The sequence below is a fragment of the bacterium genome (assembly GCA_035549195.1).
Taxonomy (GTDB): Bacteria; Oederibacteriota; Muellerivitia; order Muellerivitales; family Muellerivitaceae; genus DASZRK01.
The window spans coordinates 1-54,375 of sequence record DASZRK010000075.1; the positions used below are offsets into that span (position 1 = coordinate 1).

70 protein-coding genes (1 of these 70 only partly in view) are annotated in these 54,375 nt (G+C 58.5%); 68 read left to right on the forward strand and 2 right to left on the reverse strand.

Going from position 1 to position 54,375, the window contains the following annotated elements:
* The 33 genes from tuf to VHE12_12745 form a co-directional block, all read left to right on the forward strand.
* On the forward strand, nucleotides 1-140 hold a 140-nt coding region (gene tuf, locus VHE12_12585), incomplete at its 5' end, for an elongation factor Tu (protein ID HVZ81617.1).
* 19 nt (nucleotides 141-159) lie between these two features.
* On the forward strand, nucleotides 160-477 hold the full coding sequence (rpsJ, locus tag VHE12_12590) for a 30S ribosomal protein S10 (protein ID HVZ81618.1): 318 nt from the start codon (nucleotides 160-162) through the stop codon (nucleotides 475-477).
* An 11-nt stretch (nucleotides 478-488) separates the two neighbouring features.
* Nucleotides 489-1,127: a 50S ribosomal protein L3 gene (gene rplC, locus VHE12_12595; protein HVZ81619.1), complete on the forward strand. Its 639-nt coding sequence runs from the start codon at nucleotides 489-491 to the stop codon at nucleotides 1,125-1,127.
* A 12-nt stretch (nucleotides 1,128-1,139) separates the two neighbouring features.
* On the forward strand, nucleotides 1,140-1,796 hold the full coding sequence (gene rplD / locus VHE12_12600; protein ID HVZ81620.1) for a 50S ribosomal protein L4: 657 nt from the start codon (nucleotides 1,140-1,142) through the stop codon (nucleotides 1,794-1,796).
* Nucleotides 1,793-2,089, forward strand: a complete 297-nt coding sequence (gene rplW, locus VHE12_12605; GenBank protein HVZ81621.1) for a 50S ribosomal protein L23 — start codon at nucleotides 1,793-1,795, stop codon at nucleotides 2,087-2,089. Before rplD ends, rplW begins: the two co-directional genes overlap by 4 nt.
* Before the next feature lie 3 nt (nucleotides 2,090-2,092).
* Nucleotides 2,093-2,917: a 50S ribosomal protein L2 gene (rplB, locus tag VHE12_12610; protein ID HVZ81622.1), complete on the forward strand. Its 825-nt coding sequence runs from the start codon at nucleotides 2,093-2,095 to the stop codon at nucleotides 2,915-2,917.
* Nucleotides 2,918-2,931: 14 nt separating this feature from the next.
* The gene (rpsS, locus tag VHE12_12615) at nucleotides 2,932-3,219 is read left to right on the forward strand and encodes a 30S ribosomal protein S19 (protein ID HVZ81623.1); all 288 of its coding nucleotides are present in this window, start codon (nucleotides 2,932-2,934) and stop codon (nucleotides 3,217-3,219) included.
* A 19-nt stretch (nucleotides 3,220-3,238) separates the two neighbouring features.
* A complete protein-coding gene (gene rplV / locus VHE12_12620; protein HVZ81624.1) occupies nucleotides 3,239-3,589 on the forward strand; it encodes a 50S ribosomal protein L22 in 351 nt (116 codons plus the stop codon).
* Nucleotides 3,590-3,609: 20 nt separating this feature from the next.
* Nucleotides 3,610-4,338 carry a 30S ribosomal protein S3 gene (gene rpsC, locus VHE12_12625; GenBank protein HVZ81625.1) on the forward strand — a complete coding sequence of 243 codons (729 nt, stop codon included), beginning with the start codon at nucleotides 3,610-3,612 and terminating at the stop codon, nucleotides 4,336-4,338.
* A 13-nt stretch (nucleotides 4,339-4,351) separates the two neighbouring features.
* Nucleotides 4,352-4,777, forward strand: coding sequence for a 50S ribosomal protein L16 (gene rplP / locus VHE12_12630; protein HVZ81626.1), 426 nt, complete (start codon nucleotides 4,352-4,354; stop codon nucleotides 4,775-4,777).
* Nucleotides 4,774-4,977, forward strand: coding sequence for a 50S ribosomal protein L29 (gene rpmC / locus VHE12_12635; GenBank protein ID HVZ81627.1), 204 nt, complete (start codon nucleotides 4,774-4,776; stop codon nucleotides 4,975-4,977). The genes rplP and rpmC overlap by 4 nt, the downstream gene beginning before the upstream one ends.
* A gap of 43 nt (nucleotides 4,978-5,020) precedes the next feature.
* On the forward strand, nucleotides 5,021-5,275 hold the full coding sequence (rpsQ, locus tag VHE12_12640; protein HVZ81628.1) for a 30S ribosomal protein S17: 255 nt from the start codon (nucleotides 5,021-5,023) through the stop codon (nucleotides 5,273-5,275).
* Nucleotides 5,272-5,640: a 50S ribosomal protein L14 gene (gene rplN / locus VHE12_12645; GenBank protein HVZ81629.1), complete on the forward strand. Its 369-nt coding sequence runs from the start codon at nucleotides 5,272-5,274 to the stop codon at nucleotides 5,638-5,640. The genes rpsQ and rplN overlap by 4 nt, the downstream gene beginning before the upstream one ends.
* Before the next feature lie 3 nt (nucleotides 5,641-5,643).
* Nucleotides 5,644-5,964, forward strand: a complete 321-nt coding sequence (gene rplX / locus VHE12_12650; protein ID HVZ81630.1) for a 50S ribosomal protein L24 — start codon at nucleotides 5,644-5,646, stop codon at nucleotides 5,962-5,964.
* Nucleotide 5,965: 1 nt separating this feature from the next.
* Entirely contained in the window at nucleotides 5,966-6,520 is a 555-nt protein-coding gene (gene rplE / locus VHE12_12655; GenBank protein HVZ81631.1) for a 50S ribosomal protein L5, read from the forward strand.
* A gap of 8 nt (nucleotides 6,521-6,528) precedes the next feature.
* Nucleotides 6,529-6,714, forward strand: coding sequence for a type Z 30S ribosomal protein S14 (locus VHE12_12660; GenBank protein HVZ81632.1), 186 nt, complete (start codon nucleotides 6,529-6,531; stop codon nucleotides 6,712-6,714).
* A 19-nt stretch (nucleotides 6,715-6,733) separates the two neighbouring features.
* Nucleotides 6,734-7,135 (forward strand): 30S ribosomal protein S8, encoded by a 402-nt coding sequence (rpsH, locus tag VHE12_12665; protein ID HVZ81633.1) that lies wholly within the window; start codon nucleotides 6,734-6,736, stop codon nucleotides 7,133-7,135.
* A gap of 28 nt (nucleotides 7,136-7,163) precedes the next feature.
* On the forward strand, nucleotides 7,164-7,733 hold the full coding sequence (gene rplF, locus VHE12_12670; protein ID HVZ81634.1) for a 50S ribosomal protein L6: 570 nt from the start codon (nucleotides 7,164-7,166) through the stop codon (nucleotides 7,731-7,733).
* Between the two features lie 21 nt (nucleotides 7,734-7,754).
* Nucleotides 7,755-8,120, forward strand: a complete 366-nt coding sequence (gene rplR / locus VHE12_12675) for a 50S ribosomal protein L18 (protein HVZ81635.1) — start codon at nucleotides 7,755-7,757, stop codon at nucleotides 8,118-8,120.
* 14 nt (nucleotides 8,121-8,134) lie between these two features.
* Nucleotides 8,135-8,647 (forward strand): 30S ribosomal protein S5, encoded by a 513-nt coding sequence (rpsE, locus tag VHE12_12680; protein ID HVZ81636.1) that lies wholly within the window; start codon nucleotides 8,135-8,137, stop codon nucleotides 8,645-8,647.
* The gene (gene rpmD, locus VHE12_12685; GenBank protein ID HVZ81637.1) at nucleotides 8,644-8,820 is read left to right on the forward strand and encodes a 50S ribosomal protein L30; all 177 of its coding nucleotides are present in this window, start codon (nucleotides 8,644-8,646) and stop codon (nucleotides 8,818-8,820) included. The genes rpsE and rpmD overlap by 4 nt, the downstream gene beginning before the upstream one ends.
* A 9-nt stretch (nucleotides 8,821-8,829) precedes the next feature.
* The gene (gene rplO / locus VHE12_12690; protein HVZ81638.1) at nucleotides 8,830-9,267 is read left to right on the forward strand and encodes a 50S ribosomal protein L15; all 438 of its coding nucleotides are present in this window, start codon (nucleotides 8,830-8,832) and stop codon (nucleotides 9,265-9,267) included.
* Entirely contained in the window at nucleotides 9,268-10,605 is a 1,338-nt protein-coding gene (gene secY, locus VHE12_12695; protein HVZ81639.1) for a preprotein translocase subunit SecY, read from the forward strand. It abuts the gene before it with no gap.
* Nucleotides 10,605-11,264, forward strand: coding sequence for an adenylate kinase (locus VHE12_12700; protein HVZ81640.1), 660 nt, complete (start codon nucleotides 10,605-10,607; stop codon nucleotides 11,262-11,264). The genes secY and VHE12_12700 overlap by 1 nt, the downstream gene beginning before the upstream one ends.
* Nucleotides 11,261-12,004, forward strand: a complete 744-nt coding sequence (map, locus tag VHE12_12705) for a type I methionyl aminopeptidase (GenBank protein HVZ81641.1) — start codon at nucleotides 11,261-11,263, stop codon at nucleotides 12,002-12,004. The genes VHE12_12700 and map overlap by 4 nt, the downstream gene beginning before the upstream one ends.
* Nucleotides 12,005-12,032: 28 nt before the next feature.
* A complete protein-coding gene (infA, locus tag VHE12_12710; GenBank protein HVZ81642.1) occupies nucleotides 12,033-12,251 on the forward strand; it encodes a translation initiation factor IF-1 in 219 nt (72 codons plus the stop codon).
* A 19-nt stretch (nucleotides 12,252-12,270) separates the two neighbouring features.
* Complete coding sequence (gene rpmJ / locus VHE12_12715) at nucleotides 12,271-12,384, forward strand: 50S ribosomal protein L36 (GenBank protein HVZ81643.1); 114 nt, start codon at nucleotides 12,271-12,273, stop codon at nucleotides 12,382-12,384.
* A 10-nt stretch (nucleotides 12,385-12,394) separates the two neighbouring features.
* Entirely contained in the window at nucleotides 12,395-12,775 is a 381-nt protein-coding gene (gene rpsM, locus VHE12_12720) for a 30S ribosomal protein S13 (GenBank protein ID HVZ81644.1), read from the forward strand.
* Between the two features lie 33 nt (nucleotides 12,776-12,808).
* Nucleotides 12,809-13,240, forward strand: coding sequence for a 30S ribosomal protein S11 (gene rpsK, locus VHE12_12725; protein ID HVZ81645.1), 432 nt, complete (start codon nucleotides 12,809-12,811; stop codon nucleotides 13,238-13,240).
* A gap of 11 nt (nucleotides 13,241-13,251) precedes the next feature.
* A complete protein-coding gene (gene rpsD, locus VHE12_12730; GenBank protein HVZ81646.1) occupies nucleotides 13,252-13,872 on the forward strand; it encodes a 30S ribosomal protein S4 in 621 nt (206 codons plus the stop codon).
* Nucleotides 13,873-13,920: 48 nt separating this feature from the next.
* Nucleotides 13,921-14,934 (forward strand): DNA-directed RNA polymerase subunit alpha, encoded by a 1,014-nt coding sequence (locus tag VHE12_12735; protein ID HVZ81647.1) that lies wholly within the window; start codon nucleotides 13,921-13,923, stop codon nucleotides 14,932-14,934.
* Nucleotides 14,935-14,952: 18 nt separating this feature from the next.
* Nucleotides 14,953-15,432 (forward strand): 50S ribosomal protein L17, encoded by a 480-nt coding sequence (gene rplQ, locus VHE12_12740; protein ID HVZ81648.1) that lies wholly within the window; start codon nucleotides 14,953-14,955, stop codon nucleotides 15,430-15,432.
* 128 nt (nucleotides 15,433-15,560) lie between these two features.
* Nucleotides 15,561-16,016, forward strand: coding sequence for a hypothetical protein (locus tag VHE12_12745; GenBank protein HVZ81649.1), 456 nt, complete (start codon nucleotides 15,561-15,563; stop codon nucleotides 16,014-16,016).
* Between the two features lie 73 nt (nucleotides 16,017-16,089).
* Here the strand turns inward: VHE12_12745 and VHE12_12750 are convergent, their stop codons facing one another.
* Nucleotides 16,090-16,551 (reverse strand): hypothetical protein, encoded by a 462-nt coding sequence (locus tag VHE12_12750; GenBank protein HVZ81650.1) that lies wholly within the window; start codon nucleotides 16,549-16,551, stop codon nucleotides 16,090-16,092.
* 231 nt (nucleotides 16,552-16,782) lie between these two features.
* Here VHE12_12750 and VHE12_12755 point away from each other — a divergent pair, with 231 nt between their 5' ends.
* The 27 genes from VHE12_12755 to VHE12_12885 all read left to right on the forward strand — a co-directional run bounded on the left by VHE12_12755 (nucleotide 16,783) and on the right by VHE12_12885 (nucleotide 45,948).
* Complete coding sequence (locus VHE12_12755) at nucleotides 16,783-17,469, forward strand: hypothetical protein (protein HVZ81651.1); 687 nt, start codon at nucleotides 16,783-16,785, stop codon at nucleotides 17,467-17,469.
* Nucleotides 17,466-19,520, forward strand: coding sequence for a glycosyltransferase family 39 protein (locus VHE12_12760; protein HVZ81652.1), 2,055 nt, complete (start codon nucleotides 17,466-17,468; stop codon nucleotides 19,518-19,520). The genes VHE12_12755 and VHE12_12760 overlap by 4 nt, the downstream gene beginning before the upstream one ends.
* A 68-nt stretch (nucleotides 19,521-19,588) precedes the next feature.
* A complete protein-coding gene (locus VHE12_12765; GenBank protein ID HVZ81653.1) occupies nucleotides 19,589-21,610 on the forward strand; it encodes a hypothetical protein in 2,022 nt (673 codons plus the stop codon).
* A gap of 27 nt (nucleotides 21,611-21,637) precedes the next feature.
* Entirely contained in the window at nucleotides 21,638-22,342 is a 705-nt protein-coding gene (locus VHE12_12770; protein ID HVZ81654.1) for a hypothetical protein, read from the forward strand.
* A gap of 391 nt (nucleotides 22,343-22,733) precedes the next feature.
* Complete coding sequence (gene ilvB / locus VHE12_12775; GenBank protein HVZ81655.1) at nucleotides 22,734-24,497, forward strand: biosynthetic-type acetolactate synthase large subunit; 1,764 nt, start codon at nucleotides 22,734-22,736, stop codon at nucleotides 24,495-24,497.
* 22 nt (nucleotides 24,498-24,519) lie between these two features.
* Nucleotides 24,520-25,062, forward strand: coding sequence for an acetolactate synthase small subunit (gene ilvN, locus VHE12_12780; GenBank protein ID HVZ81656.1), 543 nt, complete (start codon nucleotides 24,520-24,522; stop codon nucleotides 25,060-25,062).
* A gap of 63 nt (nucleotides 25,063-25,125) precedes the next feature.
* Nucleotides 25,126-26,118, forward strand: a complete 993-nt coding sequence (gene ilvC, locus VHE12_12785) for a ketol-acid reductoisomerase (GenBank protein ID HVZ81657.1) — start codon at nucleotides 25,126-25,128, stop codon at nucleotides 26,116-26,118.
* 137 nt (nucleotides 26,119-26,255) lie between these two features.
* On the forward strand, nucleotides 26,256-26,921 hold the full coding sequence (locus VHE12_12790) for a phosphatidylserine decarboxylase (protein ID HVZ81658.1): 666 nt from the start codon (nucleotides 26,256-26,258) through the stop codon (nucleotides 26,919-26,921).
* Nucleotide 26,922: 1 nt separating this feature from the next.
* Nucleotides 26,923-27,795, forward strand: a complete 873-nt coding sequence (gene pssA, locus VHE12_12795) for a CDP-diacylglycerol--serine O-phosphatidyltransferase (GenBank protein ID HVZ81659.1) — start codon at nucleotides 26,923-26,925, stop codon at nucleotides 27,793-27,795.
* Between the two features lie 54 nt (nucleotides 27,796-27,849).
* Nucleotides 27,850-29,433 (forward strand): 2-isopropylmalate synthase, encoded by a 1,584-nt coding sequence (locus VHE12_12800; protein ID HVZ81660.1) that lies wholly within the window; start codon nucleotides 27,850-27,852, stop codon nucleotides 29,431-29,433.
* 60 nt (nucleotides 29,434-29,493) lie between these two features.
* Entirely contained in the window at nucleotides 29,494-30,564 is a 1,071-nt protein-coding gene (gene leuB / locus VHE12_12805) for a 3-isopropylmalate dehydrogenase (protein HVZ81661.1), read from the forward strand.
* A 4-nt stretch (nucleotides 30,565-30,568) separates the two neighbouring features.
* Entirely contained in the window at nucleotides 30,569-31,228 is a 660-nt protein-coding gene (locus VHE12_12810) for a hypothetical protein (protein HVZ81662.1), read from the forward strand.
* Nucleotides 31,229-31,340: 112 nt separating this feature from the next.
* Nucleotides 31,341-32,420: an aspartate-semialdehyde dehydrogenase gene (gene asd, locus VHE12_12815; protein HVZ81663.1), complete on the forward strand. Its 1,080-nt coding sequence runs from the start codon at nucleotides 31,341-31,343 to the stop codon at nucleotides 32,418-32,420.
* A gap of 127 nt (nucleotides 32,421-32,547) precedes the next feature.
* Entirely contained in the window at nucleotides 32,548-33,060 is a 513-nt protein-coding gene (gene tpx, locus VHE12_12820; GenBank protein ID HVZ81664.1) for a thiol peroxidase, read from the forward strand.
* 75 nt (nucleotides 33,061-33,135) lie between these two features.
* Nucleotides 33,136-35,541, forward strand: a complete 2,406-nt coding sequence (locus VHE12_12825) for a DUF2723 domain-containing protein (protein ID HVZ81665.1) — start codon at nucleotides 33,136-33,138, stop codon at nucleotides 35,539-35,541.
* 4 nt (nucleotides 35,542-35,545) lie between these two features.
* Complete coding sequence (gene truA / locus VHE12_12830) at nucleotides 35,546-36,337, forward strand: tRNA pseudouridine(38-40) synthase TruA (protein ID HVZ81666.1); 792 nt, start codon at nucleotides 35,546-35,548, stop codon at nucleotides 36,335-36,337.
* On the forward strand, nucleotides 36,334-36,921 hold the full coding sequence (locus tag VHE12_12835; protein ID HVZ81667.1) for a hypothetical protein: 588 nt from the start codon (nucleotides 36,334-36,336) through the stop codon (nucleotides 36,919-36,921). Before truA ends, VHE12_12835 begins: the two co-directional genes overlap by 4 nt.
* A gap of 74 nt (nucleotides 36,922-36,995) precedes the next feature.
* Nucleotides 36,996-38,447: a menaquinone biosynthesis decarboxylase gene (locus tag VHE12_12840; protein HVZ81668.1), complete on the forward strand. Its 1,452-nt coding sequence runs from the start codon at nucleotides 36,996-36,998 to the stop codon at nucleotides 38,445-38,447.
* Between the two features lie 78 nt (nucleotides 38,448-38,525).
* A complete protein-coding gene (gene ubiE, locus VHE12_12845) occupies nucleotides 38,526-39,215 on the forward strand; it encodes a bifunctional demethylmenaquinone methyltransferase/2-methoxy-6-polyprenyl-1,4-benzoquinol methylase UbiE (GenBank protein ID HVZ81669.1) in 690 nt (229 codons plus the stop codon).
* A 1-nt stretch (nucleotide 39,216) separates the two neighbouring features.
* Nucleotides 39,217-39,789 (forward strand): UbiX family flavin prenyltransferase, encoded by a 573-nt coding sequence (locus tag VHE12_12850; protein ID HVZ81670.1) that lies wholly within the window; start codon nucleotides 39,217-39,219, stop codon nucleotides 39,787-39,789.
* A gap of 4 nt (nucleotides 39,790-39,793) precedes the next feature.
* Nucleotides 39,794-40,663, forward strand: coding sequence for a UbiA-like polyprenyltransferase (locus VHE12_12855; protein ID HVZ81671.1), 870 nt, complete (start codon nucleotides 39,794-39,796; stop codon nucleotides 40,661-40,663).
* Nucleotides 40,664-40,686: 23 nt separating this feature from the next.
* Nucleotides 40,687-41,811 (forward strand): aminofutalosine synthase MqnE, encoded by a 1,125-nt coding sequence (gene mqnE / locus VHE12_12860; protein HVZ81672.1) that lies wholly within the window; start codon nucleotides 40,687-40,689, stop codon nucleotides 41,809-41,811.
* Nucleotides 41,812-41,852: 41 nt separating this feature from the next.
* Complete coding sequence (locus VHE12_12865) at nucleotides 41,853-42,773, forward strand: MqnA/MqnD/SBP family protein (protein HVZ81673.1); 921 nt, start codon at nucleotides 41,853-41,855, stop codon at nucleotides 42,771-42,773.
* Nucleotides 42,774-42,860: 87 nt separating this feature from the next.
* Nucleotides 42,861-43,898 carry a cyclic dehypoxanthinyl futalosine synthase gene (mqnC, locus tag VHE12_12870; protein HVZ81674.1) on the forward strand — a complete coding sequence of 346 codons (1,038 nt, stop codon included), beginning with the start codon at nucleotides 42,861-42,863 and terminating at the stop codon, nucleotides 43,896-43,898.
* 130 nt (nucleotides 43,899-44,028) lie between these two features.
* Nucleotides 44,029-44,385: a preQ(1) synthase gene (queF, locus tag VHE12_12875; GenBank protein ID HVZ81675.1), complete on the forward strand. Its 357-nt coding sequence runs from the start codon at nucleotides 44,029-44,031 to the stop codon at nucleotides 44,383-44,385.
* Nucleotides 44,386-44,535: 150 nt separating this feature from the next.
* Nucleotides 44,536-44,955 carry a tetratricopeptide repeat protein gene (locus VHE12_12880; GenBank protein HVZ81676.1) on the forward strand — a complete coding sequence of 140 codons (420 nt, stop codon included), beginning with the start codon at nucleotides 44,536-44,538 and terminating at the stop codon, nucleotides 44,953-44,955.
* Between the two features lie 93 nt (nucleotides 44,956-45,048).
* Nucleotides 45,049-45,948 carry a fused MFS/spermidine synthase gene (locus VHE12_12885; protein ID HVZ81677.1) on the forward strand — a complete coding sequence of 300 codons (900 nt, stop codon included), beginning with the start codon at nucleotides 45,049-45,051 and terminating at the stop codon, nucleotides 45,946-45,948.
* An 8-nt stretch (nucleotides 45,949-45,956) separates the two neighbouring features.
* Here VHE12_12885 and VHE12_12890 read toward each other — a convergent pair whose 3' ends face one another.
* The gene (locus tag VHE12_12890) at nucleotides 45,957-47,252 is read right to left on the reverse strand and encodes a glycosyltransferase family 9 protein (protein HVZ81678.1); all 1,296 of its coding nucleotides are present in this window, start codon (nucleotides 47,250-47,252) and stop codon (nucleotides 45,957-45,959) included.
* A gap of 118 nt (nucleotides 47,253-47,370) precedes the next feature.
* Here VHE12_12890 and VHE12_12895 point away from each other — a divergent pair, with 118 nt between their 5' ends.
* The 8 genes from VHE12_12895 to VHE12_12930 form a co-directional block, all read left to right on the forward strand.
* Nucleotides 47,371-48,627, forward strand: coding sequence for an amidohydrolase family protein (locus tag VHE12_12895; protein ID HVZ81679.1), 1,257 nt, complete (start codon nucleotides 47,371-47,373; stop codon nucleotides 48,625-48,627).
* A gap of 137 nt (nucleotides 48,628-48,764) precedes the next feature.
* Nucleotides 48,765-49,223, forward strand: a complete 459-nt coding sequence (gene rplM, locus VHE12_12900) for a 50S ribosomal protein L13 (protein ID HVZ81680.1) — start codon at nucleotides 48,765-48,767, stop codon at nucleotides 49,221-49,223.
* Nucleotides 49,224-49,225: 2 nt separating this feature from the next.
* Nucleotides 49,226-49,621 carry a 30S ribosomal protein S9 gene (gene rpsI / locus VHE12_12905; protein ID HVZ81681.1) on the forward strand — a complete coding sequence of 132 codons (396 nt, stop codon included), beginning with the start codon at nucleotides 49,226-49,228 and terminating at the stop codon, nucleotides 49,619-49,621.
* A gap of 96 nt (nucleotides 49,622-49,717) precedes the next feature.
* Entirely contained in the window at nucleotides 49,718-50,155 is a 438-nt protein-coding gene (locus VHE12_12910) for an NUDIX domain-containing protein (protein HVZ81682.1), read from the forward strand.
* Nucleotides 50,156-50,176: 21 nt separating this feature from the next.
* A complete protein-coding gene (locus VHE12_12915) occupies nucleotides 50,177-50,920 on the forward strand; it encodes a TIGR00730 family Rossman fold protein (GenBank protein ID HVZ81683.1) in 744 nt (247 codons plus the stop codon).
* A gap of 2 nt (nucleotides 50,921-50,922) precedes the next feature.
* Complete coding sequence (locus VHE12_12920; protein HVZ81684.1) at nucleotides 50,923-53,022, forward strand: hypothetical protein; 2,100 nt, start codon at nucleotides 50,923-50,925, stop codon at nucleotides 53,020-53,022.
* Between the two features lie 115 nt (nucleotides 53,023-53,137).
* Nucleotides 53,138-53,497: a PilZ domain-containing protein gene (locus VHE12_12925; protein ID HVZ81685.1), complete on the forward strand. Its 360-nt coding sequence runs from the start codon at nucleotides 53,138-53,140 to the stop codon at nucleotides 53,495-53,497.
* Between the two features lie 102 nt (nucleotides 53,498-53,599).
* Nucleotides 53,600-54,375, forward strand: the 5' end (the start) of a protein-coding gene (locus VHE12_12930) for a UvrD-helicase domain-containing protein (GenBank protein ID HVZ81686.1). Its footprint extends 1,429 nt past the window's final position; the window shows 776 of its 2,205 coding nt (coding positions 1-776); it begins with the start codon at nucleotides 53,600-53,602; its stop codon lies off the right edge, out of view.

Below are 54,375 nucleotides of genomic sequence, written 5' to 3' on the forward strand. Positions count from 1 at the left end.
AGATGGTGATGCCCGGGGATAACATCACGATGGAGATCGAGTTGATCGTGCCGGTGGCGATGGAGAAGGAACTGCGTTTCGCCATCCGTGAGGGCGGCCACACCGTGGGCGCCGGCGTCGTCACCCAGATCATCGAGTAAAGAAAGGGACGGTCCTAAAATGGCCACGGCCACGAGTCAAAAGATCCGGATCAAATTGAAGGCCTACGACCACCGTTTGTTGGATCGGTCGACGGTCGAGATCATCGAAACGGTCCGCCGGACCGGCGCGGTGGTATTGGGGCCCGTGCCCCTTCCGACCGAGATCAACCGTTACACCGTCCTGCGCAGTCCCCATGTGGACAAGAAGTCGCGTGAGCAATTCGAGATCCGGACGCACAAGCGCCTGGTGGACATCGTCAATCCGAACCAAAGGACCATCGATTCACTGATGAAACTGGACCTGCCGGCCGGCGTTGACGTCGAGATCAAACTGTAAGGGTGGATGAGATGAGCGAGACCGTGAAGACATTGATCGGCAAGAAGATCGGCCAGACCACCCTTTTTGAGGAAAGCGGCAAGGCCACCCACGTGACCGTGCTGGAGGTGGGTCCTTGTGTGGTCATCCAAAAGAAGACCCAGGACAAAGAGGGGTATAACGCCCTTCAATTGGGGTTCGCTGAGAAGAAAGAAAAACACACGACGAAGTCGCTCCAAGGCCACTTCAAAAAGTCCGGGGCCACTCCGAAACGGGTGCTCAAGGAAGTGATCGTGACCGACGCAGCGCCCTTCCAGGTCGGCCAGACTTTGACGGTCGAGAACCTGAAGGAGACGGTCTGGGTGGATGTGACGGGCGTGACCAAAGGGAAGGGTTTTCAGGGTGTGGTTCGTCGCCACGGGTTCCGCGGTGGTCGTAATTCCCACGGCAGCATGTTCCATCGTGCGCCGGGTGGTATCGGCGCCTCTTCCGATCCTTCCCGTGTCTATCCCGGGAGCCGGATGCCGGGCCATATGGGGACCACACAGAACACGGTCTTGAACTTACGGGTCGTGAAGGTGGACTCGGACAACAATCTACTTTTCGTCAAGGGCGCGGTGCCCGGGGCCAACGGCGGGATCATTACGGTCCGCCCAAGCGTAAAAAAATAAAGGTGATCAGGCATGCCTAAAGCGAATCTTTACAATCCAGCGGGTCAATCCACCGGGCAGGTGGACCTTCCCGAGTCCCTTTTCGGGCTCAAGGTCCGTCCCCATCATTTGTGGAGGGGTGTAACCACCCACTTGGCCAACCAACGTTTGGGAACGGTCAAGACCAAGGCCAAGGGCGAGGTTTCCGGGGGCGGCAAGAAGCCCTTCAAACAGAAAGGGACCGGGAACGCCCGCCAAGGGTCCATCCGGGCCGTTCAATTCGTGGGTGGCGGCATCGCCCATGGGCCGAAGCCCCGTGATTATTCCAAGGCGCTCCCTAAGAAGATGCGCCGCCAAGCCTTGGCCGAATCCCTTTCCGACAAGGCCCAACAAGGCAACCTTTTGGTCATTGAGAGCTTGAAGTTCGATGGTCCCAAGACCAAGCAGGCGGCCCTGATGCTCAAAGGCTTGGGTGTCACCGGCAAGAAATGCCTGGTGGTCACCGACCAATCCAACGAGAACACGTCCAAGAGCTTCCGTAATCTCCGCGGGGCGACCCTTTTGTCCCGAGAGAACCTGAACACCTATGAGGTGGTCAGCCACGAGGTGGTCGTTTTGACCCAGGGCACCCTGAAGAAGCTCACCGAGTCCCTTACGACCGCCGCGTCGGGCAAGGAGAAGGTGTCATGAAGAAGATCCAAGAGGTCATCATCCGCCCCTTGATCACGGAGCGCAGCACCCAGTTGCGCGAAAAGGGAAAGTATTCCTTCCAGGTCCATCCGAACGCGACCAAGCAGGAGATCCGTAATGCGGTCGAATCGATCTTCAAGAAAGATAAGGTCGAGGTCTTGAAGGTGAACACGACCAAAGTTCCGGCCAAGCTCCGCCGTTTCGGCCGCTCCCAGTCCAAGGCCTATCGCTGGAAGAAGGCGATCGTCACCCTCAAGCCCGGCCAAAAGCTGGAACTCATGGAAGGGGCATAACCCATGGCCATCAAAGCCTACAAACCAACCTCCGCTGGCCGCCGCGGCATGACGGCCATCGTGGACAAGGACCTGACAAAAAAGGCCCCGGAAAAGTCCCTGATGGAACCCCTCAAGTCCACGGGCGGGCGCAATATGTATGGTCGTATCACTTCGCGCCACCGCGGCGCCGGGCATAAGCGCCAATACCGTGTCATCGATTTTGGCCGGGGGAAGGACGGCATGACCGCCAAGGTCGTCTCCCTCGAATACGATCCGAACCGCACCTCTCGCATTGCTCTCATCCAGTTCCTGGACGGAGAAAAGAAGTACATCCTGGCTCCTGAGGGCTTAAAAGTGGGCGACCAGGTCATCTCCGGGCAGGGCGCCGATGTGAAACCCGGCCACGCCATGAAATTGAAGGATGTCCCCCTCGGTACCATGTTGCACAACATCGAGCTTCGTCCCGGCAAAGGCGGGCAGTTGGTCCGGTCCGCCGGGTCCGTCGCCCAGTTGATGGCCCGGGAAGGGGACTATGCGACCATCAAGCTGCCCTCGGGTGAGATGCGGAAGGTCCATGTGGAATGCATGGCCTCCGTTGGACAGGTCGGGAACCTGGATCACATCAACGTCAGCATCGGCAAGGCCGGCCGCATGCGTTGGATGGGGGAAAGGCCCCAATCCCGCGGTGTGGTGACCCGTCCAGGCGACGGCCATCCGATGGGCGGTGGCGAAGGGAAAACCTCCGGTGGCCGCCATCCGACCACGCCTTGGGGCAAGCCGACCAAGGGTTACAAGACCCGTAAGAACAAGTTCACCGAGAAATACATCGTCACACGCCGTAAATAACCAAAGAGGTCGCCATGAGCCGATCGATGAAAAAAGGTCCCTACCTGGACCAAAAGCTGATGAAGTTGATCCAGAAGATGAACCGCGCCAGTGACAAGAAGGTCATCAAGACCTATGTCCGTCGCTGCACGGTCCATCCGGAGATGGTGGGGCATACCTTCGCCATCCATAACGGGAAGAAATTCATCCCCGTCTTCATCACGGAGAACATGGTCGGTCACAAGCTGGGCGAGTTCGCCCCCACCCGCACTTTCAAGGCCCACGGGGCCGTGAAGACGGAAAAAGCCTCGGCCCTGAAATAGGCGAAAAAAGGAAACGGACATGCAAGCACAAGCGATCTCCCGATTTACCAGCGTGACGCCCCGCAAGGCCCGTCAGGTCGTGGAGTTGATCAAGAAGAAGAACGTTGGGGAGGCCTTGAACATCCTTGCCTTCACCAAGAAGCGGGCGGCCGGTGTCCTGGCGAAGGTGGTCAAGGCGGCGGTCTCCAATGCCGGTCAGAACGGCCGGGTCGACGTGGACAAATGGGTCATCAAATCCATCCAGGTGGATGGTGGCCCTATGAAGCGCAATACGCGCCGTTTCATCCCCCGGGCCATGGGCCGGGCCAGCTTGATCCATAAGCGGACCAGCCACATCCGGGTGATCGTGACGGACGAGACAAAGAACTAGCCAGGGCTAGGGAGGGACTTTTGGGACAAAAAATCAATCCGACGGGTTTACGCGTCGGCATCATCCGGGACTGGGATTCCTTGTGGTTCAACGCGAAGCATAAGATTTATACCCAGACCCTGCTCGAGGATATCGAGATCCGCAAGTTCGTGAAACTGCGCTTAAAACACGCCGGTATCGCCCGGGTGGTCCTGAAGCGCAAAGGGGAAGTGGTCGAGGTCGACATTTTCGCTTCCCGTCCCGGTATTGTCATCGGCAAGAAGGGGTCCGAGGTCGACAAGCTGAAGGAAGAGCTCCAACGCTTCTCGAAAAAAGAGGTGCGGATCAATATCAACGAGGAGAAGCATCCCGAGACCAATGCCCAATTGATCTCCGAGGGTGTGTGTGGACAGTTGGAAAAACGGGTCGCTTTCCGCCGCGCGATGAAAAAGGCCATCCAAGCCGCCCTGGACGGCGGGGCCAAGGGGATCAAGATCATGTGCTCCGGCCGTTTGGCCGGCTCCGAGATCGCCCGAACCGAATGGTACCGTGAAGGCCGGGTGCCCCTGCATACCCTCCGGGCCGATATCGACTTCGGTTTCTCCGAAGCGAGCACCACCTATGGCAAGATCGGCGTGAAGTGCTGGGTGTTCAAGAAAGAGATCTTCGGATCGAAGGATAAACAAGAAGAAGTGGTCCCGGCCAAGGCCAAGCCCCAGGCCCGGGAAAGACGCGGTCCCGAGAGCCGGCCCGCGCCGACCAAGGCTTGATTAAGGAAAGACCATGTTAATGCCCAAACGTGTGAAATACCGCAAGACGATGAAAGGCCGGATGCGAGGCCAGACGAAGAACGGCGCCGAGATGGCTTTCGGCGAGTTCGGCTTGAAATCGATGGATGCTTCTTATGTCACCGATCGCCAGATCGAAGCCGCCCGTGTGGCCATCAACCGCCACATGAAGCGTGTCGGTAAACTTTGGGTCCGGATATTCCCGGACAAGCCGATCACCCGTAAGCCTGCCGAAGTCCGTATGGGCGGTGGGAAAGGCGCTCCGGATCATTGGGCCGCGGTCGTCAAGCCGGGTCGTATCCTTTTTGAGCTGAGCGGTTGCCCTGAGAAAGTGGCCCAAGAGGCTTTTGAATTGGCGGCCCATAAATTGCCGGTGAAGACGCGTTATATTTCCCGCTCCCAGTCCGGAGGTGTGGCATGAAATCGAAAGAGATCAGGGACCTCAACTTGGATCAGATCAAGAGCCAATTGATCTCCAAGGAAGAGGAACTTTTCAATTTGAAGATCCAGCTGGCCACGAAACAGCTGGAGAACCCGATGAAGATCCGGGAGGCCCGCCGCCATGTGGCGCGGCTCAAGACGATCCTTCGTGAAAAAGAAAAAGACAGCAAGGCTTCGTGAGGAGATATCCATGACGTCGCAAGAACAACGGCCAAAAGCCAGGATGAAGACGGCGGTAGTGCTGAGCCGCAAGATGGACAAGACCGCGGTGGTCTCCATTGAGCGTCTCGTGAAACATCCGCTCTACCAAAAATTGGTGCGTCGCAGCAGCCGCTTCAAGGTCCACGACCCCAAGAATGAGACCAAGAAGGGCGATGTGGTCTTGGTGGCCGAGACCCGTCCCATCAGTGCGGACAAGCATTGGCGTTTAGTGAAGATCCTTAAGAAGGCCGTCCAGGTCGAGGAGGCCAAGGTATGATCATGCCTCAGACGGTCTTGAACGTCGCCGACAACAGTGGCGCCACCAAGATCATGTGCATCCACGTGTTGGGCGGGACCCGCCGTCGTTACGCCGCTATCGGCGATATCATCGTGGCCGCCGTCAAGGAAGCCATCCCGGGAGCGGGTGTCAAAAAGAGCGAGGTCGTTCGGGCCGTCATCGTCCGCCAACGCCGTGTGTTCTCGCGGCCGGATGGGTCCAACATCCGTTTCGACGAGAATGCGGCCGTGATCATCAATGACCAAATGAACCCCCGGGGAACGCGCATCTTCGGGCCCGTGACCCGCGAACTGCGCGAGAAGAATTTCATGAAGATCATTTCCCTGGCCCCGGAGGTCCTGTAAACCATGCATGTTCATCGTGAGGATACGGTCCTGATCCTGACCGGGAAGGACCGTGGAAAGAAGGGAAGGGTCATCCGGCTCTTCACCAAGACGGAGAAGGCCTTGGTCGAGAAGATCAATATGGTCAAACGCCATACCCGGCCCACCCAGCAGATGCCCCAAGGGGGAATACTCGAGAAAGAAGCCCCGGTGGCCATCTCGAACCTTCAGGTCGTTTGTGGAAAGTGCCAAAAACCGACCCGTGTCGCGCACAAGGTCCTCGCCAACGGCCAGAAGGTCCGCGCCTGCAAGAAGTGCGGCGAAATCATGGATAAGGAAAAGTAAGATGCCGACCACTACCATCCTGAAGGATCGCTATAAGAGCGAGATCGTTCCGGCCCTCATGAAGAAATTCGAGATCAAGAACGTCATGCAGGTGCCCAAGGTCGAGAAGATCGTCATCAACGTCTGCGTTGGCAAGGCGGCTTCCGAGAACAACATCAAGTTGTTGGACATGGCGGTCGATGAGCTGGCTTTGATCAGCGGTCAAAAGCCGGCCGTGACCCGTTCCAAGAAGGCCATCTCCAATTTCAAGCTCCGGGCCAACCAGCCCTTGGGCGCCAAAGTGACGTTGCGAGGGGACCGGATGTACCAATTCATGGAACGCCTTTTCATGGTCTCCTTTCCCCGGATCCGCGATTTCCGCGGGGTTCCGACCCGTTCTTTTGATGGGCGCGGGAATTACACCCTGGGGTTGAAAGAGCAGATCATTTTTCCGGAGATCAATTTCGACAGTGTCCAGTCCATCCACGGCATGGACATCACTTTCGCGACCAATTCGAAGAACGATGAGCAGGCCAAGGAGCTTTTGAAGCTTCTGGGCATGCCCTTTAGGAACTAGGAGAGCCCATGGCGAAAAAATGCCTCATCAACAAGCAGAAAGAAAAGCCCAAGTTCAAGGTCCGGGCCTATAACCGCTGCAATCTCTGCGGGAGGCCCCGAGCTTTCCTGAGACGTTTTGGGATGTGCCGTATCTGCTTCCGTAAATTGGCCGGTGAGGGAAAGATCCCCGGCGTCGTTAAAGCCAGCTGGTAAGGTTAAGGAGCCAAAATCCATGTCAATGACGGATCCCATCGCCGATATGCTGACCCGTGTTCGCAATGCGAACCAGACCTACAAGGAAAAGGTGGACGTTCCTTTTTCCAAGTTGAAGCTGGAGATCGCCCGCATCCTTTCCGAGGAAGGGTTCATCAAGAATTACAAGGTCGTCGAGGAAAAGGCCAAGCCCTCGGTGATCCGTATCTCCATGAAATACGGGGAGAAAAAGGAAAAGGTCATCACCAACATCTCCCGGGTCAGCCGTTCAGGACGCCGTGTCTATTCAGGCAAGGCCCATATCCCCAAGGTCATCGGCGGGTTGGGGATCGCTATTCTTTCAACCTCGAAGGGGATCTTGACCGACCAGCAGGCCCGTCAACAGGGCGTGGGCGGTGAAGTCCTTTGTTACGTTCATTAAAAGCTAAAGCGAAGATAGGGGAATTTTCATGGCACGAATCGCCAAAAAGCCGATAACACTGCCCAATGGGGCGAAGATCAAGGTCGATGGGGCCCATGTTACGGTCGAGGGACCCAAGGGCTCCTTGAGCATGGACTTAATGCCGGGAGTGAAGGTCGACCTGCAAGATAAGAACCTGACGGTCTCGACGGTCGAGGCCTCGAAAAGCGATGCGAAAGCCCTGAACGCCAGCCATGGTTTGATCCATGCCCTCATCAAGAACATGCTCTTGGGCGTCACCACCGGGTTCGAGAAGAAGTTGGAGATCCAAGGTGTCGGTTACCGCGCCCAGATCGAAAAGGGGAAGCTCAGTATGTCCTTGGGGTTCAGCCATCCGGTGGTCATGGAACTTCCGAAGGGGATCACGGTGGACATCGAAAAACAAACCCTCCTGACGGTCAAGGGGACCGACAAGTACCTGGTGGGTGAGATCGCTTCCAAGATCCGCCGGGTCAAGCCCCCGGAGGTCTACAAGGGGACCGGGATCCGTTATTTGGGCGAATATGTACGCAAGAAGGTCGGGAAGACCGGCGCGACCGGTAAAGCCGGCGGTAAATAAGATAAATTCGAGGAGTTCGTCATGGCTTTGGAACAGCAGAACATCAAAAGGCTCCGTCGGCATACCCGGATCCGTAAGAAGGTCCAAGGGACCACGGAGAGGCCGCGTTTGGTCGTTCACCGTGGCGCCAAGAACATCTCGGCCCAATTGATCGACGATACCAAGGGAGTGACCTTGGTATCGGCGGCAAGCTTCGACCAGAACCTCCGCAGCAAGGTGAAATACGGAGGGAACATGGAGGCCGCCAAGGCCGTGGGCGAACAGATCGCCAAATTGGCGAAGGAAAAGTCGGTCACCAAAGTTGTTTTTGACAGGGGAGGCTTTCCCTTCCACGGCCGGGTCAAGGCCTTGGCGGAAGCGGCCCGTCAAAACGGACTCCAATATTAAGGATAAGGAAGACCATGGCCCGAATTGACGCATCTAAACTCGATTTGAAGGAAAAGGTCGTTCAGATCAACCGTGTGGCCAAGGTGGTCAAAGGTGGTCGGCGCTTCAGCTTCGCCGTCCTGGTGGTGATCGGGGACGGGCATGGACACGTGGGGGTCGGCACGGGGAAGGCGAGCGAAGTCCCGGATGGCATCCGCAAGGCCGTGGACGACGCGAAAAAGAACCTGATCGTGGTGCCCTTGAAGGAAAACACCCTTTTCCATGAAGTGGTGGGCGTTTTCAAGGCCTCGCGCGTGATGCTCCGTCCGGCGGCGCCCGGGACCGGGATCAAGGCCGGTGGCGGCGTGCGTGCGGTTTGCGAATTGGCTGGGATCCACGACATCCTCACCAAGTCCATCCGATCGGACAATACCTTTAACGTGGTCCAAGCGACTTTGCAGGGATTGCGGTCGGTCCGTTCTCCTGAAGTGGTCGCGGCCTTGCGCGGCAAGACCTTGGAAGCCTTGTCGGGAGCGCAAAAATCATGAGTGAACTCAAGATCCAGTTGGTCAAAAGCTTGAATGGACGCCTGCCGAAGCATGTCAAGATCGCCGAGGCCTTGGGCTTGAAGAAGATCCGTCAAACGGTGGTCAAACCTGATACTCCGGTCATCCGGGGAATGGTCCAAAAGATCGACTATCTTGTCGAAATCAAAAAATAAGGGTCTGAAATGAAAATCTCTGAATTAAAACCTGCCCGCGGCTCGGTCAAACGCCGCAAGATCGTCGGAAAGGGGCCCGGTTCGGGTCATGGAAAGACCGCGACCCGCGGCAACAAAGGCCAGAATTCGCGCACCGGCGGTGGTGTTCGCTTGGGGTTCGAGGGCGGCCAAACCCCGATCTATCGTCGGCTCCCGATCCGGGGTTTCAAGAGCCTCGATAAAAAGGTTTTCGATGTCGTCAATCTGGATCAGCTTTCAACTTTCCCCAAGGGCACCACGGTGACGCCGGCCGAGATGAAGGGTAAGGGGTTCATTGGCAACCTCCAGGCCGTTAAGGTCCTGGGTGGGGGAGAGATCAAGGTTGCTTTGACGGTGAAGGCCCAGGCCTTCAGCGCTTCGGCCATTGAAAAGATCAAAGCCGCGGGCGGAACAACGGAGGTCTTGTAATTGTTTTCTGCCTTCCTCAACATCTTCCGCGTCCCCGAACTTAAGAACCGCGTCCTTTTCGTCCTTGGAATCCTTTTGGTCTACCGGATCGGGACCCATATTCCCGTTCCTGGTGTGAATATACAGGCCTTGGAAAGCGCGTTCCGGAGCCAGAATAACGGCATCCTGGGGTTCCTGAACCTCTTTTCCGGGAACGCTTTCAAGCAGGCTTCCATCTTTGCCCTGGGTGTCATGCCCTATATCAGTATGTCCATCATCCTTCAGCTTTTGACGGCGGTCATTCCGACACTGGAAAAGCTCTCGAAAGAGGGTGAACTGGGACGCCGCAAGATCACCCAATACACCCGCATCGGAACCGTGGTCCTTTGCCTGATCCAGGGAACGGGAACAACTTATCTCTTCCGGAATTTCGGAGATAACGTGGTCCCCAATTGGGGCCTTGGATTCCAGATCATGGCGGTCCTAGCCTTGACCACGGGCACTGTTTTCATCATGTGGTTGGGTGAACAGATCACGGAATACGGTGTGGGCAACGGGATGTCCATCATCATCTTCGCGGGGATCGTGGCCGCCCTTCCAGGGCAATTGGACGCCACTTATCGCATGGTCCAAGCCCAGACCATTTCCCTCTTGGCCGTTCTTTTCTTCGGTCTTTTCACGGTCTTGACCATCGGTTTTATCGTGATCCTCCAACAGGGGGCCCGTAAGATCCCGGTCCAATACGCCACCCGTGTTGTCGGTCGGCAAGTTTTCAAGGGACAATCGACCCAGCTTCCATTGAAGGTCGATTATTCGGGCGTCATCGCCGTGATCTTTTCTTCGTCCATTCTGGTGTTCCCGTCCACTATCGCCAAATACGTCCAGAACATTCCCTGGGTTTCCGCCGATCAGGGCTGGCTCTACAACACGATGGAATTCGTCGTCCGTAATTTCTCGCCGGGTGCTTTTGTCTACTATGTCCTTTATTCGGCTTTCATCGTCTTTTTTTGCTACTTCTACACGGCCATCGCCTTCAATCCGACCGACCTATCCGAGAACATGAAGAAGTACGGTGGTTTCATCCCGGGGATCCGCCCGGGACAGCCTACGGCCGAGTTCATCGACCGGACCCTGACCCGGATCACCATCTGGGGAGCTTTGGCGGTCTGTGCCATCGCGGTGATACCCGATGTCCTTACCCGTAACCTCCATATCCCCATACAATTCGGAGGGACCTCCCTCCTGATCATCGTGGGGGTCGCTTTGGACACCATGAAACAGATCGAATCCCACCTCCTGATGAGGCACTACGACGGCTTCATGAAGAAGGGCCGATTGAAGGGACGGAGCGCGTTCTAATGAGAATCATTCTTTTAGGGGAACCGGGAGCCGGCAAGGGGACCTATTCGGCCGAATTGGTCAAGCGTTACGGCATTCCACAGATGTCCACTGGCGATATGTTGAGGGCGGCTGCCAAGGCCGGATCGGCTTTGGGGCTGCAAGCCCAGGAATTCATGAAGAAGGGTGCGCTGGTCCCCGATTCTTTGGTCATCAAATTGATCGAAGAGCGGATCCAGCAACCCGACGCCCAGAAAGGTTTCATACTGGACGGGTTCCCGCGGACCGTGCCCCAAGCCGAGAGCCTGGATGAGATGCTCAAGTCCTTGAACATCTCCTTGACCTGTGTGGTCAAGATTGTGGTCAGTCGTGATCTGCTCCTCTCCCGTTTGACGGGACGCCGGGTCTGTCCGAATTGCGGGGCGACCTACAATATCGGGACCAATATGCGGCCTCAAAAAGACGGTATTTGCGACAAGTGCGGGAAAGAACTGATCCAAAGGGCGGATGACCGCCCGGAAACGATCGAGAATCGCCTTTCCATCTATCAACGCGATACCGAACCCTTGATCGATTTTTACGATAAAAAAGGCCTCTTGAAACGGGTCGATTGTGAAGGACCCTATGAGGAGGTCATGGGCCGGATCTACGGCACTTTGGAAAAAGCGGCCAAGGTTTGATCACCCTCAAGTCTGAATCCGAGCTGAAGTTGATGCGCGTCAGCGGGAAAGTCGTGGCCGATGCTTTGGTGGAGCTGGGTAAACGGGTCAAACCGGGCGTGACCACCCGGGAACTCGACCAGTTCGCCTTTGACTTTTTCAAGAGGCATGACTGTGTGCCGGCTTTCCTGGGTTACCACGGTTATCCGGCGACCATCTGTGCTTCGATCAACTCGGAAGTGGTCCATGGGATCCCCGGGGATCGGGTGTTGCAGGAAGGCGACATTGTCGGTGTGGATATCGGGGCTTTTTACAAAGGTTATTGTGGGGATTCGGCCAGGACCTTTCCGGTCGGCAAGGTCGATCCGGAAGTGACCCGGCTTTTGCAGGTGACCTGGGAGTCGTTAGAACGGGGTATCCGCCAATGCCAGGTGGGGAACCGCATCTCGGATATTGGGGCTGCGATCCAGGATTATGTCGAAAAGCAAGGTTTCTCGGTCGTAAAGGACTATGTGGGACACGGGATCGGCCAAGCTATGCACGAGGAGCCCCAGGTGCCTAATTATGGCAAACCCCACCAGGGGCCGCGTTTGGTCGAGGGGATGTGTCTAGCCCTAGAACCCATGGTGAACATGGGAGGGGAGGCGGTCAAGGTCCTGGGGGATGGCTGGACAGTCGTGACAAAAGATGGTAAATTCTCGGCCCATTTTGAGGACACGGTCGCCGTCCGATCCCAAGGGCCAGAAATATTGACCCGCTGACACCCGGCTGAAGGGTTTGGGGAGGACTATGGCAAAGGAAGAGGCGATTTCGGTCGAGGGAACGGTGATTGAGGCCCTTCCCAACGCCAGCTTTAGAGTGGAACTGGAGAACAAGCACGTCGTTCTGGCCCATGTTTCCGGAAAGATGCGGATGAATTTCATCCGGATCCTACCGGGGGACCGGGTCACGGTGGAATTGTCACCCTACGATCTTAGTCGAGGCCGGATCACGTACCGGTTCAAATAATCGAAGAGGAAGGTTTCAAATGAAGGTCCGGTCATCCGTAAAACCCATATGCGATAAGTGCAAGGTCATCCGCCGCAAGCGAGTGATCCGCGTTATCTGCACAAACCCAAAACACAAACAACGGCAAGGATAGAGAGGAATCTATGGCTCGCATTTCCGGTATCGACCTCCCCAAGGAAAAAAGAGTGGAAGTGGCTTTGACCTATCTTTTCGGGGTGGGCCCAGCCCTTTCCAAGAAGATCCTCTCGAAGGCCGGCGTGAATCCTGACATCCGGGTGAAGAACCTCAAGGACGATGAGATCGGGCGGATTCAGAACGCCATCAATCAGGAAAATATCAAGGTCGAAGGCGATCTTCGTCGCGAGATCTCCATGAACATAAAGCGATTGATCGACATCGGAACTTTCCGGGGCAGCCGCCATCGCAAGGGCCTTCCGGTCCGGGGTCAAAGGACGAAGACCAACGCCCGGACCCGTAAAGGACCCCGTAAGACGGTGGGTAGCGGACGTAAAAAAGAAGAATGATCCAGAGGGTCGTAATTTTCTAAGGAGATGAGCGTGACGGAAAAAGCGGAAAGCAAAGCCGAAGTCAAGGACGATAAGAGCGCCCCGCAAACTGCGGCGGTCAAAAAAGGAAAGAAGGCCCCCCGGAACGGCGTGGTCCATATCCAGTGTACCTTCAATAATACTTTGGTGACCATTTCAGACCCCAAAGGGAACGTCGTGGCTTGGTCCTCGGCAGGATCCATGAATTTTAAAGGGAGCCGGAAGTCCACTCCTTTTGCCGCTCAAGTGGCTGCGGAGACCGCAGGAAAGAAAGCGGTCGATGCTGGCATGAAGGCGGTCGAGATCTATGTGAAGGGCCCGGGTTCGGGCCGGGAAGCGGCCATTCGGGCTATCCAGACCAGCGGGCTCCAAATTTCCATGATCAAAGATGTCACCCCTATCCCCCACAATGGCTGCCGGCCGCCTAAGCGCCGTCGCGTTTAAAGGAGAATCGAATGAACGCCCAATCCGTTTGCCGGATCTGCCGACGAGAAGGCATGAAACTCTATCTGAAAGGGACCCGTTGCGAGACCGAGAAATGCGCTTTCGAGCGCCGCGGTTACGCGCCGGGACAGCACGGCCAAAAGCGCCGGAAGGACACCGAGTACGGACTTCAGTTGCGCGAAAAACAAAAGGTCAAGCGCATCTACGGGGTCCTGGAACGCCAATTCCGCCGTTACTTCGCCATCGCCTCGGCCAAAAAGGGCGTCACGGGTGAGACCCTCCTGCAATTGTTGGAACAGCGATTGGATAATACCGTTTACCGGATGGGTTTCGCCGAATCCCGCCGCCAGGCCCGGCAAGTCGTGCGTCATGGAATGGTCTTGGTCAACGGCAAGAAGGTCGACATTCCTTCTTATACCCTGAAGGCCGGGGACAAGATCTCCGTCGCCGAGAAATTCAAAGAGAACGTCGGCGTCAAGCGTTCCTTGGAGACCCTCCAAAAGCGGGGCGTCCCCGAGTGGCTGGAAGTCGATACCGCCGCTTTGGCGGGGACCTTCTTAAAGGTCCCGAACAAGAACGAGATCGCCCTGCCGGTCCAAGAACAGCTCATCGTCGAACTTTACTCGAAGTAAACCTGAACCAGGCAACGGAAAACGGCAGAAAAATTCCCGGGAGGAATCATGCAAATCGGAAATGTTCAGATCCCTAAATTCTTGGATTACGAGAAGGAGTCACTAACCCCGCTCTATGGCAAGTTCATCGCTGAGCCTTTCGAGCGCGGGTATGGCCAATCCGTGGGGAATTCGATCCGCCGGATCCTTCTTTCCTCTATCACGGGTGCGGCGGTCACTTCCGTCAAGTTCGAAGGGGTCACTCACGAATTTTCTTCCATTCCCGGTGTGGTCGAGGATACGACCGAGATCATCCTCAACCTCAAGGAATTGAAGATCAAACTGCATAATTCAGGCCCCAAGACCCTGCGTCTTTCCGTGAAGGGTGAACGCAATGTGGTGGCCGCCGATATCCAGGCCGATGCGGATGTCGAGATCTTGAACCCTCAATTGCACTTGGCCACCCTCACCGAGGATGACGCGGCTTTGGACATTGAGATCGAAGTGGGAGAGGGTCGCGGCTATGCCCCGGCGGAGCGCAACAAACGGGAAGGCCAGCCCATCGGTGTCATCCCCATCGATTCGGTCTTCACCCCGGTCCTTCAAGTCAAGTATTCGGTGGAATCGGCCCGCATCGGCCAGATGACCGACTATGACAAGCTCATCATGGAGATCTGGACCGACGGCCGCATCAGTCCCGAGGATGCCCTGGGCTATGCCGCCAAGATCCTCCGCGATTCCCTCCAGATCTTCATCAACTTCGAGGAAGAACCGATCCAACAGGATGATTCGGTCAGCGAGGAAGAGGAACGTTTGCGGGAATTGCTGAACGAGAGCGTCGAGGAATTGGAATTGTCGGTCCGTTCCGCGAACTGCCTGAAGACCGCCAACATCAAGACCATTGGGGATCTGGTCCGTAAGACCGAATCCGACATGTTGAAGTACAAGAATTTCGGCCGGAAGTCCTTGAACGAGATCAAGGAGATCCTAGGCGGTATGGGGCTTTCCTTCGGGATGGATGCCGATTCCATCTTGACCAAAGGGAAGGGCCTCGCGGTCGCCCGCATCGAAACCACGGTTTAAATCCCAGAGGAGTTTTTCATGAGACATCAAGCCCATCACGGCCGCCTCGGCGTCCAACCAGCCCATCGCCGGGCCATGATCCGCAACATGGTCACGTCCCTGTTGAAGCATGAACGGATCAAGACCACCAAGGCGCGGGCCAAGGAAGTCCGCCGCTATGCGGAGAAGATGATCACGACCGCTAAGAAGGAGACCCTTGCTTCCAAGCGCAACGTGCTGGGGTTCGTCCGTGAACGAGAAGTAGTGAACAAGCTTTATAAGACCCTGATCTACCGCTATGCCCAACGCAAGGGCGGATACACCCGGATCCTGAAGCTGGGTTATCGGATGGGAGACGGTGCCGAGATGGTCTTCCTGGAATTGGTGGACCGTCCGATGGAAGAGAAGACCGCTGAGAATCCGGCCGAGAAGAAGGAAGGGAAGGCGGAGGACCAGAATCCTGAAGCAGCCCCGCAAGGAAAGAAGAAAAAAGCGAAGGAAGCTTCGTCGGTATCCTAAAAGAGGGGAAGCGGGAGGCGAGCCGGAGTAGTCCTCCCATGCACCCGGAATGGGCGTGCTCCATGAAACTTTCGGCTCGGTCTTTCATCCTTACGCTCCTATCCTTTCTTTTTGTCCTTTCCGCCCAAGTGAACGCTCAAAACGCCGACACCGGCTTGGCCGGAAGCCTGGAAACCAACCATCAGAATTATTTCTACAAGGACCCGAACAAAGCCTTCATGTTGGCTTTTTTTCCGGGGCTCCTGATCCATGGGTATGGTCATTTTTACGCGGATGACCACCTGATGGGGAACGTGCTTTTGACCGGTGAGATCGTGTCGGTGGTTTCATTCGGCCTGGGGGCTTTGATCCGGTCCGATACGGCGACCTTCTCAGGTGGATTATTGGGCGATTCCAAGAACGCCGATAACATCGGGACCAACCTCATGTGGGGAGGGGTCATCGCTTTCACGGGTCTTTGGATCGTGGATATGGCCCATGCGCCCACGGCAGCCAAGGACTTCAACGATGAGCATGGGTTGAAGCCGGTCGCTTACTTGGACTTTCAGCAAAAACCGATGGTGGCCTTGGCTTACCGATTCTAGGTCTGGGCTGTGCGGGATCTGAGGACATAAAAAAAGGGCGGGCCTTTTGGCCCGCCCTTTTTTTTAAGATGGATCAGGCCTTCATCTCAGGTGAATTATCCTTCATTTCCTCGGATTTGAAGATCTGGTTCGAATTCTTGTGGGACCCTTTGGTGAGCTTGTAACCCGCAGCTTCCAGAGCCTGCTTCCAACTGCCGAATTCCCGCCGGGCGGCGGAGTAAAGGGCCAAACGATCCCGGTAAGTGCTCAGTAGCTTTTGGGATTCAGCCTTGCGGACCTCCTCCAAAACCTGCTCCTTGGACCACTTGGTCAACTTGTTGCGACGGCGCGTTTTCCCGGCTTCCAGGATCTGCTCGTAGTCGATCCCGGCGGCATTTACGGCGTTGGCCCAACTGGAGAAATAACGGCGGGAACAAGCAGCGGTGAACAAGGGAATGTAGTTCTTCGAGATGTTGCTTGCGGAAATGTCCACATTCTGTTTTTTCAGATCCTGGATCGTTTCAACGATCTTTTCTTTCGACCATTTTTGCTTCATGAAAGCCTCCTGAATACTCGACAAAAAGAATTGCTAAAGGGTTTAGGCCTAAGACCTAAGCAATGTTATGATATATTATGTTATATTATGACGCAACAAGCTTAATGGATTTTTAACAGAAATAATCACGACAACTGCAGATTATCGAGAAAAAGATCGTGAAAATCGTTTATTTACGCGCCTCCTTCATTACTCTCGCCATTAAGACGATCTAGTGCTAAAAACCAGTTCATGAACTGGTTCCCCCTCATTTTTAGTTCGTTTTTTTACCTGCTTATTTCGACCCTTTTGGTCTTTTTATTTTCCTTTTTTGTCCCTTCCCTTGGTCATTTGGAGGATCTGGGCATCGGGTCAGAAGTGGTCCATCTGGACCTATTGGCTCCTTGGGGAATGGTCTTGTCCGCCGTATCGATCTCTCTTTTGGTGCGAGCAAGCCAAGGGATCGGGATCCAGGGAAAAGGTGTGTTGAACAATTTTCAGCCCCTGCTTTATTTCACCGGTATGTGGGTCGAGCGGACCTGTTACATCGTTCGGGATCATGGGACCTCGGCCATCCTGGCACCCCTCTTCTTATCGGCCCTTTGGATACCGCTTTTCCTTTGGGTGGCGAGCGCTTATTCCGGGGAGGCCCTTGCCCATGAGGAATGGGAAGGGGAAAAGCGACCTGGCTGGGGGATCCTGTTCTTTTGGACGGCCGTTTTTTTCTCCTTCGCGGTCCAACTGACCCTCGGTGGCTATGGGGCCTGGGGAGCCGTTCAAGGCCTGGCTTTCCTGGGAATGAGCTATTTGGAGTTCAGAAAGCTGCGGGAGTCCGGCTTATTGGAAGGAGCTGTAGGCACTGGTTTTCGCTGGATCTACTTGACCACGCTCGTTCTTTTCGTAGGGTTCTATGTCGCGAATCATTTGGGGGTCTTGTGAGATCGAAAGCGGCCTTTTGGGTCTTCGTGACCCTTCTGATCGCCGCCAATACGGCGTTGGCCTATGGTGGCTTCCCGCCAGTAGTGACTGGGTGGGTCTTCGTAGCCGGCTTTTTGGTTCCGACCACCGCCCTCTTCCTCAAGGATCTTTCAGGTGCTCTTTCATTTCGAAGAGTGGAAAAGAAACCGGCGCCAAGCACGGCGCTTTTGGCATTGGTGTCCTTGATCCTACTGGGTGCTGTCCCCAGGTTCTGGCGTTTGACGGAAGATTTCCTTTGGCCTACGGGCGATGAAGGGCTTCATGGTTTCCTGGCCATGGGCCTGGCCCGGCATTGGACGGGTCAGTTCTTTTATACCGTGGGGGAGCATCCGCCTCTGTTGATCTGGTCCCTGGCCCTGATGTTCAAGGCGGGATGGAATGGTTTGACCGCTCTTTGGTGCCTTCCCGCTTTTTTTTCGCTGATCCTCATTCCGGTCGGTTATGGGGCGGCCCGCCGTTGGTTCGACCGGAAATGGTCCTTGGTCTTTGTGTTCCTGTTGGCGATCAGTTATTGGCCCCTTTCGCTGGGGCGATATTGCCACCAAGGACTTTTCGTTCCGTTCTGGGAACTTGTCGCTCTTTGGGGAATTGGAGAACTGGCGGAAGGACCCAGGGTCCGATGGCATGGGTGGGATATATTCCTCTTGGGCCTCTGGATCGGGCTGGGAACCTTGACCTTCACCGCCTGGTGGGCGGTCCTTTTCGGGGCAACTTGCCTTTGGTTGGCCCTTTTCAACGGACGTGGACGGATGGCGCACGTCGCCTATTATTCCGGCCTCCTGCTCGGGATCTTGCCGTTCCTCATCGCGGCGTTCCGGGAAGGCTATGGACACCATCTTTTGGATTCTTCTCCCCTCAACCCGGGATTTGGACCATCCCACCTTTGGATCACGCGACTTTCCTATATCACAAGTCTTTTTTGGGGTTCGCTTCAGGCAGGTACTTCCTATGGCCCGCTTTGGGGTGGAATGCTGAATCCCATCCTGTCCACGGCTTTTTGGGTCGGTTTAGCGGCTTTGATCCAGGACCGAGCCTCCGGGAAGTCGAAGATCACCTTGTTTTTCCTTTTTATTTGCCTTTTGCCCGGTCTCCTGGCGGGGGACTATGTTGAGTTGAACCGGATCATCCAGGTCATGCCTTGGGTCCTATGGACCTGTGTTGTGGGCCTACGAGCCGTTCTTTCCCGACTCAAGGCCGATAAAACGGCGACTGTGGGTTTGTGCCTGATCCTGGCCGTTTCGACCGCCCTGGATGGCTGGCATTACCTGAAGCCGGTCCTTTCCGGCGAAAGGGCGAGGATCGAAAAGGCCTCCTTTGCCGATGGGAATGAAGGATTCCTCGCCTATCGGACCCTTCAAGGCGTTGCCAAATCCCAAGGCCCGGGGATCGTCCTGACGGATTTCATGCCCCTGAAGTTCGGCCATTCCCTTTCCGTGGCGGTCCATTCCTTTAATGCGGCCGAGAACGACCGTTTGGACCCCCAAGCCTGCTCTTGGGCCGCCTTGGTCACGGAGGTCCAATTGGTCCCTTTCTTACGGAGCCGTTTTCCAAAGGCCCGTTGGTTTTGGTTCCATTCCGTCCCGCCCGCATTGGAAGGCGGAATGGCTTTAGGCCTCATTCCGATCGGGGAAAGGGACCGAAAATGGATCTCAGACCTGATCGCGGTCCATCATTCGTTCCATCGGTTGAACCTGGAGGCTGAACGAAGCTTCAATGGGCCCCAGTATTTCAAGACGGCCTTGGAGGACACCTGGGATCTTTATCCCCGGATCAAAGGGGATCGTTACCTGGAAACGGTCTTTTGGGAATGGGTCTCCCAGTTCAACTTGGGATCGGATCCATCGATCTCGGACCGAGTTTTAGTGAAGGCTTTGGAGCGTGGATATCCAACAGCGGACTTGTTGGAAAAGCTGTCCCGATACAAGGCCCAAGAAGGAAAAACCAAAGAAGTCGAAGAGTTCCATGCCCGGGCCCTGGAGGCCTTGCGAGAAGTTCAGGAGATATTCCCTTGACCGCCGTTCCTAACCGCAGGATCCCACGAATCACAAAGACATTTCTCCGTTCCACCTTATGGACCCTTTTGTTCATCGACCTCTGCTACCTTTCCTATGGTTGCGATCTTTCCAAGATGGGCGCTTATGCCTTGGGATCGCACGGCTTGTTCATGTTCGCGACCCTTTACGGGCTTTCGAAAGGGATAACTTCCAAGCGTTCGGCCCGGGAAGGTTCCGTATCGGGGCCGTCCCCAATGACCGTGCTCTTATTTTTGGGCGTCGTGGGTTACCGGATATTGGTCCCGTGGTGGGGCCATCCTTGGCCGACCGGGGATGAGGCGCTCCAAGGTTTCTTGGGAATCCATCTGGCGGAACATTGGGAGTGGCGTTATTTCTACACGGTTGGGCAACATCCTCCTTTGTCGATCTGGATCTATACGGCCTTCCTTGGAAAATTCATACCTGTCCGTCTATTCTTGGCCGCCAGTGCGGCCTTGGTTTCCGTTGCGACCTTCCTGGTCTGGACCTTCGTAATCCGGCGCCTTTTGCCGAAACAAGGGGCAGGATGGTTCGGGTTTCTAATGGCTTTTGGATTCTGGCCCGTATACGCAGGGGAGTTCTATCTCCAGATGGTCCCTTTTTTCGAAGGAGTGGTCCTTTGGATGGCCGTTCTTTGTTTGACGGCACAGGGGATGAAGCGAAAAAGGTGGGCCGCTTTGGGCTGGGGGACGGCGACCGGCCTGGGGTTCTTCACTTATGCCTCTTGGGTCGGTGTGGCGATCGCTTCCATCCTGTTTTTTCTTTGGGCATACAAAAAAAATAAGGATTTTAGGTCCGCGCTCCTTTATTTCATTTCACTGGCCATTACCATAGGTCCTTTCTTGTATTTCGCGGTCCGGGAGGGGTTCGGCGCACATTGGATAGAGATCGCACTGACCAGTCCCAATTTCTCGATACAGCAGAAATTATCCAATGTTGTTTCTTATTGGACTGCCCTCTGGTTCGGGGCCTTGGTCAAGAATGCTTCGAACGCTCCGGCTTGGGGAGGGTTCCTGAACCCGATCCTGGGGCTCGCCTTTTTCCGGGGAATATTGGGGGTATTCAAGGGCAAGGATGTTCGGGAAAGGGTCCTTTTGGTCCTGTTCGTTTGGTGTTTGGCCCCGGGGATGGCCACTTCCGATTATCCAGGTCTTTATCGCATCGTTCAGGCCATGCCCTGGGCCCTGATCATTGTGGTTCTTGGACTTGTTGCCTTTTACCGGGAATGGACCAAGCTTCGATGGGGGCCTCTGGTTTTTTCCCTTTTTTTGGTCTTGTCGATGGGGTTGGATGCCTTCCACTTGGCCAGGGCCAATAATTTTGACAGTGGTCTCCGACGCGGGCCCTCGAGCCCGGACCAGAGGGTGAACCAGGAAGCCTTCCTTGCCCTTCAAAGAAAAAGCGTGGAAGAAGGACCCGGCTTGATCTTCTCCGATTTCCTTTTGCTTTCCCGCAACCATAGCCTGACCGTGGAAACCTATCCCTTCAATGCCGCCCTCAACCCCAAGCTCGATCCCCCCCAGGCCCATTGGGCGGCCTTGATCGTCAACCGTCACCTGGAGGATGCCCTTTCAAAACGGCTCCCACAGGTCCAATGGCTTCCTCTTCCCAGTGGTCAGGTCGAGGAGGACGGAGGTCTTGTCTTGGGCTTGGTCCCTTTGGGTCCGAAGGAGCCTGCCTTTCTCGGGAAATGGCTCCAGGCCCATCGATTCTTCCACGAACGTCAATTCGAGGCTGAATGCATCCTCAATGATCCTGAAATTTATCAAAAAGCCGCCCACGCTTTGGAGCGGGGGTACCCTTTGATGGCGGGAGATCCGTTCCTGGAGTCCCTCTATGGGGAGTGGGTCGCTCAATATCATTTCAAGGAAGGCCTGGGACCCAATCTGCAGGCCCTTCACCGGGCGATCCGGAAAGGCTACCCCACGGCGAATCTTTATTGGAAATACGGGAATTTCCTCTACCTGGTCGGCCAAAAGGCGAAAGCCCAGGAAGCTTATTCTATGGCGGTCCGAAGCCGCCCCAATTACACTGACGCCCAGTTGATCCTGGATCAGATCCGGAAATAACCCTTCGGTCTTGAGGGCCGTTCCCAAATGCCGATCTCCATCATCGTGGTCATTCTACTTGCTTGGGCCATTTCCAGGGCTTGGGCTTATTACATCGAACAATCCTCCGACATCCCCCATATCCGTCTACTGGAACCCTGGTATTGGTTCCTGCTCTTGAACATATTCCTGACCCCTATCAGCAGCAATTTCGACCCCGAATTGGTGGGGGTGGGTCTTTTCATCCAAGTTGTACTGTCCATCTGGTTCGCTGTTTCCATCGGATGGATCATCGGGTCCTGTCCGCACAAAGCGGCCTATCACCGGCAAAGTCCCTTCCATAAAGGGCTCCGAATCCTTTGCTGTTATCGTTGTGGAACGCCCCTTCCACCCGGGGAGGAATCGATACTGGTCGAGAACAGGGATTGGAAGGTCCTTTTGTTCCAGATCCCGCCCAGCTTGTTGGAATATGTGACCTTTTGGGTGGCCCAATCCCTGATGGTCTTGATCGGTCTTTTCCTGGTCTTTCGCGTCCTGCACCATCCGGACGCGCAACACAAAGCGGTGCTGGCATCCATCGTGTTGATCGTATTCGTTCCTCCCGCGCTTTTTTTCTGGGGCAGATTCAGGAATTATTTGAAGGAGAACCAAGGCATGATCTGGTGGGCGGACCTCAAAAGGACCCTGTTGGCCTGGGGTGCGGTCTTGGTCTTTCTGTGGTTACTGTTCCATTTTTGGCTTTTCGCCAATTGATCCGCCTTCCGCTCCTTGACATTCAGAAGTCGGGTCGGTATAGTCCGACCAGCAGTAATTTCGAGGAGTTTTTCATGGCCTTCGGCATCGCGACAACCTTGGTCCTTTTGTTGGTATTGGTACCGGTTTTGCGTCCGGAGGCGGTGCGCTCCTAACGACGGCTACCAAGCCGCGGGGTCCCGCCCAAGGGACCGCCGCGGCTTTTTTTTTTAGCCAAAGCCCTCCCTTCGGCTCCCGCTCTTGATCCCGTCCGGTTTTAGGGTCTTTTCGGCGTAAAACCCGTAAATTCGGGTGCGATTTCGGCCCTGAATGATGAACAAACCCAGGAAATTATTGTAAAATCGAGCCCTTTCACGCTTGCCGGGGTTGGGGCATTTTTAAGGAGAAAACGATGGCGAAACAAAAGACGAAGCTCAAAAAAGGCGCCGAAATGGTGGTGGATGTCCTCTTAAGCGAGGGCGTGGACATCTGCTGGGGCGTCACGGGCGGGGCGATCCTGCCGGTCTATGACGCCATCTACCTGAACCGGGATAAGATCCGCCTCATCGATACCCGTCACGAGCAAGGCGCGGTCCATATGGCCGAGGGCTACGCCAAGTCGACCGGCAAGGTCGGTGTCTGTGTGGTCACCTCCGGCCCCGGCGCCACCAACATCGTCACTGGTCTCGCCGACGCCTATATGGACTCGGTCCCCCTGGTCGCCATCACGGGCCAGGTCCCGACCTCCCTCATCGGCACCGACGGGTTCCAGGAAGCCGACGTGGTCGGCATCACCCGCTCCTGCACCAAGCACAACTACCTGGTGAAGAACATCCAGGAATTGCCCCAGATCATGCGGGACGCCTTCTTCATCGCCCGCTCGGGCCGTCCCGGGCCGGTTCTGGTCGACATCCCCAAGGACATCGCCGCCGCCTCGGCGGAGGTGGAGATCCCGTTGAAGCCTTCCATCCCTCTCTCCAAGTTCGTGCCCGAACCGGACATGAACGAATTGGATAAGATCGCCGAGCTCTTGAAGGCCGCCAAGCGTCCTCTCATTTACGCCGGGGGCGGCGTCATCAACGCCGGGGCTTCGGAGGACCTCTACAAGTTCGCCCGCAAGACGAACGTGCCTGTCACCCTGACCCTGATGGGCCTGGGGGCCTATCCGGCCACCGACCGGCAATTCATCGACATGCTGGGCATGCACGGGTCCTACCGGGCCAACATGGCCCTGACCCATTGCGATTTCCTGCTGGCCATCGGTAGCCGTTTCGACGACCGGGTGACGGGGAAGCTCAGCGAGTTCTCCCCGCATTCGAAAAAGGCCCATATCGACGTGGACCCCACCTCCATCGGGAAGAACGTGAAGGTGGACGCCCATGTTCTGGGCGACATGCGTTCCATCCTCAAGGAACTGACCAAACGGGCCGGGACCAAGGACTATGACGAGTGGTATGACCAACTGGATTCCTGGAACACCAAGCATCCGCTCGCGTACAAACAGGACCCCAAAGGGGTCGTGCTGCCCCAATTCGCCATCGACGAGATCTACCGCATCACCAAGGGCGACGCCTATGTGGCCACCGAGGTCGGACAGCACCAGATGTGGGCCGCCCAGTATTACAAGTTCAATAAACCCCGTCGTTGGCTGACCTCGGGGGGCTTGGGCACCATGGGGTTCGGGTTCCCGGCCGCCATTGGGGCCGCCTTCGCCCACCCCAACGCGACGGTCGTCGACATCGCGGGGGACGGCAGCTTCCAGATGACCCTGCAGGAACTGGCCATCGTGAAGCAGTACAACCTCAATGTGAAGACCATCATCATCAACAACAAGTTCATGGGCATGGTCAAGCAATGGCAGGACCTGTTCTTCGACAAGCGCTACGCGGCCACCTCGATCCCCGCCCAGCCGGACTTCGTGAAGCTGGCGGACGCCTACGGCATCGCGGGCTACCGGGCGGAGAACCCGAAGGACACGACCAAGGTCCTGGAAGAGGCCCTGACCAAGAAGGGGCCCTGCCTGGTCGACCTGGTGGTCGACGCCGAGGAGCACGTCTATCCCATGGTCCCCGCCGGAGGGGCCGTGAAGGACATCGTGCTCTCCAAGGAACACCAGAAACAGAAGGCCCTGGAAGCGGCCAAGGCCCCCAAAAAAGCCACCCAAGTCCATCTTTAAGATCAGGGAAAGGAACAACACCATGCGTCACACCATTTCCGTCCTCGTGAACAACCACGCGGGGGTCCTGTCCCGCGTCTCGAACCTTTTCTCGGCCCGGGGCTACAACATCGACAGTCTGGTGGTCGGGATCACCGATGACCCGAAGGTCTCCCGCATGACCATCGTGGTCAAGGGGGATGAGAGGATCATCGACCAGGTGGAAAAGCAGCTCAACAAGCTCATCGACGTCATCAAGGTCATCGACCTGACCAACGATGATTTCATCGGGCGGGACCTGGCCCTCATCAAGGTCAAGGCCGAGGCCCATAACCGAAGCCAGGTCATGGAGATCGCCCAGTGCTTCGACGGAAAGATCGTGGACGTGGGGGCGAAGAGCTTCATCATCGAAGTGACGGGCAAGGAGAGCAAGATCAACGCCATGGTCGAGCTCCTGAAGAATTACGGCATCCTGGAGATGGTGCGCACCGGCGAGGTGGCCATTTCCCGGGGCAAGAAGGTGCTGGAGGAAGAGGAAGCCAAGGTGAAGGTGAAGGCCGGCAAGGCCGGACAGTCGAACCTTTGACCTCAATTTTTGATTCTTAATCCTGAATTCTTAATTCAGGACCTAAAAACCAAGGAGAAGGAAATGCCTAAGATCCACTACGAGCAAGACGCCGATATCAACGCCCTCAAGGGGAAGACCCTGGCGGTGCTGGGTTACGGCAACCAAGGCCGCAACCAGGCCCTGAACCTCAAGGATTCGGGGATCAAGGTCATCATCGGGGCCCGCAGCGAGAAGACCAAGGCCCAGGCCAAGGCCGACGGGTTCGAGGCCTATGACTCCAAGGAAGCGGCGGCCAAGGCCGACATCATCCAGATCCTCATCCAGGACGACCTGCAGGGCGCCCTTTACCGCAACGACGTGTTGCCGTCCTTGAAGGCCGGCAAGGCCCTCATGTTCTCCCACGGGTTCAACATCCATTTCGGCCAGATCGTGCCGCCCGCGGACGTGGACGTGTTCATGATCGCCCCCAAGGGTCCGGGCCACCTGGTGCGCACCACCTATGTGGACGGCAAGGGCGTCCCGGCGCTCGTCGCCATCCACCAGAACGCCACCGGCAACGCCATGAAGCTGGCGCTCGCCTACGCCAAGGCCATCGGCGCCACCCGCGCCGGTGTGTTGGAGACCACCTTCAAGGAAGAGACCGAGACCGACCTCTTCGGCGAGCAAGTGGTGCTCTGCGGCGGCCTTTCGGAGCTCATCCGCGCCGGGTTCGACACCCTGGTCTCCGCGGGCTACCAGCCCGAAGTGGCCTATTTCGAGTGCCTGCATGAGGTGAAACTGATCGTGGACCTGATCTACGAAAAGGGCATCACCGGCATGCGGGACGCCATTTCCACCACCGCCAAGTACGGGGACATCAGCCGGGGACGCCGCATCATCACCGAGAACACCCGTGGCGAGATGCGACGCATCCTCTCCGAGATCCAGACGGGCATGTTCGCCCGCGAGTTCGTGCTGGAGAACCAGGCCAACCGGCCGGTCTATAACTCGGTGCTGAAGCTCGATTCCGAGCACTTGATCGAGAAGGTCGGGGTGCAGGTGCGCAGCATGTTCAGCTGGATGAAGAAAAAGTAAAAGTTCAAACCACAGAGGGCACGGAGGGCACAGAGAAGGATCGAAAAAGAGAAAAAAGGCCTTTTAAAGGGTCCGGGTTTCTCTGCGATCTCTGTGTCCTCTGTGGTCAGAGGGGTGCTGCCGTGAGACTGCCGTTCATGCCGGAAACCTGGAGCATGTTCCTGCCCGTGTTCATCACGGGTTGGGTCCTGCTGCTGGCCGGCTCCCACTGGGGCTACTGGTTCCTGGCCCTTTTCGGGGTGGCGGTCCTGGTCGTCTCCTTCCTCATCCTGAACTTCTTCCGGGATTTTGAGCGGGCCCCTGGGCGGGCGCTCAAGCCCCGCCAGGTGATCAGCCCGGCCGACGGGAAGGTCGTGGTCATCCGGACCGTCACCGAGAAGTTCCACCTCAAGAAACCCAGCGTCCAGGTCGCCATCTTCATGAACCCGCTGAACAACCACGTCCAGCGGGCGCCCTTCGACGGCAAGGTGGTGAAGAAGGTCTATCACAAGGGCGAGTTCATGGCCGCCTATGAGGACAAGGCCGACCTGGTCAATGAGCAGGCCCACCTGGTGGTGGACCTGATATCGCCCGGGCCCCGCCCGAAAAAAATGGGCCGCATGGTGCTCAAGCAGATCGCCGGGCTGGTCTGCCACCGCATCCGTACCACCCCCGGTCAGGGCGACCGCATCGAGCGGGGCAAACGCATCGGGCGCATCCTGCTGGGCTCGCGGGTGGATGTTTTCATGCCCAAGACCTTCAAACCCGCCGTGAAGGTGGGCGACCAGGTCCTGGCCGGTGTGACCGTCCTCGGGGAGCTTTGACATGGCCCCTTCCCGCACGAAGAACCATCCGGCCCCGGAGGCTAAAACGTCCTCCTCGCGCTTCCGCAAGACCATCTACCTCCTGCCGAACCTTTTCACGGCTGGCAACATGGTGTTGGGCATCCTTTCCATCGCCTATGCCATCAACGACGCACTGACCCTGTCGGTTGCGGCCGAGACCAAGGTCGTTCCTTTCGTCTGGCCCGCGCGCTTCATCGTGATCGCGGCCTTCATGGATTTCTTCGACGGCTTCGTGGCCCGGGCCACGGGTACCACCAGCCGCTTCGGCATGGAATTCGACAGCCTCTCCGACCTAGTGAGCTTCGGCATGGCGCCGGCCATCCTGATCTACCTCTCGGTCCTCCGCTACCAGAACGGCCTGGGGCTCTCCATCACGGTGTTCTACGTGGTCTGCGCCGCCGTCCGCCTGGCCCGGTTCAACGTCCAGGCCCAGGTGGAGGAGAAGAGCCACTTCATGGGCCTCCCGAGCCCCGCCGCCGCCGGGATCCTGGCCAGCTACGTTCTTTTCTCCCGCTGGGGCGGTTGGTATGGGAAGGGCATCTTCATGAACAAGGTCATGGGCTGGTACGAGGAGAACCTGAACCTCATCGAGTTCTGGGGCATCCCCATCCTGACCGTCATGATCGGGCTGGTGATGATCTCCACCCTCAGCTACCCGAGCCTCAAGAAATTCAAGCTCGAGACCGTCAAGCCCCTCACCCTGGTGGTGATCGTGCTGGTCATCTTCTCGCTCCTGAAGGCGGCGGAACCCACGGCTTTCGCCGTCCTGACCCTCTATTTCTTCTGGGGGCTCCTGTCCTCCCTGACCAAGAAGGGGGTTGACCGATTGCGTCGCTCCCGCTCGGCCGCTTAGACCCCCTTTTCACCCATTTACGGACCCATGGACCCAACCCTAAGGAGACACATCATGAAGAACCAAAGAACATCCAATCCCCAGGACCGCGTTTACATCTTCGATACCACCCTGCGTGACGGCGAGCAGGCCCCCGGGGCCAGCCTGAACACCGAGGAAAAACTGAAGGTCGCCGCCCAACTGGAGAAACTGGGCGTGGACATCATCGAAGCCGGTTTCCCCGCGGCCTCGCCGGGCGATTTCGACGCGGTCCAGAAGATCGCCAAACTCGTGAAGCGGACCTCGGTGGCCGGGCTCTGCCGGGCCATGCGTAAGGACATCGACACCTGCGCCAAGGCCCTGAAACCGGCCAAGAAACCCCGTATCCACGTCTTCATCTCCTCCTCCGACATCCACCTGCAATACATCTTCCGCAAGACCAAGGAAGAGGCGGTCGAGGCGGCGGTGGACGCGGTGAAATATGCCCGCAAGTTCTCCGATGACGTGGAATTCTCGGCCCAGGACGCCTCCCGGTCCGACGTGGACTATCTCTGCCGCATGACGGAAGCCGTCATCAAGGCCGGGGCCACGACGGTGAACCTGCCGGACACCGTGGGATACGCCGTGCCCGACGAATACGGACGCATGATCGCCTCCATCCGCCAAAGGGTGCCCAACATCGGCAAGACCATCCTGTCGGTCCATTGCCACAACGACCTGGGCCTGGCGGTGGCCAACTCGGTGGCCGCCATCCAGAACGGGGCCCGGCAGGTGGAATGCACCATCAACGGCATTGGGGAGAGGGCGGGGAACGCCAGCCTGGAGGAGATCGTCATGATCCTCAAGACCCGTTCCGACAAGTACCCCTTCTTCACCGGGGTGAACACCCGGGAGATCTACAAGACCAGCCGCCTGGTCTCCACCCTCACCGGGTTCCCCATCCAGCCCAACAAGGCCATCGTGGGCAACAACGCCTTCGCCCATGAGAGCGGCATCCACCAGGACGGCATGCTCAAGTACCGCCAGACCTACGAGATCATGACGCCCCAGGAGATCGGGGTGCCGGAGAGCCGTTTGGTCATGGGCAAGCACTCGGGCCGACACGCCTTCAAGAAGCGCCTGGAGGACCTGGGCTATGGGGTGAAGCCGGAGGAATTGGACAATCTCTTCGCCAAGTTCAAGGACCTGGCCGACAAGAAAAAGAGCGTCTATGACGAGGATATCGAGGCCCTGATCGAGGAAAAGATCGCGGCTTCCAGCGATACCTACCAGTTGACCTACCTGCATACCTCCGCCGGGACCACGACGCTCCCGACGGCCACCTTGAAGCTCAAGAAGGGCGACCAGGAGACCCAGGAAGCGGCGACCGGCGACGGGCCGGTGGACGCGGTCTTCAATGCCATCGACCGGGCGACCGGGTTCAAGGGCAAGTTGGAGAACTACACCTTGAAGGCCCTCACCCAGGGGCGGGATGCCCAGGGCGAGGTGACGGTCACCGTCACCACCAACGGGGACGAGGCCCATGGACGGGGCGTCTCCACCGACGTCATCGAGGCTTCGGCCAAGGCCTATTTGAACGGGGTCAACAAGCTCTTGTTGAAGCACGTCAAAAAGAGCGCCAAGGCCGCTTTTGAGGCGATGAAGGGTTTGAAGCTTTAGTCGGTTTTTCGCGCCGGCCGGGGAAAGCCCCGGCCGGCATTCTTTTCCCAAGAGGTTCCCATGAATTTTCACATCGTCGTATTGGCCGGGGATGGTATCGGTCCCGAGATCTGCGAGGAATCCAAGAAGGTCCTCGACCGCATCGGGGAGATCTTCGGACATCAATTCGAATACGAGGCTCAGGACGCGGGCGGGATCGCCATCGACAAGTTCGACACCCCCCTGCCGGACCATACCCTGAAGGCCTGCTTGAACGCCCAGGCTGTCCTCAAAGCCCCCATGGGCGGGCCCAAGTGGGACAAGATGGAGAACAAGAAGCGCCCCGAGGCGGGCATTTTGGGCCTGCGCAAAGGGTTGGACCTTTACGCGAACCTCCGGCCGGTCAAGCTCTTCAACGCGCTGAAGGACGCGTCCACCCTGAAGCCCGAGGTCATCGACGGGGTGGACATGCTGATCGTCCGGGAACTCATCTCGGGCATCTATTTCGGCGAACCCCGGGGCATCCACGGGGAAGGGAAGGACCGCTATGGGGTCAACACCGAGATCTACCGCGCCCCTGAGGTCGAGCGCATCGTGGGGCTGGCCTGCGACCTGGCCCGCCTGAGGCGCAAGAAGGTGACCAGCGTGGACAAGTTCAACGTGCTGGAATCCTCCCGGCTCTGGCACGACGTGGCCGAGGAGGTTTCCCATCGATACCAGGACATCACCTTCGAGCACCAGATCGTGGACAACGCCGCCATGCAACTCATCCTCAAACCCAAGTCCTTTGACGTGATGGTGACCACCAATATGTTCGGGGACATCCTCTCCGACGAGGCCTCCATGTTGACCGGGTCTCTGGGGATGCTGCCGTCCGCTTCCATCGGCGGCCAGGTGGCCCTTTATGAACCCTCCCATGGATCGGCCCCGGATATCGCGGGGACGGGCAAGGCCAATCCGCTGGCCATGATCCTCTCCACCGCCATGATGCTCCAATACAGCTTCAAGCTCTTGAAGGAAGCCGAAGCGGTGGAAAAAGCGGTGGAACGGGTGCTGGATTCGGGTCTTCGGACCGCCGATTTGGCCCAGAAGGGCGGGAAGGTGATAACCTGCCGGGAGATGGGAGAAGCCGTCATCCGGGAGCTGAAGTGAACCAATGAAAAAGATCCAAGGGTTCGGGGTCCTGGCCCTACTGACCGGACTGGGGATGTTGCTCCAGGCCCAGACCGCGCCCGCCGGGTCCGCCCTGGCTGGGAGCCCGGCTTCCCGCCATGCAATGGGCGTCTCCACACCGGGGAGCTTGGTTCCCACCGGGACACCGACCTCGACCCCGAGCGTTACTCCCACCCCTACCATCACCTCGACCCCGACGAACAGCCCGACGGGGACCCGCAGCCCTGTGCCGACCGCCACGGTTTCCTCGACCGCCACCCACACCCCTTCCACCACGCCGACCTCGAGCCCCACCTTGTCGCCCACCCCCAGTCCCACCTGGACCTCGACCCCGGGGGTTTTCCAGTTCTCGGTCTCCCCGAAACCTGACGGCCAAGGGCAGATCCATTTCCAATGGGGGACCACGGTCCCTGCGGACGAGGTTTATCTAAGGGTCTTCACGAGTGGACTTCGGCTGGTTTGGGAAGATACCTTCAACAAGAAGGAGAAACCCGAGTTCCTCACCATAGACCCACATGACGTCACCTGGAACGGACGGGACGACGTGGGCCGCCCCATGCCTCCCGGCTATTACATTTGTTTCATTTCGGTGACGGCAGGAAAAAAGACCTATGAATCCAGCTCCAAGACGGAAATCCCCTGATCATTGATGGACCAGGAGGTCTTCTTCCCTGGTCGCGCGATTGAAACTGACTTCAAATGTGTTATTCTTTCCCTTCCCTTGAGCCGTTTTTAGCCAGTTTTAAGGACGAAAAATGAAAAAGAAGAAAGTCGCCGTCATCGGGGCCACGGGCGTGGCCGGCCAGCAGTTCCTGGCCTCCCTTCCCGGCCATCCCATGTTCGAGGTGGTCGCCTTGGCCGCCAGCGAGCGCTCGGCGGGGAAGACCTACAAGGACGCCATCACCGACGCCCACGGCGCCTTCCGTTGGTATTGCCAGGAACCGCTCGACCCGGCCTTCGCCAAGCTCCAGGTCGAGGACGCCTCCAAGCTGGATGCCACGAAGGTGGACGTCATCTTCACAGCCGTGGAGTCCGACGCCGCCAAGGAACTGGAACCCCGTTACGCCAAGACCACGCCCGTCGTCTCCACCGCCTCGGCCTTCCGTTACGAAGCTGACGTGCCCATCTTCATCCCCGGCGTCAACGAGGGCCATGACAAGCTCATCGCGGTCCAAAAGAAGAACCGCGGCTGGAAGGGTTTCGTGACCCCGGTGCCCAATTGCACCACCACGGGGCTCGCCATGACCCTCAAGCCCCTGCACGACCATTTCGGCATCCTGCAGGTGATCATGACCTCCATGCAGGCATGCTCGGGCGCGGGCCGTTCGCCCGGCGTCATCGCGCTGGACATCGTGGATAACGTGGTCCCTTACATCCCCAAGGAAGAAGAAAAGGTCGAGAAGGAGACCCAAAAGATCCTGGGCGAGATCGTGGGCGAGACGGTCGCCCCGGCGCCCTTCCCGGTCTCGGCCACCTGCACCCGGGTGCCTGTGCTGGAGGCCCATACGGAGGCGGTCTATGTGTCCTTGAAGAAGCACGCCACCGTGGACGACGTGAAGAAAGTCATGCGGGAACACGCGAAAAGCTTCATCGGCCTGAAATTACCCTCTTGCCCGCCCCATTTGATCGATGTGACCGACGATCCCTTCCGCCCCCAGCCGAGGGTGGACCGGGACCGGGAAGGCGGAATGGTGACCTCCGTCGGACGAGTGCGGGCCGATCACGCGCTTCCCAACGGTATCAAGTATGTCCTGGTCTCCCATAACACCAAGATGGGGGCGGCCAAGGGCGGGATGCTGGTGGCCGAATACCTGGTGCATCAGGGCCACATTTGAAGGCAATTTAGAATTTTGAATGGCGGATATTTCCCTAACGGGAAACGAAGTTCCTGGAAAGAAGCCCGTTCAAGGTCTTTTCGGCGTCTCAATGGTTGCGCGGTGAAAATACATTAAGGAGAAACGAATGCAAGAACGTAAAGGCGTGCAGACCTTCAAGGGCGGTCCTTTGACCCTCCTGGGACCCGAGATCAAAGTGGGCGATACGGCCCCCAACTTCAAGGTGCTGACGAACAAGTTGGAGGAAGTGACCCTGGACAACTACAAGGGAAAGACCCTCATCCTTTCCGTGGCTCCCTCCCTGGACACCTCGGTCTGTTCGTTGCAGACCCAGCGGTTCAACAAGGAGACGGCCAACCTCCCGGCCTCGGTGGAAGTGCTGACCATCACCGCCGACCTGCCCTTCGCCCAGGCCCGTTTTTGCGGGGCCGAGAACATCAAGATCCAGACCCTCTCCGACCACCGGGATATGAGCTTTGCGGATGCCTATGGCACCCATATCAAGGAGCTCCGCCTGGAGGCCCGTTCCATCTTCGTGGTGGGCAAGGACGGCAAGGTCAAGTACGTGGAATATGTCCCGGAGATGACGAGCCACCCGGATTACGACAAGGCTTTGGCGGCGGCGAAGGCCAACGCTTAAGAAGAGCAAAAAGGTCCGGGGCGGGTAATCCCCGCCCCGGACCGAACGCTTTTGTCCAAGGAACAAGCCCAACCTATGCGGATCCCTTTCCTCCTCTTGATCCTGGTCTATGAAGTCTATCTGCTGACCCATTGCGCGACCTTCAACATCAACGATTCGGGCGAGACCATCATGGTCTGCGACCTTTTGACCATCTCCCATTCGCCCGGCTATCCCCTCCACACCCTTTGGGGCCGGGTCTGTTGCCTGCTCCCGATCGGCAAACCCATGTTCCGGGTCACCTTCTGCTCGCTCATCACCGCCAGTTTCTCGGTCCTGATGGTCTATTACACCCTGCGGATGATCCTCAAGCAGTACCTGGCGCCCGAGGCCTCGGGCCCCAATGCGGCCGTGGCCTCCGTCGAGCCCGTGGGACCGGGCGAGGGAACGGCCCCGGGGCGGCCCAGCGCTTGGCTGTGGGAGATCCCCGCGTTCTTTGGTTCGCTCATCTTCGCTTTTTCCTACCAGCATTGGTTCCAGGCGGGCGGGGCCAAGGGCGGCATCTACACCCTGAACACCTGGCTGACCATCACCCTGGTCTACCTTTTTTACAAGATGCGCGAGAGGGGCTGGTTCATCAAAAGCTTCCTGCTCGCGGGTTTCTTTTACGGCCTGGGCCTCGCCCACCACTGGCCCAACATGTTGGTCATGGCGCCCTCCTTCCTCTGGATGTTCCTGGCCGGCCAGAACAGGGTCTCCATGGGCAGGATGGTCCATAACCTGGTGACGCTCAAGCCCTTCGACCTGCTGGACAACCTGGTGAACATCGTCTCCGCTTTCGGCCTGGTGAATTGGATCAAGGCTTTCCTGGCCCTTTTGCTTTCCCTTTCGGTCTATCTCTACCTTCCCATCCGGGCGACCCAGAACCCGCTCGTCAATTGGTGGAATCCCCAGACCCTGGGACGATTGGTGGGCACCGTGTTGCGGGAGGGCTACAAGGGCGTCGGGGATCAGCGGGGATGGGGGACCATCAAGCGGGACCTTATCCGGTTCTGGCTGCATGCCCATCACCAATATGGGGAGGTCTTTACCTATTTGGTCTTCGCCCTGGCCATCTGGGGGATCATCTGGTTGTTCAGGTGGAGCTGGAAGCAATGGGCCGTGGCCGTCTCCTTCGTGTTCCTTTTCCCCTTCAGTTTCCTGTTCTTCCTTTGGGAGGACTGGGCCCAGGTGGGGGAATCCATCCTCTTTTCCAAACAGACCAATTGGGTGAGCGGGCTTGGCCTTTTCCTGCTGGGAATGGGCGTTTGGACGGGGATCATCCTCTTCAACAACCCGCTGGAAGGCTACCAATGGACCATCGATAACTTCTTCTCGCCCGTCTTCATGATCATCTCCATGTTCGCGGCCTTCGGGGTGGCGGGGCTTTGCCAATGGGCGGCCAAGGAGTGGGAGGGACGCATGATCCCTCTCTATATATCCGCTTTCGTCCTTTCCTTCGCCCTGATGCCCCTCCTGTTGGACTACAACGCCACCATGAAGATCGAGAACGGGCAGGCCATTTACCAGGGGAACGACCAAAGCCGCTATGTCAGCTCCTACGACGAGGGCATGAACATGCTCAAGACCGTCAACAACGACGGGGTCATCATCTGCAATGGGGACATCGATATCCTGCCCCTTTGGTACCTCCAGTTCGTGGAAGGGAAACGGCCTTCGGTGGTCTCCTTCACCATGCAATTGATCCCCTATGACTGGTACCGGAACCCCCTCTTTGAACGTTGGCCTTTCCTCTATGTGCCCCTGCGCCGGGACCAATATGGCCGCGAGGACATCCGGCCCGAGACCGTGGTCCAGGACATGATCGACCGGCACGCCAAGGACCGCTCTTTCTATTTCACCAATATCTTCACGGCTCCCTGGATGCGGGAGAAGAATCCCCAATGCCTGCCCGAGGGGTTCCTCTGGCGCATGGCCGCCACCAAGAACCTCAACTATCCCTTCACCTCGGACCGGCTGAACCTGCTTTGGGACACTTATCGCCTGCGGAACATGGATGCGCCGGACCGGGGCTACTGGGACGAATACACCGACGTCATGAAGGATTCCTACGGGATCGGGTTCGATTTCACCGGCTATTTCGCCTACATGAACGGGATGCCTGACCTGGCCCTCTGGAGCTTCAACAACGCCCTTCAATACCGCCAACCCCAGACCTTGATGCGCATTTACATGATGATCGGCGACACCTATATGCAATTGGCCAACTATTCGGCCGCCATTACCAATTACCAGGAATCCCTGAGGCGGGAGCCCCGGAACCCCTACGCCTTGGCCCGGTTGGGCGACGCCTTCCGCATGATGGGAGACTTCCCCAACGCCGATTCGGCCTATCACCAGTCCCTCAACCTGAACCCGCAGCAAAAGGAGGCCCTGGACGGCCTCCATGCCCTCACCCAGGCCCAAACCCAAAGGGAATTGCCGGGCCTCAAGAAGCGCTGACCTGATGCCTTTCCGGAACATCCGCCTGACGGTCGAATACGACGGCACCCAATTTTCCGGCTGGCAGAAACAGCCCCAGGCCCCCACCTTGCAGGGAACCCTGGAAGAGCGTTTGAAGCTCATCTGCGGGCACCCGGTGGACCTCCTGGTGGCGGGACGCACCGACGCCGGGGTCCACGCCCTGGGCCAGACCGCCAATTTCCACACCGATTCCAGCCTGCCGGTGGAACGGATCCGGACCGTGTTGAACCAACTCCTTCCCCACGACCTCAAGATCGTGAAGGCCCAGGTGGTCCCGGCCCAGTTCCATTCCACCTACCATGCCCTGGCCAAGCTCTACCGTTATGTCATCCGCAACGACAAGGAATACACGGTCTTCGACCGGAATACCTACCATCACCTGCGCATCCCCTTGGACCTTCCGGCCATGCGTCAAGCCGCCAAGCATTTCCTGGGGACCCACGACTTCACCGCTTTCCGGGGAGCCCTGGGCAAGCGGGCCGATCCCAAACGGACCCTGCACAAGATCGACATCAAGAAGAAGGGGAAGGATGTGTGGATCGAATACACGGGCGAGTCCTTCCTGCATCAGATGGTCCGCATCCTCAGCGGGACCCTGGTCTATGTGGGTCATGGCAAGATCAAACCGGAGGATATCCCGGGGATCCTCAAATCCAAGGACCGCAAGAAGGCGGGGCCGACCCTTCCCCCCAACGGGCTCTTTATGGTGAAGGTCTTTTATCCCAAAGCCTTCCCGCCGATCCACCGGCGCGGACCCAAAACGGAGGAAGAATGAAGCTCGGTATCCCCTTTTACTACCTGGGCGCGTTGGGCCTGGTCCTGACCTTCGGGCTTTTCGTCCAGGGGCCCCTGGCCGAGGCCCTGCGCCGGGACCCTTCCTCGAGCTTTGGGTTGGTCATCCTTTTCGGTTTCGCGGGGTTGGCGGGTCTCCTGCTGTTGTTCCTGGGGAAGGGGACTGGGACCCGGACGGCCTTTTATTTCGCCCATGGGACGGCCCTGATCTCCATCCTTTGGCTCATCCTTTGGTGCTTCGTTTGGTTGGCCCGAATGATGGCGCTCGGTGATGACGCGGAGATGTTCATCAAGCACAGCGCCTACCTGCATCTCTTCGGCGTGAGTTTCGCCATGGCGGGTTATGCCACCGGCTGGATGTCGCCCGCCGGTCGGGTCCGCAACAGCCGCTTTTTGATGACGGTCGGTTGGGCCGTCAGCTATATGGCCTGGTTCAACCTTTATCTCCAGCCCAAGTTGGCCTTCCTCTGGGGTCCGGCGGCGGGCGGTCTTTTGGTCGTTTTAGGGGCCTTTCTTTTTGCCCGTGTCACCGGGCCCAAGGTTGAGACGACCTCCCCGCTGACGTAGAATAACCGCCTTCCTGGACCTAAGACCGACCCGGATGGCCGGGTCCCTAGACAGCCCCCAAAGAACGGACCATCGTGGCTTATTCCTCATTGACCGAATTCGTCGAGTTCCTCGATAAAAAAGGCGAACTGCTCCGCATCCCGGACGAGGTGGATCCGGTCCTGGAGATCACCGCCATCACCGACAAGGTTTCCAAGTCCTATAACGGGGGCAAAGCCCTTCTTTTCGAGAAGCCCAAGGGAAGCCCCTATCCCCTGCTCATCAACGCCTTCGGCTCCCGCCAGCGCATGAGCTGGGCTTTGGGGGTCGAGGACCTGGAAGAACATGCCGTCGCCATCAAGGAACTTCTGGAACTGAAGCCGCCCAAGGGAATCGTCGAGAAACTGAAATTCCTCCCCAAACTGGGGGAGATCGCTAAGTTCCCGCCCACCGAGGTTTCCAAGGGGGCCTGCCAGGAAGTGGTCGAGGACCAGCCGGACCTCACCCAACTGCCGGTCCTCAAGTGCTGGCCCCAGGACGGGGGCCGGTTCATTACCTTCCCCCTGGTCTATACCCAGGACCCGGAAACGGGCCTTCGCAACATCGGCATGTACCGCATGCAGGTGCACGACGCCCGGTCCACGGGCATGCACTGGCAGGTCCACCACGGTGGAGCGGGCCATTACCGTAAGGCCGAGAAGATGGGCAAACGCCTGGAAGTGGCGGTCGCCTTGGGAGGCGATCCGGCCCTGACCTATGCGGCGACCGCTCCTTTGCCCGAGGGCATCGACGAGCTTCTTTTCGCCGGGTTCCTGCGCAAGAAGCCCGTGGAACTGGTCAAGTGCAGGACCGTCGACCTGATGGTCCACGCCGACGCCGACTTCGTCCTGGAAGGCTATGTGGAACCGGGCGAGCGCAAGACCGAAGGTCCCTTCGGGGACCATACGGGCTATTACAGCCTGGCCGACCCATACCCGGTCTTCCACGTGACCTGTATCACCCGCCGCAAGAAGCCCATCTACCCGACCACCATCGTGGGGAAGCCTCCCATGGAGGACGGCTGGCTGGGCAAGGCCACCGAGCGGCTTTTCCTGCCCCTGATGCAGAAGGTCCTGCCGGAAGTGGTCGATTACGACCTGCCCATCGACGGCATCTTCCACAATTTCGCCATCGTCTCCATCGACAAGCAGTATCCCCAGCACGCCCGCAAGGTCATGTACGCCCTCTGGGGACTGGGCCAGATGATGCTCAACAAGGTGGTCGTCATCGTCGATCAGGACACGGACGTGCATGACTACGGCCAGGTCCTCTGGCGGGTGGGGAACTGCATGGACCCCAAGCGCGACGTGGTCATCACCGAGGGGCCCCTGGACGTGCTGGACCATGCCTCGCCCATGTGGGCCTGGGGCGGCAAGATGGGGATCGATGCCACGAAGAAATGGAAGGAAGAAGGGTTCGAACGGGAATGGCCGGAGGAGCTGGCCATGACGCCGGAAGTGGAGCAAAAAGTACTGCCGTTGTTGAAGAAATACGGATTGATCAAATAAGAAGTTCAATGCTTAGTTTTTGAATTTTAAATCCTCAGTTAAAAACTAAGAATTAAACATCAAGAATTGGGGTTAAAAGTGAGCCAAAAAATACAGACCATGTTCTCCGATATCGCGCCGACCTATGACCAAGCCAACCACGCCCTGTCCTTCAACAAGGACATCCTTTGGCGAAAGGAGTCGATCGAACAAATGGGCAAGGACGGGTTCGAGCCGAAGATGGTCCTGGACCTTTGTGCCGGGACGGGGGACTTCGCCATGGCCCTCCGGGCGAAATACCCGGCCGCCAAGCTCTTCCTGGCCGATTTCGCCAAGCCCATGCTGAAACTGGCCAAGACCAAGATGACCTCCCAGAGCGGGGTCGAGTTCTTCGAGGCGGACGCCCTGAAATTGCCCTTCCAGGACATGGCGTTCGACACGGTCCTCTGCGGGTTCGGGGTGCGGAACCTGGATTCGCTCGATAAGGGTCTTTCCGAGATCGCCCGGGTCCTGAAGCCGGGGGGAAAGGCCGTCATCCTGGAGTTTTTCCGGCCGTCCGGGCTCTTTTCCCAATTGGCCCATGCCTTCTATATCAAGTTCCTGGTGCCCATGCGGGGCGGGGCCATCTCACGGAACAAAGAAGCCTATGAATACCTGCAGCAGACCTCGAGCAGTTTTTCGTCCATCCGGGATTTCCGCGATCTGATGGAAAAAAAGGGTTTCAAGGACATCACGATCGAAACCAAGACCATGGGTGTCGCGGTGAGTTTGGTGGGGGTGCGTAAATAAGATGAAGAAGCTATTGGTCGCGGTCTCGGGCGCCTCGGGCACCCTCTATGCACGGCGGTTCTTCCAACACCTTCCTTATGATGATTGGGAAGTGCACGCCGTCGTGTCCGGTTCGGCCCGGATCGTGGCCTCCCACGAGGGGGGGCTCAACCTGCCCCCGCACGTGCGGGAATGGGACGAGAAGGACCTGACGGCGCCTTCCGCCAGCGGCTCCAACAAATTCGAGGCCATGGTGGTCATCCCTTGCTCGACCACGACCCTGGGGAAGCTCGCCCACGGCATCGCGGACAACCTCATCACCCGCTCGGGGGAAGTGTTCCTCAAGGAGCGCCGCAAGCTCATCCTGGTGCCCCGGGAGACCCCCCTTTCCTTGATCCAGATCAAGAACATGGAACTGTTGACCCTGGCCGGGGCGCATCTCATCCCGGCCGTTCCGAGCTTTTATGGGAACCCCAAGAGCATCGAGGACTTGGTGGACACGGTCATCGCCCGGGTCTATGACCATGCGGGGATCGATGCCGAAGTTTCCAGGCGGTGGCGGGCGGAAGAATCCCAACAAAAGATCCAAGATTGAGCCCATGCTGAAAAGCTTCAAGGTCTTTTCGAACCTGGTGGTCCTGCCCCATTCCGTTTTCGCCTTGCCTTTCGCCCTGGCCAGCCTCCTGACCGCCACCCATGGGAAACCGCCCCTGCGCGTCCTCCTGCTCGTCATCGTCTGCATGGTCCTGGCCCGCACCGCCGCCATGGCCTATAACCGCCTGGTCGATGCGGACATCGACGCCAAGAACCCCCGCACCCAAAACCGGGACATCCCGGCAGGGCGCATAAGGCCCTGGCAGGTCAGGGTCATCGTCCTTATCTGCTTCTTCGCCTTCATCGGCACCTGTTATTTCATCAACCCGCTTTGCTTCAAGCTTTCCCCCCTGGCCATGGGCATCGTGTTCTTCTATTCGCACACCAAGCGGTTCACCTGGACCTCCCATTTGTTCCTGGGACTGGCCCTGGGGGTCGCGCCCGTCGGGGCCTGGATCGCCGCCACCGGGGCCTTCGCGCCCGAGCCCTTTTGGTTGATGATGGCGGTCATTTTCTTCCTGGCGGGGTTCGATATCCTCTACGCGACCCAGGACGAGGCATTCGACAAAAAAGCGGGATTGCAGTCCTGGGTGGTGCGGTGGGGGATCGGGCCCAGCCTGTTAGCCTCTCGATTCTTCCATTTCGGTATGTTAGGATTTCTCGCTGGTTTCGGGGCCCAGGCCGCATTTCCGAGGCCCTATTACATGGGGATCGGCCTGATCGGGGCCCTTCTGCTCTACCAGCACCTGAAGGCCTACAAGCTGGAAAAGGCCGGGGGACGCTCCCACTTCACCCTTTCCCCTTCCATGATGAAGATGAACGGCTGGGTCTCGGTGCTCTATTTCGCCGTCGTCGCCGTGACCATCTGGGCCTGACCTAGATCCAAGGGGTTCCCGTCTTGCTTTTGAAACGACTGCTGGAAAAGTCCTCCCTAAAAGACATCTACGAGAAGGTCGAGAAGGGCGTCCGCATCACCGACGAGGAAGCCCTCCGGCTTTACCATACCAACGAGCTCCACGTCCTGGGCGCCATGGCCAACCTGGTGCGGGAACGCAAGAACGGCAACGACACCTACTACAACATCAACCGCCACATCGATTACACCAACGTCTGTGCCACCACCTGCAAATTCTGCGCTTTCTCCCGCTTCGAAGGGGAGGAGGGCGCCTTCGAGTTCACCCACCAGCAGATCGCCCAGAAGGCCAAGGAAGCCTACGAACGGGAGGGCATCACCGAGCTTCATATCGTCGGCGGGCTCCATCCCCAATACGATCTGGCCTGGTACGAGGAGATGCTACGCCTGCTCAAGAAGACCGTGCCGACCGTCCACCTGAAATGCTTCACGGGGGTGGAGATCGATTTCTTCGCCACCAAGTTCAATATGTCCTACCAGGACGTCCTGGGGAGGCTCAAGGCCGCGGGGCTGGATTCCATGCCCGGCGGCGGCGCCGAGATCTTCCATCCCGAGGTGCGGGAGCGGATCTGCCCGGGCAAGGCCACGGCCGACCAATGGATCGAAGTGCACCGGACCGCCCACCAACTGGGCCTTCGCACCAATGCCACCATGCTTTACGGCCATGTGGAGAAATACGAACACCGGGTGGACCACATGCGCCGTCTGCGTGAATTACAGGACCAGACCGGCGGTTTCCAGACCTTCATTCCCTTGGCCTTCCATCCGGACCATACCGCCATGGACCACTTCGCCCGTCCTTCGGGCATCGAGGACCTGAAGACCCTGGCCATCGGCCGCATCTACCTGGACAATTTCCCTCATATCAAGGCCTATTGGATCATGTTGGGCGTCCGCCTGGCCCAGTTGTCCCTCTCGTACGGGGTGGACGACATCGATGGGACGGTCATCGAGGAGAAGATCTACCATATGGCCGGGGCCGAGACCCCCGAGATCATGACGGTCTCGGACCTGCGCCGTTTGATCCAGGAAGCCGGCCGCACACCGGTGGAGCGGGACACGCTTTATAGGGAACTGAAGCGGATCCAAGAACCTGCTTTGGCGAAATAGGTTGGGTCGAGCCGTATCAAAAAAACGAAAAGGAACCGATCATGAGCGAAACTCCGGCCAATAATCCAGCCGCCACTCCAGCCCCGGCCCCAAAACCGGCGGCTCCGGCCCCCGCGGCCGCGCCGGCCACACCGGCGGCTGCTCCGGCGGCCGTTGCCACGCCGCCCGCCCCGGCTCCGGCGGTCCCGGTCAAGTTCATTGCCCGGCCCATGAACATCGGGGTGGCCCCTTTCTTGAATTCCCAACCCCTCATCTGGGATATGAAGAACCATCACAAGCTCTTCGATGTGGCCCCGGCCGACATGGTCAAGTTGCTCAAGGAAGGCCGCTTGGACGTCGCCCTGGCCCCCATTGTGGTCAAGTTCCTGAACCCCGAGCTCCAAGTGGTCCCCGTGGCCGCCATCGGCAGCAAGGGGCCGGTCAAGAGCGTTCGACTCTTGGGGAACGGGCCTTGGAGGATCGTTCAAAGGATCTTCGCCGATAAGCGCTCCCAGACCTCCGTTCTGCTGGCCAAGTTGATCCTGAAGAAGTGGTATGGCGCCAAGGATGTCGAAGTGAAGGCCGTGGATATGAGCGAATTCCGGGTCACCAGCGGCAAGCCTTGGGAAGCGGTCCTCCAGTTCGGGGATATCGCCCTGGAGAGCGCCCCGACGGGCATGAACGTCATGGACCTGGGGGCCGAATGGACGCTCCGCACGGGCAAACCCTTCGTTTACGCCGTGTGGATGGCCCGTGACGTCCAGGTGGCCCGTGAGATCGAAATGGACCTTCTTGCCTCCAAGAACGAGGGGGTGAAGCACTTCGGGGAGATCGCGGAGAACTACCACGGCATCTGGGTCTTCCACCGGCCGCAGGCCAAGGAATACCTCGAGAAGAACATCGACTATGCCTATACCCCTAAGGAAGTCCAGGGCCAACTGGAGTTCCAGAAGCTCCTCAAAGAAGAAGGGTTCATCATTTAACGACAGCGATCAGCTGTCAGCGGTCAGTCGTTAGCGAGGGAAAAGAAAATGCCAACAGCAAGCGTCGGGACACTTCAAGAGCGTATTTTGGACGGCCACGTCGTCAACCGCGAGGAGGCCCTGGAGCTCTATCAGAACTCGTCCCTGAGCGAGATGGGCGCCATCGCCGATATCCTGAAGGTCCGCACCAAGGGCGACCGGATCGCCACCTACCTCATCGACCGCAACATCAACTACACCAACGTTTGCGTGACCTATTGCAAGTTCTGCGCGTTTTACCGGGAGCCGGGCGACACGAAGGAAGGTTACGTCAACGAGGCCGAGAAGATCATCCACAAGATCACCGAGGCCAAGCAGCACGGCTGCACCCAGATCCTGCTCCAGGGAGGGCATCACCCCGACCTGACGCTCGATTGGTACCTCTCCACGCTTTCCCGGGTCAAGCAGGCCCATCCGGACATCACCCTGCACTCCTTCTCGCCCCCCGAATTGGTCCATTTCTCGGGCCTCTTCGGCATGCCGGTGAAGGAGATCCTCAAGAAATTCAAGGAAGCCGGCATGGATTCCATGCCCGGAGGCGGCGCCGAGATCCTGGTGGACCGGGTCCGCAAGGAGATCGCCCCCTTGAAGGCCAGTACCGAGGAGTGGCTGGGCGTCATGCGCGACGTTCATTCCTTGGGCATGCGCTCCACCGCCACCATGATGTTCGGCCACGTGGAGACCGTCGCCGAACGCATCGAGCACATCTTCCGGATCCGGGAGGTCCAGGAGGAAACGGGCGGCTTCCTGGGGTTCATCCCCTGGCTCTACCAGCCGGGCAACGAGAGCCTGGGCCTCAAGAGCGCCAGCGGGCAGGAGTACCTGAAAACCCTGGCCTTGGCCCGGATCATCCTCAACCACACGCTCCCGAACCTCCAGGCTTCCTGGGTCACCCCGGGAAAGAAGATCGGGCAGTTGGGCCTCAAATATGGCGCCAACGACCTGGGGAGCATCATGCTGGAGGAGAACGTGGTGGCCTCCACCGGCCTGCGCTACCTCATGAGCCTGGACGAGATGAAGCGCCTCATCACGGAGATGGGCTACGAGCCCCACCAGCGCGATACCTTCTACCAGTTAGTGAACTGATCAACGGCAATTTTTGATTCTTAGTTTTGAATTTTGAATTGCACGCCGGGTTCAATCGAGAATTAAGCATAAAAAATTAAGAATTGGGGGCGGGATGAAAGCCTACAATGAAACTCACGCTAAATCCGGCTTGGATCTGCGGCTGCCATCGATCGAAACGTTCCCCAACCACTTTCCGGCCTACACCATCCGCATCGAGATCCCCGAATACACCGCGGTCTGCCCCAAGACGGGCCTGCCCGACTTCGGGACCATCATCCTCGAGTACGAACCAGTGAAGCATGTGCTGGAGCTCAAGTCCCTCAAAAGCTACATCCTGGCCTATCGCAACGTGGGGATCTTCTACGAGAACGCGGTCAACCGAATGCTCCGGGATTTTACGGCCGCCGCCCGCCCCAAGTGGTGCAAGGTGACCGGCCAGTTCGCCACCCGGGGGGGCATGCACTCCACCATCACGGCGGTCCACGGCAAACCCATTCCCCGCTAAAACCCCGTTTTTTCCCGTTTTATTGGAAGAAAAGCTCCTGGGTCCGTCCAAAGATCGAACGGCTGAAAAACCCTCCCTAAAGCCAGGCAAGCCCTCGGGGGAGGGGGTAAGATGAGTGACACGGTGATGCGCCGACCTTAAGGATGTGGCATGAAACGTTTTCAGACCCTTCTCCTTCTTTTGCTCCTGGCCCTCCAACCCGGGATGGCCCTGGCCAAAGGGAAGGTTTCCCAAGTCGAGAAGGATTACATGAAGGGCCTCGAGTTCTACCTCGCGGGCCATTACGAAAAGGCCCTGACCCGGTTCCACTGGGCCATCGACGGGAAATGGGATTTCTGGCAGTCCTACCAAATGTTGGGTTATTGTCATTTCGAATTGCGCGAGAAGGAAGCGGCCCTTCGAGCCTTCCAGGAGAGCCTCCGTCTGAACCCCCAAAACCCGGCCTTGGTCAAGATCGTCCAGGACCTCAAGAGCGGGGCGTTGGATATCCCGGTCCGTCCGGTCCTGGCCGAAGAGCACCCGCGAGGTCCTGTGGCCGAGATCCCCACCTACTATTCCTTCAATAAATAAGCCCCCGGGCCTTCCTGGAAATTAACCGGGCCGCTATTTCGATTTCCGTTATAATCCCCCCCGTTGCCAGCCTTCCCCAGGAGCCGCACCCCCATGCCCGTCAAGACCGAGTGGACCACCAATACCTTCGGCCACGTCTATAAAGGCCGTTCCCTTTACAAGGGCAAGACCCCTTTCCAGTCCATGGAGATCTTCAAGGACGAGACCTTCGGCACCATGCTCTTCCTGGACGGAAAGATCCAGATCAGCCACGGCGACGAGAACCGCTACCACCAATACCTGGTCTCCGCGCCGCTCCTGGCCCACCCTTCCCCGAAGTCCATCTGCGTCATCGGCGGGGGGGATTGTTTTGCGTTGGAGGAGGCGGTGAAGTTCAAGGGCTTGGAACGCATCCTGATGTTGGAGATCGACAAGGGCGTGGTCGATTTCTGCCGGAAGAAATACCCCGTCATCGAAAGGGTGCTCCGGGACCGCCGGGTGGAGATCATCTACAAGGACGCTCGCAAGTGGCTCGAGGACAACCCCGGGTCCTTCGACGTGCTTATCATCGACCTGACCGAACCCCATGGCCCTTCCAAGATGCTCTACACCCGGGAGTTCTACCAACTCTGTCGCAAACGCCTGAGCAAGAAGGGGATCATCTCCATCCACACGGACAACTACTATCTTTTTCCCGAATCCTTCGCGACCATCTACAAAACCTTTCATTCGGTCTTCCCGAACATCCTCACCGCCCGGGTGGACATGCCCTGCTTCGGCATGGGATGGACCTACCGCATGGCCTCCGCCTCGCCCATCTCGCTCAAGACCTTGGAGGGCCATGTGGCCAAGATGCGCAAAAAAGGCGTGTCCTTCGACTATTTCACGCCTTCCACCTACCGGGTGGAGCCCACGAACGAGGAATTGAAGGTCTTGAGGAAAAGGGGCAGGATCTCCACCGACCGGAAGCCCTACGATAAATTCGAGAAGATGGAGAAGTACGTCACCCGCTGAGGCGGGTGTTAAGCCTTGGTTTTTTCCAGGTAATCCGAGATCTCCCCGGCCATCCCCTCCACATCCAACCGGTCGTAGCAGCGGACCTTTTGGCAGGTCTTCGCCATCTTGTTCACGCAGGTGATGTTGCGGCAGGGGCTTTCCGACACGAAGGTGCGGGAGGGCGCATCCTGATTGGCGGGAGGGAAAAGCGGGTCGGTCGAATCGTAACCCGACATGTGGGCCGGGGTCGCTCCGAAGACCGAGACGACGAAGGTCCGGTTCCGGAACTCGGAGTTCCCGCTCTTGGAGCGTTTACGGGCCGCGGCGATGTGCAGGGGGCCCGTGTCGCCCGTCACGAAGACGTCCGCCTTGTCGATCAAGGCTGTATAGGCGTCAATGGGGAGGCTGGTAGGGACCAGGACGACCCGCCGGCGCTCCTGCGGGTCCAGGCCCTCCAGGATCCTTTGTTCGATGTTCTTGTGGGTAAAAGCCGTTCCCAAAAGCACCTCTACATCCATTCGAAGCACCCTTTTCAACAGTTCCACCTGGTAATGCTCGGGGATGAGCGTATAGGGGGAAGCCGTGTCCGGGTTCAGGAAAAAGAGGGGTTTCCCGGGCCGGATGCCCGAGGCCTGGAGCCATTGCTCGGCGGTCCGAAGGGCCCCATCGGAAAGGAACACGTCCACCCCCCGGAAGGCCCGGGACGCGAAGGTGTTCCGGCTCGAACGAAGGAGCTTGTCCGGGAAGGAATAGCTTTGATGAAGGAAGTGGTTGATCCCGGTCCGGTCCAGGCCGTTGCGGATCAGGCGCGGGGCCACGGTCATGAAATTCAAAATGGCCTGGCCGGGAGGAAAGAGGCTGTCGTCCTCGAAAAAGGGGGAACAGTTGAAACAAAGGTCATAACGGTTCTCCGCCACCAGTTCCTTGACCGATTCGATGTCGGCGGGCTCGGGGAAGACGACCCCCGTGAAGAGGGGATAAAGGTTGGAAATGACCGGGTTGCCCTCGATCAAACAAGCGACGGATTTTTTGATGACAAAGTCGATCCGGGCGTCGGGGAAGTGGGCCCGGAAGGCATAGACCGCCCCCTGCAACATGACTGCGTCGCCGATATGGATGTCGGGAATGACCAGGATCCTCTCGAATTTCTTGACCTTGCGGATCCGCTCCAGGTTTTGGCGGGCGACCAGGTCCACCAAGAAGGGATTCCCCAACAAGTGGGGAATGGTGTGGTCGAAGAACCAGGCCCCACCCCGGGGGAAATAGGTGGTGAGCTGGCTGGTCAGGTGGAAAAGGGTCTTCTGGAGTTTGTTGTCGAGCATGGGCGCCGTTACTTTAAGGAAGGGCCGGGGCGGGGTCAATATGAGGGCCTCCCTTTCGGCCGTCTTTTGTGACGCCCTTGCGTTCTTCCGCGGGGACTTCCACGGTAAACTAGCCGCCATGGCCCAACGGTTGATCCTCTATTCACGCCTCCTGCTGACCATGGACCGGGAACATCCCATCGAGGATGGTTTTGTCCTGCTCCAAGGTCCCCGCATCCTCCAAGTGGGGAGGCGCCGGGACCTGGACCCGGTGCCGTCGGCCCGCGTGCTGGACCTGGGGGACACGGTCCTTCTTCCGGGGCTCATCAACGCCCATTGTCACCTGGACTTCACCCACTTATGGCGCAAGGTCCCTTATCGCGGGAGCTTCATCGATTGGCTGCGGCGCATGGGGGCGGCCACCCGGGCCTCCACGCCCGGCCAGTTCCGCCAGGGCATCCGGGCCGGCATCCAGCAGAGCCTGGCCTACGGCACCACGACCCTTTGCGATGTCTCGACCACCCTGGAAAGTTGGCCGCTCCTGCGTTCCTCGGGCCTTCGTTCGATCCTGTTCGTCGAGCTCCTCGACCTCCTTCAGGCCTCCCCCAAGGACTATTGGAAGCAGGTCCAGGAGCGGGTCCTGGGGTTGTTGAAACGGGAACCGCCCACACCCACCTTTCGATGGGGCTTGAGCCCGCACACGCCCTTCACCGTTTCCCGGGAGCTTTACCGCCTGGCGGGGCGCTACCTGGAACAGCATCCGCGCGTGCCCACCACCATCCATGTGGCCGAGAGCCGGGAAGAGGCCCGGCTCTTCAAGGACGGCCGGGGGCCCTTGGGGAGCAGTTTGGCAAGGCTCAATCCCCATTGGGTGCTGCCCCGCAACACCACCCCCGTCCAATATCTCAAGCACGCGGGTTGGCTTCCCAAACTGGACCTGGGGGTCCACTTGAACGCGGTGAAGGGAACCGACATCCGGGTCCTGGCCAAGAACCGGGTTGCGGTGGCCCATTGCCCCGGAAGCCACGAATTCTTCGGCCATCCGGCCTTTCCTTATGAAAAAATGAAACGGGCGGGGGTTCGGATCTGCCTGGGGACGGACAGCCTGGCCAGCAACGGGTCCCTTTCCCTGTTCCGGGAAATGCGGATCTTCCGGCAGGCGCATCCGCACGTTCCCGCCCGCGAGGTCCTGTCCCTGGCCACCAGCCGGGCCGCCGAGGCCTTGGGTGCGGGGCGTGAATTAGGGCGCATCCGGCCGGGTCACCTGGCGGACTTGATCGGGATCCCCCTTCCCAGGTCATCGGCCGGGAGGGACCCTTTTGAGAGGGCGGTCCAATACCGCGGACAGGTCTCCTTTGCCATGGTCCATGGGGAGCTTCGGTTCCGGGTCCCCTAGATTTGGTATGGGTGCTTTTGGGCCCTTTTGGCCCGAAAACGGCCCCATCGTTCTTGACACACCTTCCAAAACCCATATAATTCAGGCCCTTGTCCCCAAAGGCCAAGTAGTTTCCATCAGATCGGAGCAGGATTTTTATGCAAAAGACTTATCTCGCCTCGAAAAAGGACATCAACCGTAACTGGTGGATCGTCGACGCCAAGGACCAGGTCCTGGGCCGCCTGACGTCCCAAGTGGCCGCCCTCCTGAGAGGCAAGCACAAGAGGACCTTCACGCCCCATTTGGAGAACGGGGATCACGTGATCATCGTCAACGCCGGAAAGATCCATTTGACGGGGAAGAAGTGGGACACCAAGGCCCACCACCGCACCTCGGGCCGTCCGGGTGGATTGTCGACCGAAGAATACAAGAACCTTCGCACCACCAAGCCCGAACGGATCCTGGAATACGCCATCAAGGGAATGCTCCCCAAGTCGAAGCTGGGGGACCGCATGTTCGGCCGGGTGAACATCTATGCCGGCGAGACCCATCCCCACGTCGCCCAGAAGCCCCAACCATTGACCCTGGCCCATAACGCCACCAAAAGAGGAGAGTAACCGTGCCCGCTACGAAAGAACAATTCGCCGCCACCGGCCGCCGCAAGACCTCGGTCGCCCGTGTCATCCTCCGGCCCGGCAAGGGCCTTTTCGTCATCAATGGGAAGCCCCTTGAAAAATTCTTCCCCGAGGTCAAGCACGCCGTGGTCCGTTCGCCGCTCGAGACGGTCTCGGCCCTCAATAAGTACGACGTGTTCGCCAACCTGACCGGGGGCGGCATCACGGGACAGGCGGAGGCCTTGCGCCACGCCATCTCCCGCGCGCTCCTCAAGGTCGATTCCGAGATGCGCAAGCCCCTCAAGGTGGCCGGGTTCCTGACCCGCGACCCCCGTATGGTCGAGCGCAAGAAGTACGGCCGCAAGAAGGCGCGCCGCCGCTTCCAGTTCTCGAAGCGTTAAGGTCCCTTGGGTCCGCTGGTCCGGGCCCGGTAGGATCGTTGTTCCGGATCCCGCGTGCCTTTTGGGTGCGCGGGATTTTTTGTTTGGGAGGATCCCTTGCCCCATAAGCCCCAGACGACCCCCAAGCTCGCGGTCAACGCCTTCGTCTTCGACGGGCGCAAGCGGGTCCTCCTGGCCAAGCGCACGGACAACGGGCTCTGGTGCGTTCCGGGGGGGCATGTGGACCTGGGGGAGACCCTGGCCCAGGCCTGCGTCCGTGAATTGCGCGAAGAGACGGGCCTGGAAGCCCAGGTCCTGCGTCTGATCGGTGTCTATTCGGATACGGCGGGGTCCCTCCATATCGCCCAGGGGCCCGAGTGGCATACGGTGCGGGTCAGTTTCCTTTGCAAGGTGACGGGCGGGGAACTCACCCCCAGCGAGGAAACCAGCGAGCTGGGTTTCTTCGACCTAGCCGCCCTTCCCCCGCTCATCACCGACCATGCCCAGCGCATCCGCGACGCGGCCAAGGGAAATCCGGAAGCCTTTATCCTTTAAAAAAACTCGAGCGAGGACCAGATGCCACAACGCAAAAAGACGGCCCGCCGGACCCCTTCCGTGGAAAGGCGGCACAGCCCCCGGCCCAAGACCAACGGCTCCACCAACCCTTTCATCGCCAACGAGTTCAAGGAGCAGGATACCTGGCGGATGTTCAAGATCATGTCCGAGTTCGTGGAGGGTTTCGAGGCCCTGCGGGACATCCGCCCGGCAGTGGCCATTTTCGGGTCCGCCCGTACCCAACAGAGCGCCAAGGACTACCGCCTGGCCCGGGAGATCGGCTTCCGTCTTTCCAAGAAGGGCTTCTCGGTGATCACGGGGGGCGGGCCCGGGGTCATGGAGGGAGCCAACCGGGGCGCCCATGAGGCCGGGGGACGGTCGGTGGGCTGCAACATCGAACTGCCCTTCGAGCAAAAGCCCAACCCCTACATCAATCTGCCGGTGGACTTCCATTACTTCTTCATCCGCAAGGTGATGTTCCTGCGCTATACCTCGGCGGTCATCGTGATGCCGGGCGGGTTCGGAACCATGGACGAGCTTTTCGAGGTGGTGACCCTGGTGCAGACCCGGAAGATCGACCCCATGCCCATCATCCTGGTGGACCGGAAATACTGGAAAGGGGTCCTGGATTGGATCCGGGACTCGGTCTATGGCGACCGGCGCTATATCGACGAAAAGGACCAGGACCTGTTGCAACTGGCCGACCGGCCCGACGAGGTGGTCTCGATCATCACCCGCCATTACCGCTACAAAAAGCTCCTCTAGCCATGCGCGCGACGGCGGCCTTTCTCCTCTGGTCGTTGGCGTCGATGGGGATGGCCGCGCCCGTTTTCCTCGATCTTTCCAAGGCCGCTAATTTCGGCCCGAACCAGAGCCTCTATGGGAACACCCATGGGGTCGAGGATCCGAGGGAAAAAGAGGGCTTCGCCAATATCCCACAGGGCCCCCAGACCTTTCGGGGCATCCCCTTCCAACTCCTGGATTGGACCCAGAACCAGGGCCGTTCCTATATCGCTCTTAAGGGCCGCCCCAAGAAAGACCTGCCGGAGGCGGTCGCCATCCCTGCGGGAGGGGCCACCGCGGATTCCCTTTACTTCCTCCACACCTGCCGTTGGGGCGGGACCGATACCCGCACCACCATCGCCGAATATGAGGTGATCTATGCCGATGGCCAGGTGGCCCTGATCCCCCTACATGTGGGTGCCGAGACCACCAACTTCACGGGAGCGGATGACACACCCGAAAGTTCCCTGGCTTGGTGGCACAAATACAAGAACACCGACATGGGCCTGAGCCTTTATCACTGGAAGAATCCCCGACCCAACGCTCCCATCGAGACCTTGGTCTTCCATTCCCTGGGCCGGATGCCCGTGCCCATCCTTTTCGCCGTGACCCTATCGGACAAGGAATGGCCGATCTCCCCGGTCTCCCCCAAGCCGGAAAAGACCTTCCAGACGGATACGAAGGATTGGAATCCTTACACGCCGCCAACGAGCCCGGTCATGGGGACCGCGCTGGACATGTCCTCCTTGCTGGAAGCCCCAGCGGGCAAGCATGGGAAGCTGAAGGCCGACGGGGACCGTTTGGCCTTCGAGGACGGGACCCTGGCACGCTTCTGGGGAACGAAATTGTCGCCTTCCTGGACGACCCGGGACCCGAAGGAGCTGATGGCCTGGGTGGATCGTCTTGCCGCCCTGGGATGCAACTTGGCGGTCCTGGAGGGTCCCTCGCTGCAGTGGCAGGCGGTCCCCGCGAACCTGCGGCCTTTTTTGGATCAACTCAAAGCCAAGGGGATCTATACGGTCTTCCTGGGCGAGGAAAAACTCCTGCCGGCCGGTGTCCTGGACGATGGGGCCGTCCTACCCAAGACGATCCTGAACTGGGTTTCGGCGGATTGGAACGGGGTGCGGGAAACCGGCCCTGGTCCGGTCACCTTCGAGGATTCGCCCATGGTCCTGGCCCCTGAAAAGAGCCTCCTGGTCCAGGCCCTCGCCCAGCGCACTTGGGGAACGCCTTTCGGCCTGCTTTGGAGCGGCGGCTGGCCGAACGAATATCTCTCCGAAATGCCCCTGGTGGTGGCGACCAACGCGTTCTTTCAGGGCCTGCCGGCCGTGGCCGGGATGGAATTCTCCCCCGCCGACGGGGCCCAAGGGCTCCAATGGGGGGATGGCCTGGACGACAAGCCCTTCCTGACATCCCAATGGCCCGTCGCCTCATTGGCTTATTTGCGGGGGGACCTCAAAGAGGGACGGATGCAGGTGGCGGGGAAGGAAACCGACCCCTTGCGCCTTCTTGTGCACCCTTCCGGCCTCCAGCCGGAAGATGGGAAGTTCAAGAACGACCCCTCGGGGGTCCTCAAGGGAAAGGTCCAGGATAAAACCCGTTCCCTGGTCACCGATACGGAACAGATCCATTGGCAGGGCAACGTGGGCCTTTACGAGGTCTCCAGCACCCGGCTTCAGGTCGTGGCGGGATTCTTGGCCCACCGGAAACTCAAAAGCCCGGTCTGGCAGGTGGAATCGGAGAACCGTTACGCGGTTTTTTCCCTCATCTCGCTCAATAAGACCAACCTTTGGGCCTCGACCCACATGCTCCTCACCGCCGCCACCCGGATGGAGAACAGCGGCCAGGTCTATAACGCGCTCAAGACCAAGCTGATGGAGAAAGGCCGGGCGCCCATCCTGTTGGAACCTGCCCGGGCCAAGATCACCCTTTTCCGTTATCAGAAGGACCCGGCTTTGAAAGTGCGCGCCCTCGGGTGGGATGGACAACCGTTGAACATCCATGTCCCGGTTAAATGGGCCAAAACCAATTTGACCATCCAATGGCCTTCGACCGCGTATTTTGTCGAGGTCTTCAAACCATAGCCTTAATAACAGGAATCCTTCCGGAAAAATTTGCCAATTAAAATCGTTTTACCTCTACACCAATTTTTGGGCTATATTTATTTTACCGTTTTACCCAAGTGGGATGAGGTTTTACATGAGCGCCAAGCATGACAGTGGGTCCGAAAGACGGAAGTACAAGCGGGCCCATTTTGATACCCCGGTGACGGTCCATCCGGTGGTGGAATCCAAGTCCGGCAACGTCTTCGAGGTGCAGGACAAGCCCCTCACGGTCAATTCGGTGGACTTGAGCGAAGGCGGCATCCGCCTGGGCGGTCAGTCCCTTTCCTCCAAGTCCAACATCTACAAGCTCAATTTCCAGGTCCAGAAGAACCGCATGGTGGATGTCTACTCCAAACTGGCCTGGGCCGCCGAAGGCATGGTGGGCCTCCAGTTCATCGTGGCCGACGAGGAAATGCGGAAGATGATCCGCGGTTACGTCGACAAAAGCCTGTAGAATTCCCCGACCAAATCCTGCAGAATCCCCGAATCCTACCCTTCCCGGGCGGGATTTTTTGTTTTCCCATCCCCGTGGCCCCCGGGCCCCGATCGAAGGCCCATGAAGAAGCTCATCCAAGACCTCAATGAGGAACAGCGGCAGGCGGTCGTCCATACCGCCGGGCCGGCGCTCATCCTGGCGGGGGCGGGGTCGGGCAAGACCCGGGTCATCACCTACCGGGTGCTGCGGCTCATGGAGGAACTCCACGTTTCCCCCTTCCGCATCCTGGCGGTCACCTTCACCAACAAGGCCGCCCAGGAGATGCGGGACCGCATCAACAACTTGGCAGGACCCCTCAAGGCCCGCGAACTCTTCATCGGCACTTTCCACCGCCTCTGCCTGACCATCCTCAAGCTCCACGCGGATAAACTGGGCTATCAGCCCGGATTCACCATTTATGACGATTCCGACCAAAAAGCGGTGATCAAGGAATGCCTCTGGGACCTGAAATGGGACGAAAAGCAGGTGCATCCCTACGCGGTCCATTCCCACATCAGCGCCGCCAAGAACGAGCTGAAAAACCCCAAGGAGTACGAGGAACTGGTGGCCGGGGTCTTCCAGGAACGGGTGGCCCAGATCTACCCCCGCTACCAGCAGAAGCTGCGCGAGAACAACGCCATGGATTTCGATGACCTGCTCTTCAACGGGGTTCTTCTCATGAAGCAATACCCGGACATCCTGGAAAGTTACCGCAAGCGGTTCGAGTACATCCAGGTGGACGAGTACCAGGACATCAATATGGCCCAATACCAGCTCATCGCGGCCATCGCCCACCCTCTGAACAACCTCTACGTGGTGGGCGACCCGGACCAGTCCATCTACGGCTGGCGGGGGGC

Excerpts from the sequence above, each read along its gene's own strand:
- rpsJ (HVZ81618.1), top strand. The coding sequence starts at position 160 with ATGGCCACGGCCACGAGTCAAAAGATCCGGATCAAATTGAAGGCCTAC.
- rplC (HVZ81619.1), top strand. The coding sequence starts at position 489 with ATGAGCGAGACCGTGAAGACATTGATCGGCAAGAAGATCGGCCAGACC.
- rplD (HVZ81620.1), top strand. The coding sequence starts at position 1,140 with ATGCCTAAAGCGAATCTTTACAATCCAGCGGGTCAATCCACCGGGCAG.
- rplW (HVZ81621.1), top strand. The coding sequence starts at position 1,793 with ATGAAGAAGATCCAAGAGGTCATCATCCGCCCCTTGATCACGGAGCGC.
- rplB (HVZ81622.1), top strand. The coding sequence starts at position 2,093 with ATGGCCATCAAAGCCTACAAACCAACCTCCGCTGGCCGCCGCGGCATG.
- rpsS (HVZ81623.1), top strand. The coding sequence starts at position 2,932 with ATGAGCCGATCGATGAAAAAAGGTCCCTACCTGGACCAAAAGCTGATG.
- rplV (HVZ81624.1), top strand. The coding sequence starts at position 3,239 with ATGCAAGCACAAGCGATCTCCCGATTTACCAGCGTGACGCCCCGCAAG.
- rplP (HVZ81626.1), top strand. The coding sequence starts at position 4,352 with ATGTTAATGCCCAAACGTGTGAAATACCGCAAGACGATGAAAGGCCGG.
- rpmC (HVZ81627.1), top strand. The coding sequence starts at position 4,774 with ATGAAATCGAAAGAGATCAGGGACCTCAACTTGGATCAGATCAAGAGC.
- rpsQ (HVZ81628.1), top strand. The coding sequence starts at position 5,021 with ATGAAGACGGCGGTAGTGCTGAGCCGCAAGATGGACAAGACCGCGGTG.
- rplN (HVZ81629.1), top strand. The coding sequence starts at position 5,272 with ATGATCATGCCTCAGACGGTCTTGAACGTCGCCGACAACAGTGGCGCC.
- rplX (HVZ81630.1), top strand. The coding sequence starts at position 5,644 with ATGCATGTTCATCGTGAGGATACGGTCCTGATCCTGACCGGGAAGGAC.
- rplE (HVZ81631.1), top strand. The coding sequence starts at position 5,966 with ATGCCGACCACTACCATCCTGAAGGATCGCTATAAGAGCGAGATCGTT.
- VHE12_12660 (HVZ81632.1), top strand. The coding sequence starts at position 6,529 with ATGGCGAAAAAATGCCTCATCAACAAGCAGAAAGAAAAGCCCAAGTTC.
- rpsH (HVZ81633.1), top strand. The coding sequence starts at position 6,734 with ATGTCAATGACGGATCCCATCGCCGATATGCTGACCCGTGTTCGCAAT.
- rplF (HVZ81634.1), top strand. The coding sequence starts at position 7,164 with ATGGCACGAATCGCCAAAAAGCCGATAACACTGCCCAATGGGGCGAAG.
- rplR (HVZ81635.1), top strand. The coding sequence starts at position 7,755 with ATGGCTTTGGAACAGCAGAACATCAAAAGGCTCCGTCGGCATACCCGG.
- rpsE (HVZ81636.1), top strand. The coding sequence starts at position 8,135 with ATGGCCCGAATTGACGCATCTAAACTCGATTTGAAGGAAAAGGTCGTT.
- rpmD (HVZ81637.1), top strand. The coding sequence starts at position 8,644 with ATGAGTGAACTCAAGATCCAGTTGGTCAAAAGCTTGAATGGACGCCTG.
- rplO (HVZ81638.1), top strand. The coding sequence starts at position 8,830 with ATGAAAATCTCTGAATTAAAACCTGCCCGCGGCTCGGTCAAACGCCGC.
- VHE12_12700 (HVZ81640.1), top strand. The coding sequence starts at position 10,605 with ATGAGAATCATTCTTTTAGGGGAACCGGGAGCCGGCAAGGGGACCTAT.
- infA (HVZ81642.1), top strand. The coding sequence starts at position 12,033 with ATGGCAAAGGAAGAGGCGATTTCGGTCGAGGGAACGGTGATTGAGGCC.
- rpmJ (HVZ81643.1), top strand. The coding sequence starts at position 12,271 with ATGAAGGTCCGGTCATCCGTAAAACCCATATGCGATAAGTGCAAGGTC.
- rpsM (HVZ81644.1), top strand. The coding sequence starts at position 12,395 with ATGGCTCGCATTTCCGGTATCGACCTCCCCAAGGAAAAAAGAGTGGAA.
- rpsD (HVZ81646.1), top strand. The coding sequence starts at position 13,252 with ATGAACGCCCAATCCGTTTGCCGGATCTGCCGACGAGAAGGCATGAAA.
- VHE12_12735 (HVZ81647.1), top strand. The coding sequence starts at position 13,921 with ATGCAAATCGGAAATGTTCAGATCCCTAAATTCTTGGATTACGAGAAG.
- rplQ (HVZ81648.1), top strand. The coding sequence starts at position 14,953 with ATGAGACATCAAGCCCATCACGGCCGCCTCGGCGTCCAACCAGCCCAT.
- VHE12_12750 (HVZ81650.1), bottom strand. The coding sequence starts at position 16,551 with ATGAAGCAAAAATGGTCGAAAGAAAAGATCGTTGAAACGATCCAGGAT.
- VHE12_12755 (HVZ81651.1), top strand. The coding sequence starts at position 16,783 with ATGAACTGGTTCCCCCTCATTTTTAGTTCGTTTTTTTACCTGCTTATT.
- VHE12_12770 (HVZ81654.1), top strand. The coding sequence starts at position 21,638 with ATGCCGATCTCCATCATCGTGGTCATTCTACTTGCTTGGGCCATTTCC.
- ilvB (HVZ81655.1), top strand. The coding sequence starts at position 22,734 with ATGGCGAAACAAAAGACGAAGCTCAAAAAAGGCGCCGAAATGGTGGTG.
- ilvN (HVZ81656.1), top strand. The coding sequence starts at position 24,520 with ATGCGTCACACCATTTCCGTCCTCGTGAACAACCACGCGGGGGTCCTG.
- ilvC (HVZ81657.1), top strand. The coding sequence starts at position 25,126 with ATGCCTAAGATCCACTACGAGCAAGACGCCGATATCAACGCCCTCAAG.
- VHE12_12790 (HVZ81658.1), top strand. The coding sequence starts at position 26,256 with ATGCCGGAAACCTGGAGCATGTTCCTGCCCGTGTTCATCACGGGTTGG.
- pssA (HVZ81659.1), top strand. The coding sequence starts at position 26,923 with ATGGCCCCTTCCCGCACGAAGAACCATCCGGCCCCGGAGGCTAAAACG.
- VHE12_12800 (HVZ81660.1), top strand. The coding sequence starts at position 27,850 with ATGAAGAACCAAAGAACATCCAATCCCCAGGACCGCGTTTACATCTTC.
- leuB (HVZ81661.1), top strand. The coding sequence starts at position 29,494 with ATGAATTTTCACATCGTCGTATTGGCCGGGGATGGTATCGGTCCCGAG.
- VHE12_12810 (HVZ81662.1), top strand. The coding sequence starts at position 30,569 with ATGAAAAAGATCCAAGGGTTCGGGGTCCTGGCCCTACTGACCGGACTG.
- asd (HVZ81663.1), top strand. The coding sequence starts at position 31,341 with ATGAAAAAGAAGAAAGTCGCCGTCATCGGGGCCACGGGCGTGGCCGGC.
- tpx (HVZ81664.1), top strand. The coding sequence starts at position 32,548 with ATGCAAGAACGTAAAGGCGTGCAGACCTTCAAGGGCGGTCCTTTGACC.
- VHE12_12825 (HVZ81665.1), top strand. The coding sequence starts at position 33,136 with ATGCGGATCCCTTTCCTCCTCTTGATCCTGGTCTATGAAGTCTATCTG.
- truA (HVZ81666.1), top strand. The coding sequence starts at position 35,546 with ATGCCTTTCCGGAACATCCGCCTGACGGTCGAATACGACGGCACCCAA.
- VHE12_12835 (HVZ81667.1), top strand. The coding sequence starts at position 36,334 with ATGAAGCTCGGTATCCCCTTTTACTACCTGGGCGCGTTGGGCCTGGTC.
- VHE12_12850 (HVZ81670.1), top strand. The coding sequence starts at position 39,217 with ATGAAGAAGCTATTGGTCGCGGTCTCGGGCGCCTCGGGCACCCTCTAT.
- VHE12_12855 (HVZ81671.1), top strand. The coding sequence starts at position 39,794 with ATGCTGAAAAGCTTCAAGGTCTTTTCGAACCTGGTGGTCCTGCCCCAT.
- VHE12_12865 (HVZ81673.1), top strand. The coding sequence starts at position 41,853 with ATGAGCGAAACTCCGGCCAATAATCCAGCCGCCACTCCAGCCCCGGCC.
- VHE12_12880 (HVZ81676.1), top strand. The coding sequence starts at position 44,536 with ATGAAACGTTTTCAGACCCTTCTCCTTCTTTTGCTCCTGGCCCTCCAA.
- VHE12_12885 (HVZ81677.1), top strand. The coding sequence starts at position 45,049 with ATGCCCGTCAAGACCGAGTGGACCACCAATACCTTCGGCCACGTCTAT.
- VHE12_12890 (HVZ81678.1), bottom strand. The coding sequence starts at position 47,252 with ATGCTCGACAACAAACTCCAGAAGACCCTTTTCCACCTGACCAGCCAG.
- VHE12_12895 (HVZ81679.1), top strand. The coding sequence starts at position 47,371 with ATGGCCCAACGGTTGATCCTCTATTCACGCCTCCTGCTGACCATGGAC.
- rplM (HVZ81680.1), top strand. The coding sequence starts at position 48,765 with ATGCAAAAGACTTATCTCGCCTCGAAAAAGGACATCAACCGTAACTGG.
- VHE12_12915 (HVZ81683.1), top strand. The coding sequence starts at position 50,177 with ATGCCACAACGCAAAAAGACGGCCCGCCGGACCCCTTCCGTGGAAAGG.
- VHE12_12920 (HVZ81684.1), top strand. The coding sequence starts at position 50,923 with ATGCGCGCGACGGCGGCCTTTCTCCTCTGGTCGTTGGCGTCGATGGGG.
- VHE12_12925 (HVZ81685.1), top strand. The coding sequence starts at position 53,138 with ATGAGCGCCAAGCATGACAGTGGGTCCGAAAGACGGAAGTACAAGCGG.